Raw genomic sequence first — 57671 nt, forward strand, 5'->3', positions numbered from 1 at the left:
TAATTCTTTGTCTTCTTTCAAGCTTTGATAATGCCATAACTCTATAAATTATGCAGATTTACCTGCTTTTCTTCTAATTTGTTCTCCTACAAACTTCACTCCTTTTCCTTTGTAAGGCTCTGGCTTACGGAACGAACGAATCTTAGCCGCTACTTGTCCTACCAACTGCTTATCATGAGAAGTAAGTTTTACGATTGGGTTTTTCCCTTTTTCAGAAATTGTTTCTACTTTAACTTCTGGTGCTAACTCGATAACGATGTTATGTGAAAAACCTAAAGCCAAATCAAGTTTTTGACCTTGATTAGAAGCTCTGTAACCTACACCCACCAATTCTAATTCTTTGGTGTATCCTTTGCTCACACCTTCCACCATGTTGTTGATCAATGATCTGTACAACCCGTGTTGTGCTCTGTGTGGCTTACTATCAGAAGCTCTTTCTACGGTAATAGTACCGTCTTCGATCTTCAATGAAACTGCATCTGAAAATTCTTGAGATAATTCTCCTAATTTTCCTTTTACAGTTATTACGTTATCGTTTACATTAACTTCCACACCTTGTGGGATGCTAATTGGGTTATTTCCTATTCTACTCATCTCAACAACATTTTAGTAAACGTAACACAATACTTCTCCTCCAACATTCTCTTGGCGTGCCTTCTTGTTAGTCATCACACCTTTAGAAGTTGAAACAATAGCAATTCCAAGTCCGTTTAATACTCTAGGCATTTCTTTTGCGCTAACGTACTTACGTAAACCTGGTGTACTGATTCTTTGAATCTTTCTAATTACGGACTCTTTTGTGTCTCGGTCATATTTTAAAGCGATCTTGATCGTACCTTGTACGTTGTTATCATTGAACTGATAGCTTAAAATATACCCTTGATCAAACAAAATTTTCGTCATTTCCTTCTTCAAATTTGAAGCTGGAATCTCAACGACTCTGTGTCCTGCAGAGATCGAATTTCTAACTCTTGTTAGAAAATCCGCGATTGGATCTGTATACATTATTCAAAATTTGCGGTTTTGGTTTTTAATAATCTCTATTGTTCCTACAGATTTTTCTGTGATTATTAAACCTGAAACCAATTAATATTCTGTTATACTCAAAAAAATAGAGCGTGCAAAAATACACATTCTATTTTTATTTTTGAGGTTTTATTCTGATTTCTACCAACTTGCTTTTTTCACACCTGGTATCAATCCTTGATTTGCCATCTCACGGAAAGTCACACGAGAAATTCCAAATTGACGCATATACCCTTTTGGTCTTCCTGTTAGCTTACATCTATTGTGCATTCTAATTGGAGAAGCGTTCTTTGGTAATTTTTGTAAACCTTCATAGTCTCCAGCTTCTTTTAAAGCTTTTCTCTTTTCGGCATACTTAGCTACCATTTTAGCTCTTTTTACCTCACGGGCTTTCATTGATTCTTTAGCCATCTCTTAATTTTTTTTGAATGGTAAACCTAATTCTTCTAATAATGACTTTGCTTCTTTATCAGTAGCAGCAGATGTTACAAATGTAATATCCATACCATTGATTTTCTTCACTTGGTCAATATTGATCTCTGGATAGATAATTTGTTCAGTAATTCCTAAATTGTAATTACCTCTACCATCAAATCCATTAGCTTTGATTCCGTTAAAGTCTCTTACACGTGGTAAAGAAGCTGTAATCAAACGATCTAAGAACTCATACATTTTATCTCCTCTTAACGTAACTTTTGCTCCAATTGGCATTCCTTTACGTAATTTGAAAGATGCAACGTCTTTCTTAGAAATTGTAGCTATAGCTTTTTGACCTGTAATAGTAGTCAACTCTTCAATAGCGTAATCAATTAATTTCTTATCAGCGATAGCAGCACCAACACCTTTACTTACTACAATTTTCTGTAGTTTAGGCACTTGCATTACATTGCTATAGCTATACTCATCGGTAAGAGCTTTTACAACTCTTTCCTTATATTCTGCTTTTAATCTTGGTACGTAACTCATGATTATATCGCGTTTTTAGTTTTTTTAGAAATACGAGTTTTCGTATCTCCTTCAACCTTATATCCTACTCTTACAGCTTCTCCGTTCTCTACCAAACCTAAGTTTGAAATATGGATAGAAGCTTCTTTCTTTACAATTCCTCCTTGAGGATTCTGAGCGTTTGGTTTTGTGTGCTTAGAAACTAAGTTTACACCTTCTACAACTGCTCTGTTTCTATCTCTAAGGATTTGTAAAACCTTTCCTTCAGATCCTTTGTTATCTCCTGCGATTACTTTAACAGTATCTCCAACTTTGATTTTAAACTTTGTCATCATCTATACTTTTTAAAGCACTTCAGGTGCTAATGATACTATTTTCATAAATTGCTTCTCACGTAATTCACGAGCAACAGGACCAAATACACGAGTTCCTCTCATTTCCTCTGCAGGGTTTAAAAGCACACATGCATTGTCATCAAATCTGATATATGATCCGTCTTTACGACGTACTTCTTTCTTTGTACGAACAACTACGGCTCTAGATACTTGACCTTTCTTTACGGTTCCGTTTGGAGTTGCAGCTTTTACTGTAACTACAATCTTGTCTCCTACGCTAGCATAACGTTTTTTAGTTCCACCTAAAACTCTAATCACTAAAACTTCTTTTGCTCCAGTGTTGTCTGCTACTTTTAATCTTGATTCTGTCTGTAACATATTATTTAGCTCTTTCTAGGATTTCTACTAATCTCCAACGCTTAGATTTACTCATAGGTCTTGTTTCCATGATCCTAACAGTATCTCCTTCGTTGCAATCATTCTTTTCGTCATGAGCAACGTACTTTTTCGTCTTCAATACGAACTTTCCGTACATTGGGTGTTTTACTCTCTTTACCTCTGAAACAACAATAGATTTCTCCATTTTGTTGCTAGAAACAACACCTATTCTTTCTTTTCTAAGATTTCTATTTTCCATCTTTAAAACTGACTTAGAATTATTGTAATTCTCTTTTGGTTAATTCTGTTGCAAGTCTTGCTACAGTTCTTCTTAAGCTTCTTAACTGCAAAGGGTTTTCCAATGGAGTTATGGCGTGAGCCATCTTAAGATCAGTATAATTTTTTTGCAACGCTCCAAGCTTATCTTGTAAATCAGCCGTTGATAATTCTTTAATTTCTGATTGTTTCATATCTTTTAGAATTAAGCGTTATAATCAAAATCTCTTGCAATCACAAACTTCGTTTTTACCGGAAGTTTTTGTGCAGCTAAACGTAAAGCCTCTTTTGCTACTTCCATTGGTACTCCACCAACTTCAAACAAAATTCTACCTGGTTTTACAACAGCTACAAAATGATCTGGTGCTCCTTTTCCTTTACCCATACGTACCTCTAAAGGTTTCTTAGTAATTGGTTTGTCTGGGAAAATTTTGATCCAAAGTTGCCCCTCTCTTTTCATATAACGAGTTGCCGCGATACGAGCTGCTTCAATCTGACGAGAAGTTAATAGGTTTTGATCTAGAGATTTGATTCCGAACATTCCATTAGAAAGTTGGTTTCCTCTTCCAGAAATACCTTTCATATTTCCTTTCGCCTTCTGTACCTTACGGTATTTTACTCTTTTTGGCTGTAACATCTTTTAATTTCTAATTTTTAAAAATTATTTTCTTCTACGAGGTTGACGTTTGTTGTTACCTCCTTTGTTTCCACCTTGTTTCTTAGACAAGCCAACTAATGGAGATAATTCTCTTTTCCCATAAACCTCACCTTTCATGATCCATACTTTCACACCGATTCTTCCGTATGTTGTATGAGCCTCAACAAGTGCATAGTCAATATCTGCTCTAAAAGTAGATAAAGGAATACGTCCTTCTTTATAGTGCTCTGAACGCGCCATTTCAGCTCCGTTCAAACGACCAGAAATCTGTACTTTAATTCCTTCTGCATTCATTCTTATAGAAGCAGCAATTGCCATCTTAATTGCTCTCTTGTAAGAAATTCTATTTTCGATTTGACGAGCAATACTCGCAGCAACCAACTTGGCATCTAGTTCTGGACGCTTGATTTCGAAAATATTGATTTGAACTTCTTTCCCTGTGATCTTCTTAAGCTCTTCTTTTAACTTGTCTACCTCTTGACCTCCTTTACCAATGATGATACCCGGACGTGCAGTAGTGATAGTAACGGTTACAAGTTTTAAAGTACGCTCAATGATTACACGAGATACACTTGCTTTAGATAATCTAGCATTTACATACTTTCTTATCTTATCATCTTCAGCGATTTTATCACCGTAGTTCTTTCCTCCATACCAGTTAGATTCCCATCCTCTGATAATTCCTAAACGATTTCCTATTGGATTAGTTTTTTGTCCCATTTCTACTAGTGATTAATTACTGATATTTTTTGCACCTAACTCTAAAGTAACGTGATTAGATCTCTTACGAATTCTGTGAGCACGTCCTTGTGGAGCTGGTCTTAATCTTTTTAACATTCCTGCGCTATCTACACAGATAGATTTTACGAACAATCCAGCATCTTCGATACTAGCATCCTCATTCTTAGCTTGCCAGTTTGCAATTGCAGACAATAACAATTTCTCTAAGTTTCTTGATGCTTCTTTTGGACTGAACTTTAAGATTTGTAAAGCTTTTTCAACCTCTACTCCTCTAACCTGATCTGCTACCAAACGCATTTTTCTCGGTGACGTAGGACAGTTAGTAAGCTTTGCAAATGCTCTTTGCTTCTTAGCTTCTTTTAACTGTTGTGCCATGTTGTGTTTACGACTTCCCATAATATCCTACTTATTTTTTTCCTTTGTTTTTTGCACCAGCATGTCCTCTAAATGAACGAGTTGGTGAAAATTCGCCTAACTTATGACCTACCATATTCTCAGTTACATAAACAGGTACGAATTGACGTCCGTTATGTACTGCGATTGTTTGTCCAACGAAATCTGGAGTAATCATACTTGCTCTTGACCAAGTTTTGATTACTGATTTGTTTCCTGACTCTACGTTAGCCAAAACTTTTCTTTCTAACTTATAGTGAACGTATGGTCCCTTTTTTAATGATCTTGCCATGACTTATTATTTCTTTCTACGTTCTATAATATATTTATTACTCGCTTTGGTCTTAGATCTTGTCTTATATCCTTTTGCAGGGATACCGTTTCTAGATCTTGGGTGACCTCCTGAAGAACGTCCTTCACCACCTCCCATTGGGTGATCAACTGGGTTCATTCTAACTGCATTTGTTCTTGGTCTTCTACCTAACCATCTGCTTCTACCAGCTTTACCTGAAACAAGTAATTGGTGATCTGAGTTAGATACAACCCCAATTGTTGCCATACAAGTCAACAAGATCAATCTTGTTTCGCCAGAAGGTAACTTTACAGTTGCATATTTACCATCTCTTGCCATTAATTGAGCAAATGATCCAGCTGAACGAGCCATAACAGCTCCTTGCCCCGGACGTAACTCAATACAAGAAATTGTAGTTCCTAAAGGAATTTCACTTAAAGGCATCGTATTTCCGATCTCTGGAGCAACTCCAGTTCCTGATACGATTGTCTGACCTACTTTTAATCCGTTTTGTGCAATCACATAACGCTTTTCACCATCAGTGTAAACTACCAATGCAATAAATGCTGTACGGTTTGGATCGTACTCAATAGTTTTTACTGTTGCAGGAACACCGGTCTTATCTCTTTTAAAATCGATAATACGGTATTTTTGTTTATGACCTCCACCGATGTTACGGGTAGTCATTCTTCCCTGATTGTTTCGACCTCCAGATCTTTTTTTCGGAGCTAATAAACTTTTCTCCGGCTTGTCAGTTGTAATGGTGTCGAACCCATTTACAACTCTAAAACGCTGACCTGGTGTTATTGGTTTTAATTTTCTAACTGACATTTCGTCTTTTCTTAAAGATTGTTATAAAAATCAATACTTTCTCCTTCTGCTAACTGTACGATAGCTTTCTTATAACCACTCTTAGTTCCAGTTACCAAACCTTTTTTAGTGTATTTGGTATTTCTAGAAACTGGGTAGTTCATAGTTTTTACGCTCTCGATTGATACTCCGTAAGCTGATTCTACAGCATCCTTAATATCAATTTTGTTAGCTCTTTTATCTACAACAAATGCATAGCGGTTAAATAACTCACTATCATTTGTAGCTTTTTCCGTAATAATAGGTTTAATTAAAATACTCATCCCTATTTGCTTAAATTGTTCTTAATTCCTTCTAAAGAGCTCTCAGTAATCACAACTTTATTTGCATTTAAAATACCGTAAGTACTTAATTCTGAGCTATTTACAACTTTAGAGCTTTCTAAATTGCGCGACGACAAATATACGTTATTATTTGACTCACCCAACACAAACAATGACTTTTTAGAATCTAAGTCTAAAGCTTTCAATACGTTAACAAAGCTTTTTGTCTTCGGCGCATCGAAACTAAAGTCTTCTACGATTACTAAATTGTTGTCTTTTGCTTGAATACTTAAAGCTGATTTACGAGCTAAACGCTTTAAGTTTTTGTTCAACTTGAAAGAATAATTTCTTGGTCTTGGTCCGAAAATACGTCCTCCACCTCTAAACACAGGAGACTTGATGCTTCCCGCACGAGCAGTACCAGTTCCTTTTTGTTTTTTGATCTTTCTTGTACTACCAGTAATCTCACCTCTTTCTTTAGACTTGTGAGTTCCTTGTCTTTGATTAGCCAAGTACTGTTTTACGTCTAAATAGATAGCGTGATCATTAGGCTCTATTCCGAATACTTCAGCAGAAAGTTCAACTTTTCTACCAGTATCTTTTCCATTAATGTCTAAAACTGCTACTTTCATTATTTCTGAATAGTTATGTAAGAGTTTTTGTGACCAGGAACTGCTCCTTTTACAACAAGTAAGTTCTTTTCTGGAACTACTTTTAATACTCTTAAGTTTTGAACCTTCACTTTTTCACCACCCATTCTTCCTGCCATTCGCATTCCTTTGAATACTCTTGCAGGGTAAGAAGCGGCACCAATAGAACCAGGAGCTCTTAAACGGTTATGTTGACCGTGAGTAGCTTGTCCAACTCCGGCAAAACCGTGGCGTTTTACAACTCCTTGGAATCCTTTTCCTTTAGAAATACCCGATACATCAACGAACTCTCCTTCTTCGAAGTGTTCTACTGTAATTGAGTCTCCTAATTTGTACTCTTCTTCAAATCCTTGGAACTCAACGACTTTTCTTTTAGCAGTTGTACCAGCTTTCTTAAAGTGGCCGTCTAACGCTTTGTTAGAACTCTTTGCTTTTTTGTCATCGAAACCAAGTTGTAACGCATTGTATCCGTCAACCTCTTCGGTTCTGACTTGGGTTACAACGCATGGACCTGCTTCGATTACTGTACATGGAATGTTCTTTCCATTTTCATCAAATAAGCTGGTCATTCCGATTTTTCTTCCTATTAACCCAGACATGTTTAATTAATTATTAATTGTTTACTTATTTATTTTTCCTTTGGATCTGTTTCAAAAAAACAGGGTCAAAATACTTTCTAACCCTGAATGTATTTTTACCGTCTTTCCTTCGCGAAACCCTCCGGACATGTTACCTCAAATTTGCTCAGCAATCATAAGATCACTGAGCAACTTGAAGTTTGTTTACTTATACTTTGATCTCAACCTCAACTCCGCTTGGTAACTCAAGCTTCATTAAAGCATCAATAGTCTTAGATGAAGAACTATAGATATCTAATAAACGCTTGTAAGCAGATAATTGAAATTGCTCTCTCGATTTTTTATTCACGTGAGGTGAACGTAAAACCGTAAAGATCTTTTTATTTGTTGGTAAAGGAATTGGACCGTTTACAACAGCTCCAGTACTCTTTACAGTCTTAACGATTTTCTCAGCAGATTTATCAACTAAGTTGTAATCGTAAGATTTTAATTTTATTCTAATTTTTTGACTCATCTTTTGTTGAATTAACCTTTAGCGTTAGCGATTACTTCTTCTGAAATATTTGATGGAGTCTCTGCATAGTGAGAGAATTCCATTGTAGAAGTTGCTCTACCAGAAGACATTGTTCTTAATGCAGTTACATAACCAAACATTTCTGATAATGGTACAGTAGCTTTTACAACTTTAGAACCAGCTCTATCTGACATATCAGATACTTGACCTCTTCTTCTGTTTAAGTCACCTACAATATCACCCATGTTTTCTTCTGGAGTCAATACTTCTAATTTCATAATAGGCTCCATAATTACTGCTCTTGCAGCTTTTGCAGCAGCTTTATAACCTAATTTCGCAGCTAACTCAAAAGATAATTGATCAGAATCCACAGGGTGGAAAGATCCATCTTTTAAAGTTACCTTCATTGAATCCATTTCATATCCAGCTAAAGGACCATTTTTCATTGCTTCTTGGAATCCTTTCTCTACAGATGGAACAAATTCTTTTGGTACGTTACCACCTTTAATGATTGATTCAAATTGTAATCCTTGAGCACCTTCTTCTGCAGGCTCCATTGTAAACACAATGTCTGCGAATTTACCACGTCCACCAGATTGTTTCTTATAAACTTCTCTGTGTTCTGCAGCAGCTGTAATAGCTTCTTTGTACTCTACTTGAGGTTGTCCTTGGTTTACATCAACCTTGAATTCACGCTTCAAACGGTCTACAATAATATCTAAGTGAAGCTCACCCATTCCAGAAATAATAGTCTGTCCTGAAGCTTCGTCTGTTCTTACAGTAAATGTTGGATCTTCTTCAGCTAATTTACCTAAAGCCAATCCTAACTTATCTACATCAGCTTTTGTTTTAGGTTCAACAGCGATACCAATTACAGGATCTGGGAAATCCATTGATTCTAATACAATAGGGTGTTTCTCATCTGATAATGTATCACCCGTTTTGATACTCTTAAATCCTACTGCCGCACCAATATCTCCTGCTTCGATATAATCGATTGCATTTTGCTTATTAGCGTGCATTTGGTAAATACGAGAGATACGCTCTTTCTTACCTGAACGGTTGTTTAACACGTAAGATCCAGCATCTAATCTTCCTGAATATGATCTAAAGAATGCTAAACGTCCAACGAAAGGATCTGTAGCAATCTTAAATGCTAATGCAGCAAATGGCTCTTTAGCATCTGGCTTACGAGTAATCTCTTCGTTTGTATTAGGATCTGTTCCTACAATAGCTTCTTTATCTAAAGGAGAAGGTAAATAACGACATACAGCATCTAATAAGAACTGAACACCTTTATTTTTAAATGCAGAACCACAGATCATTGGAATGATTGCCATATCCATTACTGCAGCTCTTAAAGCAGCATGCACTTCTTCTTCAGTAATAGAATCTTCATCTTCCATGAATTTTTCTAACAAGTTCTCATCGTAACTTGCTACTTCTTCAATCAATAAAGCTCTATACTCAGCTGCTTCAGCTTTTAATTCTTCCGGAATATCGATTACATCAAAAGTTGCACCTTGAGTTTCCTCGTGCCATACAATTGCTCTGTTCTTTACTAAATCAACAATTCCTTTAAAATCAGCTTCTTCACCAATTGGTAAAACGATAGGCACTGCATTAGAACCTAACATTTCTTTTACCTGTCTGTTTACGTTCATAAAATCAGATCCTTGACGGTCCATTTTATTTACGAAACCAATTCTTGGCACTTTATAGTTATCAGCTAATCTCCAGTTTGTTTCTGATTGAGGCTCAACCCCATCAACAGCAGAGAATAAGAATACTAATCCGTCTAATACACGTAAAGATCTGTTTACCTCTACAGTAAAATCTACGTGACCCGGAGTATCAATAATGTTAAAGTGGTATCCTTTTGCTTCAGCAGTTGGCTTACCATTTTCAGTTGGGAATTGCCATTCACAAGTAGTTGCAGCAGAAGTAATAGTAATACCTCTTTCTTGCTCTTGCTCCATCCAGTCCATTGTTGCAGCACCGTCATGCACTTCACCAATCTTGTGTGATACACCCGTGTAATAAAGTACACGTTCAGTAGTAGTTGTTTTACCTGCATCAATATGAGCAGCAATACCTATATTTCTTGTATATTTTAAATCTCTAGCCATTTTTATTAAAATCTAAAGTGAGAGAATGCTTTATTAGCTTCTGCCATTTTATGTGTATCAACTCTTTTCTTTACAGCAGCACCTTCTTCTTTAGCAGCAGCTAAAATCTCAGCAGCTAACTTTTGTGCCATTGTTTTTTCATTACGCTTTCTAGCGTAAGAAATCATCCATTTGATTGCCATAGACACCTTACGGTCTGGTCTAATTTGCATTGGGATTTGGAATGTTGCTCCTCCTACACGTCTTGAACGTACTTCTACGTGAGGCATTACATTAGACAAACCATCTTTCCATACTTCTAGCGCAGTTTTCTCGCTATCTTCTTTTTTGTTATCTACGATATCCATTGCATCGTAAAATACTTTGAACGCTACAGATTTTTTACCGTCCCACATTAGGTTGTTCACGAAACGAGTTACTAACTGATCGTTAAACCTTGGATCCGGTAACAAAACTCTTTTTTTGGCTCTTCTTTTTCTCATGTCTTTACATTAAAAAAGTTAAATGATTACTTTTTTGGGCGTTTTGCTCCATACTTTGATCTACGTTGAGTTCTTCCCTCAACTCCCGCTGTATCCAAAGCTCCACGAACAACGTGGTACTTTACTCCTGGTAAATCTTTTACCCTTCCACCTCTAACTAATACTATCGAGTGCTCCTGAAGATTATGTCCTTCTCCTGGGATGTACGCGTTGATCTCGTTACCGTTTGTCAACCTTACCCTTGCTACTTTACGCATTGCTGAGTTAGGTTTCTTAGGCGTTGTAGTGTATACACGCGTACAAACTCCACGTCTTTGAGGACAAGACGTCAAAGCAGCCGATTTACTCTTCTTAGTTATTTTGGTTCTTCCTTTACGAACTAATTGTTGAATAGTTGGCATACTAAATTGTTACTATTTTTCGTTTGTACTAAAAATTTTACTCTTTATTTAAGAGTGCGCAAATGTACGATTAATTTCTTTCTATTCAAATACCAGCATGTTATTTTTTTGTAACACAGGGCAAAACGTTATTTTTTTCTGATTTTACGCTACATTTGAAAGCTTTTTAAAATAGGTTTTGAACAAAAAATTTACACCATATTTATTTCTCCTTTTTCTGTTTTGTCTGAATCATGGAATTTTTGCCCAAGATTTTACATTGAAAATTATAGGAAAAGATACTGTAGAAAACTCTTTGCTAAATCGCTATTCTTATCAGAAAAAGCACCTTAACCTAAAGAGCGTTCATGCATCGATCGATTCAGTTCACACACAATTAAAGAAAGACGGTTACTTTACCTCTATAACAGAAAGCATTACTCAAAAAGAGAAAACTATTATAGCTAAGTTCTCTTTAGGTCCTAAAACAGAAAAGGTCGTCATTGTAATTTCCAAAAAGCTCAAAGAAGAATACAGAGGCTCTCTTTTCACGTCAAGAGACTCCACTTCTTTACGCCCCAGTGAAGTAGAAAACTACATTAACACCATTGCAAAGGAATTGGACGAGCAAGGAAAATCTTTTGCTGAGATTACTTTAGAAGTTCCCAAGCAAGTAAAGTCCTCTTTTATTTTTCATTTAAGTATTAAATCTTCAAAAACCAGAACAGTAAACAACATTGTAGTTAAAGGCTATGATCAGTTTCCAAAATTCTATCTTAAAAATCACTATAAGATAAGTTCAAAGACTATTTTTTCGAAAGAACGATTACAAATTATCTCCAATCAAACAAAGGCACTATCTTTTTTAGAAGAGATCAAACCTCCTGAAGTATTGTTCAAAAAAGATTCTACTATTCTTTATTTATTTCTCAAGCAAAAAAAGATCAGTAGCATTGACGGAATTATCAATTTTGCAACCAAAGACAACAGCAACGACCTGCTCATCAACGGAAATCTAGATCTTAAGTTACACAACGTATTACACACCGGAGAAAGTTTTAAGCTGTTTTGGAACAGGATCAAAGATGAGAATTCAGAATTTAGACTTAGCACAAGAATTCCTTACATTTTTAGGTCTGCCATTACTCCTAGCTTTAGCTTCAACATTTACAGACAAGATTCCACTTTTTTAAACACCAAAGTGAACCTTTCACTAAATTATAGAATTAATGCAAAGTCTGATATCTCCACTTCTTTCTCTTCAGAAAACTCAAATTATTTATTAGACGATGCCAACTCTGATATAAAAGACTTCTCAAATTATTTTGTTGGACTAGGGTATTCTTTCATCCTCCGAAGTCAAAATACATTCTACAACAATAAACTATCCTTTCAAATCAACTCTTCCTTTGGATCCAGAGATGAAAACAACTCATCCTCTACCACACAATATAAAGTTGAATCGAGTACCACGCTTAACATCCTCACTTCAAAGAGAAGTTATCTACATATAAAAAACAGGCTAGGATATTTAAACTCAAAAAACTTCTTGCTAAATGAGCTGTTTAGAATTGGAGGAGCCAACAGCTTGAGAGGTTTTAACGAGCAGAGCATCTTTACAGATCAATACACCTATTTCAACACAGAATACAGGTATCTAGTATCCAATTCTTCTTACTTGTATACGATTGGAGATGTTGTTTTTTTTAACGAGACTTTATCTGATAAAATTAGAAATGCCATTGGAATTGGAGTAGGATATTCGTTCCAATTAAACAACAACTTCATCAACCTCGGATATGCCATAGGAAAAGCATCCGGTTCTGCTTTCGATTTTAACAATTCTAAGTTAATTATCTCTTGGAACACATTTTTTTAGTGAAAGAGTTTAAAAATATTTGATTTTTTTATTACATAAAACACCCCTCCTATACCCTATTTAGATACATCTATTTTCCTTTTAGTCTTTTCGGAGCTTACTCACTGATTATCAACCTTTTTTTTAACCCTCAAACCTTGATATTTGAGCCTAATTTTTAATTCAAAAATCCAAAATGAAAAGACAATTTAAAGGAATTTTAACGCTATTTTTTGCGTTACTTGTGCAGCTAATTTTCGCACAAGAAAAAACTATCAGAGGAACTGTTTCTGACAAATCCGGAGCATTACCCTCAGTAAACATTGCTATAAAAGGAACTACCAAAGGAACTGAAACAGATTTTGACGGGAAGTATTCTATCAAAGCAAAAACAGGAGACATTCTTATTTTTAGCTACTTAGGATACAAAACCATTGAGAAACAAGTAGAAACATCAAATACTATTGATGTTATTCTCGAAGAAAGCGGAGAGCTTCTTACAGAAATTGTTATAACAGCATTAGGAATTAAAAGAGATAAAAAATCCTTAGGTTTTGCTCAACAATCTATCAAACCTGAAAACCTAATACGATCTAGAGAACCTAGTCTCAACAATGCATTGGCAGGAAAAATTGCAGGAGTACAAGCTATTGGAGCTCCAAGTGCCGGTTTCGGAAATTCCCAAATACGTTTAAGAGGAGATTCAAACGTTCTTTATATTGTAGATAACATAAAAGTTGGCTCTACCTCAGATATTAATCCAGACGACATTGCTGATGTATCTATCTTAAAAGGGTCTGCTGCAACAGCATTATATGGGCCGGAAGGAATTAATGGAGCTATATTAATCACTACAAAATCTGCACCTAAAGGAGAAGGTATTATCACCATCAATCACGCTAGTTCGTTTGAGAATGTATACCTATTGCCTGAATACCAAAATGAATACGGAGGTGGGTACTCTCAAAACTTTAGCACTTTTAACTTTGACCCTACCAGACACCCTGCATCTTGGGCCGCATTTGACGGACAGCCAATGGTTGACTACAAAGCTGATGAAAGTTGGGGCCCAAAATTAGATGGGCAACTAGTTCGTCATTGGGACTCTTGGATTGAAGGTGATCCTGAATTTGGAAAACTAAGACCTTTTACTGCAAATCCTAACAATGTTAAGAACTTTTTTAACACAGGAATCGTTAATAACACCTCCATAAGTTTTGCAAAGAGAGGCGAAGATTATAATTTAAGAATTGGGCTGACAAATATTGATAGGACAACTGCATTTCCAAATGCAAAAAGAAAACAAATGCAAGCAAACATTAATGCTAGCTACAAGGTTGATAAAAAATTAACCATTCTTGCAAATTTCAATTATCAAGACAGGAAAACAAAAAATGCTCCTGGAAACGGTTATGGTAATGTTGCATCTAACTTTAATCAATGGTGGCAACGTCAGATAGACATTGACAGAGTTCGGAATTACAAAAGAAATGGAAAAATTGTTTCTTGGAATATCAACAGTCCTACAGATATAGCTCCTTTGTATTGGGATTCTCCATTCTTTGAAGCCTTTGAAAACCTAAGCTTTCAGAACAAAAATGCGCTTTTTGGAAGAATTGGTCTTAAATACGATTTTAACGAAAGTTTAAATGTACAAATAGACCTCAAGAAAACTTTCAACTCTTATGAATCCAATAATCGAATAGCTTTTGGGAGTTTAGGAGGCCAGACTCTACCATCTTATAGTGAAAATGAAAGCGAAAGCCACAGAAATGAACTGTTTGGAATTCTTAATTACTCTGACAATCTTAGTGAAGATATTGACATTAACGCCAATGTTGGATTTGAATTATCTTCTCTTGGTTCTAAGAGTATTTCCGGGAGCACAAATGGTGGCTTATCCATTATTGACTTCTATAGCTTAAACACCTCTATAGACAGGCCTTCTATAAGATCGTCATCATCAAAATTTAAAAGCCAGTCTGTTTTCGCAAAAGCCTCTCTTGGCTACAAAGATTTACTATATGTAGATGGTAGCGCTAGACTAGATTGGGCTTCTTCAGCAAACCCAAACAACAATAGAGTTGACACTTACGGTGCTTCTTTAAGTTTTGTTTTCTCTGAATTAATCCCTAAAAATGACTTTTTACGATTTGGTAAATTTAGAGTAAGCACAGCAGAAGCCCCTAGATTCCCTGGTCAATACTCGCTATTTCGTGTTTTTAGTGTTGGAACACCTTATGAAAACAATGGAACGCTTTCTAATCAAAGTTCCCTTGAAAACCCTTTACTAAAAGGAGGTATTCGCAAAGATTTTGAAATAGGAACAGAACTTAAACTATTCAATAGTCGTCTTGGAGTCGACTTTACTTACTTTAGAAAAACAGACAGCAAACTCCCTGTAAGTGTATCATTAGATGGTTCTACCGGATATACTTCTACCAGCAAAAACGACGGAAAACAAACCTACAAAGGTCTTGAAACAAGTATAAATTATGACATTCTAAAAAAAGAAGATCTCAACTGGGATGTTACTTTAAATTTTGCCACTCTAACAAGATTTGTAGATAAAATTTCTGAGGGTATAGACGTTAACATTATATCAAGTTCTTGGAGAGGTATTCAATTACAAGAAAGAGTTGGGAAAGAATGGGGAGCAATTTACGGTAGAGCATTTAAAAGAGATAGTAATGGACAGATTATTCTCTCTTCCTCTGGAACTCCTTTATATGAAACCAATCAATATCTAGGTAATGTTTTACCTGATTTTACAGGTGGTTTTTCCAACAATTTCCGATATAAAAATTTTAGCATAGGGTTTGACATTGACTTCCAAAAAGGAGGCAAGGTATTTTCCGCTACAAGAATGTTCAACAACTATTCCGGCTTAGGTATAGAAACAGTTGGTAATAATAATTTAGGAAATCCTGTTAGAGATGCTGTTGCTGATGGAGGTGGAGTCTTAATTGAAGGAGTAGATGAAACAACAGGAAAACCGGTTTCTTATAACATAGAAGCTTCAACCTACTGGGGTAGACTATTTGCATTACATGAGAGATGGTTATATGATGCCTCCTATATCAAATTAAGAACACTTAGAATTGACTACTCTTTTCCGAAAGAATTCGTAGAAAAACTACCATTTAAGAGTTTCAACATAGGACTCTTTGCAAACAACGTATGGCTTATTTATTCTTCAATACCAGGGTTAGATCCTTCAGAAATTGAAACTAGCTGGACTGAAGGAGGTCAATTACCAAACGTAAGAACCATCGGTCTTAATATTAAAATGACATTTTAATTAAAAAAACAACCAAATGAAAAAATACAATCAATTTACATTGTTTATTGTTGCAATCACCTTTCTATTGTCGGCATGTGAAAATGTTGATTTCGGCGACACAAATATTGACCCAAATAATCCTAGCCTAGCGGTGACAGCACCCCTTTTGACAAATTCCATAAGAGAGATGAGCGCATACATTTCTCAAACCACTCCAAATCTATATGTTCAGTATCTTTCAAACGGACAGTACGATGAAGAATCCAGATACGAAACACTTAACTGGGATACTGACGGATATTATGGCATACTGCTAGATCTCAAAACAATTATAGACCTTAACACAAACCCAGAAACCTCTACAAGCACACAAATTTACGGATCTAATGCAAACCAAATTGCAGCGGCAACAATCTTAAGAGTTTGGTTTTTGCACGGTATGACAGACAGATGGGGGTATCTTCCTTATAGGGAAGCCCTAGATGCTGATAACAACATCTATCCTAAATATGATTCCCAAGAAGCAATCTACAATGGCTTATTTGATGAACTAGACAAAGCTCTAGAAACGATCGATTCAGGAGCAGGCCCTAAAGGAGACATCCTCTTTGATGGAAACATGAGCCGTTGGAAAACCTTTGCAAACACCATTAAGCTTGTAATGGCTTTGAGATTATCTAAAGCTAATCCTACTATAGGAAAAGAGAAGTTTAACGAAGCTGTTTCCGGAGCAATCTCTTCCAACTCTCAAAACATCTATTACACATACCTAACGGAAGACAACAATGACAATCCATGGCAAGATCGATTTGAATCGAGAAAGGATTATTTAGTTAGTGACGTTTTTGTAAAAGCTCTTATAGGCTCTGGAACAAACGTTGCCCCGGAAGATCCTAGATTACCAAAGATGGCCGATTTAGCTGAAACATCCTCCACTTATGTAGGCGCTCCTTACGGGGTATCCAACTCTAATACTAACAATTATTCTTTTATCACAAAAGACATCATTAAGAAGGGGGATGCTCCTTTAATGATATACACCTATTCTGAAGTTCTATTTGCCAGAGCTGAAGCAGCAGCTTTGGGTTGGACAAGCGAGAATGCATCTACTCTGTATAATGAAGCTATTATGGCATCAATGAAACAATGGGGTGTAAATACTGCAGACGCTACTACATATATTACAGCAAACCCATATAGCAACGTTAGTGATATCGCATATGAAAAGTGGGTGTCATTATATATGCAAGGATATAATAGTTGGGCAGAATGGAGAAGATTTAAAGCTTCTGACACCGAAGATAGAATTGGGTTAATCGCTCCTGCTAACTTATTATCAAATGCTACAGGTATTCCCCAAAGACATGCTTATTCTTCAACAGCCCAGTTTTTGAATGAGGCAAATTATAATACTGCTATTTCCGAGCAAGGAGAAGATGATTTGGACACAATACTATGGTTATTTAAATAGTCCTGAAAAAGAAACAACCCAAGATTGATTATTTCTTTTTGAAAAGACTAAACTTCTTTAAGAAAGAAAAACATATCACAATAGTTAAACCAACCCGATGCATTAAAATGCATCGGGTTATTTACATTCATTACATAAAAAGACAAAAGTCAATCAGAAAACCTTCATCTTCCTTTTATCACAACAACTTTCAACAAATCAAGCTTTTAAAAAAAGCAGGTATAAATACCTAAAAAAGGTCACTTTTACGCTTTACGAAAAAAGTATCATTTCCCCTATTTTTTAACACATATAACAATCTTTTTAGCATTTTGTTTGCTTTTTTTTAACATCTAGCCTTGCTTTTTAACATTAATTTAAGATATTTGAGAAGAATTAATTCAAAAACTCAAATAAATGAAGGGAAAATTCAAAGGAATTTCAACGCTATTCCTAGCGTTGATTGTGCAGATATCTTTTGCACAAGAAAAGACGATTTCCGGGACGGTTTCTGATAGTTCAGGAGGCTTACCTGGGGTAAGCGTTTTGATCAAAGGAACTACTACAGGAACAGAAACTGATTTTGATGGTAAGTATACAATCAAAACAAAAGTAGGCGACATCCTTGTATTTAGTTATCTAGGATACAAGAGTGTTGAAAAAACAGTAGGAGCATCAAAAACAATTGATGTAACTATGGTAGAGGATGCTAATGTTTTAGAAGAAGTTGTATTAACAGCATTAGGTACTGAGAAGAAAAAGGACGATGATCTCAGTTCCACAAGTGTTGTAAAGGTAGCCCAACTTCAAAAATCTGGAGAAGCAGGTCTTTTGCAAGGTTTATCTGGTAAAACTTCCGGTATAAACATTACAAGAAACTCTGGTGACCCGGGTGCGGGAGCGTATATTCAAATTAGAGGTCAGAACACTATCTTGGGAGATAGTAGCCCACTTATCGTATTAGATGGTGCTATTATTTCTAACTCTGCTATTGGTGGAGGTACTGCTGGTGTTGTACAACAATCTCGTTTGAATGATATCAACCCGGAAGACATTGAGTCTATCTCTGTATTAAAAGGAGCTTCTGCTGCTGCGATTTACGGTACAGGTGCTGCAAATGGGGTACTTGTTATCAAAACTAAGCGTGGTAAAGGAGTAAAAGGTCGTTGGAAGGTAGATGTTAAATCTGCTTTGTCTTTTGACCAAGTAAACAGAGAATGGGATAAGCAAAGTACATTTGGACAAGGATGGAGAGGTTCTGACCACTTAACCGGTTCTGGTCTTTCTAATACTGGTTTCTCGTACGGAGCTAAAATCTCTACCAGAGCTGGAGGTCCGGATACTGTAAACACATCTGGTGCTTACTTCCAAGCAGATAACGGAACTCTATACTACCCAATTACACAAAAAAATTCAACAGAAGTATTTAACTCTGCAAACAGAAATGCTGTTTTCAAAACAGGTGTTGTATATGATAACAACGTAAGTTTTAGCTATGCAGGTGAAAAGAGTAGAACTTTTGCCAGTTTATCTAACTGGGATCAAGAAGGTATCTACAGAGGTGCTTCTGACTATAGAAGAACAAGTGTTCGTTTGAACAACGATACTGATTTCTCAGACAAGTTTACATTAAAAATGTCTGCAACATATATTAATATCGAATCAAATCGTGTTCAAACTGGATCAAACTTAAACGGTTTATATTTAGGATACTTACGTACTTCTCCTGACTTTGACATTAGAGATTACCGCGGAACTCACTTCGACGCCAACGGTATTCCAACTCCAAACTCACACAGAGGATATAGACAGCACTTAGGATCTGCAAGAACTTTCGATCCAGTGAACGGTACTTTTAGCTATAACTCTCCTGCTTATAACAACCCACTTTGGACAATTAATGAGCAAAAGAACTTAAATGAGGTTAACAGATTTATTATAGCTCCTGAGTTTGTTTATAAAATTAACGACGATTTATCTTTAACAGGACGTTACAGTGTTGACTACTATCAAGATAACAGAATTAATTTCTGGCCTTCTGGTTCTGCTGGAGACGGTACTAACGGTCTTTTTGGAGAAGACAGAATTACTGAGAGTAATCAAAACTATACAGTATTCTTAACTGGAACAAAAAATATTAACAGTGATCTAAGATTAGATTATACTGTAGGTACTCAATTTACTCAAAACTCATATAAGAGATTATCTGCAGACGAGAGTAACTTTACAAACCCTGATGCATTAGACTTCTTAAACGTAGGAAACGCTGTTTCTGCAAACTCTAATACAACAGACTTCATTTCTAAGACAAGAAAATCAGGAGCATTTGCTTTATTGAATTTCGATTATAAAAATGAGTTCTTATTAGAATTGACAGGTAGAGGGGAATATGTATCTACATTACCAAATGCAGGATTGATCTTCTATCCTAGTGCATCTGCAGGTTGGAACTTTACAAAGTACCTTGAAAATGTAGACTTCTTATCATTTGGTAAAATGAGAGTTTCTTATGGTGAGGTAGGTATTGAAGCCGCTCCATATTTAACTTCTACTGTAATTACTACTGGAGGTGTATTCTCTGGATGGGGTGATGGTTATGAAGGAGCCTTATACGGTAACCCATTAGCACAATCTTCACAAAGAGGTAACCCAGATTTAAAAGAAGAGCGTATCAAGGAATTTGAAGTTGGTTTCGACACTAGATTCTTAGAAAACAGAGTGAGCTTATCTTTTACATATTATAACAGAACATCTTCTGATGTTTTATTAAACCTTCCATTAGCACCTTCAACCGGATTTGGTTCTCAGTCTGTAAATGCTGCTGAGATCTCAAACAAGGGTATTGAAATTGACCTTACCGGTAGAATCATTCAAAATGAGGATGTAAACTGGAACATGAATTTAACCTTCACTAGAAATAGAAACATGGTTGAAGATTTAGCGGGTAGCGCATACTTTGCATTAAACGGATTTACATCTAACTCTTCAGGTATTGCTGAAGGACAACCATTTGGAGTATTAAGAGGTACTGCATACGCAAGAGATGCCAGCGGTAATTTAATTTTAAATGCCAACGGATTCCCAACTGCAGCTGCTACTGAAACATACCTTGGAGATCCAAACCCAGAATGGAGAGGTTCGTTAGGAACTTCGGTTTCTTATAAAGGATTTACATTATCTGCTTTATTAGAAACATCTCAAGGAAATGATGTATGGAATGGTACAAGAGGGGTTTTATACTTCTTCGGAATCCACCCGGATACTGCTGTTGAAACAGTTGCTTCTACAAACTTAACAACTGCTGGAGGAGCTACAATTCCTGCCGGAACAACGTTTAGAGGTTACGAAGTAGACTTCGGAGGAGGTCCTGTTGCTGTTGACCAAGATTGGTGGACAACCAATGGAGGTGGATTTGGAGATGTTGGTGAGCCTTTCTATGAAGATGCATCTTGGGTAAGATTAAGAGAAGTTTCTTTATTCTATGATTTCCCAAGAAGTTTAACTTCTAAGCTTAAAATCGATAACATTCAATTAGGTATTACAGGTCGTAACCTAGCTTTATGGACTAAGATCGATGGATTTGACCCAGATAACAACTTAACTGGAGCTTCTAAAGGTAGAGGACTAGAGTACTTTAGTAACCCTGGAACTCAATCAGTGTTAACTACCTTACGTGTTTCTTTCTAATTATGATTAAAAAAATTAAAATATATAAAATGAAAAAAATATTAGCTTACAGTATTCTTTCGGTTCTCTTCATCACTATGTCATGCGAGAGCTATACGGAAGATTTAAATACAGACCCTAATGCCTTTTCGAGCGCACCACCTGAACTGATTATTGGTCAGGCGCAATTAGGATGGATGCAATTAGCTACGTCAAACAGTGCTCGTTACGCAGGTATTTTCATGAATCACTTTACAGGTGAGGATAGACAATATTTAACTGTAAACGGTTACTCAACAACTGCTGCAGATTATGATGATGCATGGGACGATGCTTATGTTGACGGAATTCAACAAGCTGAATTAACAGAAAGATTAGCTTTAGAATCTGGAAACATGCAACTTGCCGGAATCGCTCAAATAGCAAAAGCTGCTATTTATGGAGAAATGGCTGCTTTGTTTGGAGACATTCCATTCTCGCAAGCCGGTAATCCGGATGAGTTTCCTCAACCTGCATACGACGGTCAAGCTGCCGTTCTTTCAGGAATTCAAACAATTTTAGATCAAGCTATTACCAATGTAGGTTCGTCAAGCGCTTCTCTTTATGCAGGAAACCGCTTGTCTAGTGGAGCTACTTGGGCAGAAATTGCTTACTCTTTAAAAGCTCGTTATTATTTGATCGCTAAAGATTATCCAAATGCATTGGCTAGTGCACGTCAAGGAATTGACACACCTGCTAAGAGCTTGGTTTCTTTACATACTACTTCTACCAATACTGAGAACTTATACTATCAGTTTATGGTAGATGAGCGCGACGGATATCTTGGAGCTACTGATTCTCATTTATTACACTTATTAGATGGTACAGTACCAAGATTGATCAACACACCTGGTGATTCTAACAGATTCACTTTCTACTTCACTCCTTATTCTGATGGTTCAGGTCATGCACCTAACGTATCTAGTACCGGAGTTTTTGCTGAGACAGCTTCTATGAACATTATTTCATACGAAGAAGTAAAGTTGATCGAGGCAGAAGCAGCAAATAGAACAGGTGATGCTGGAGACGTTACTGCATTTAACGAGGTAAGAGCACACTTAGCAACTGTATACGGAGGTAGCTTCCCTGCAACAGCTTCGGCTTCTGGAAGTGCAGCCTTATTAGCAGAGATCTTAGAAGAGAAATATATTTCATTGATTGGTGAGTTACAACCTTTCCATGATATAAGACGTACAAATAATTTATTAAATGTACCACCAAAAACAGGATCGACAATTCCACAGCGTTTTATCTATCCTCAGGTAGAAGTTGACACGAATCCAAACGTTCCTTCTCCTATACCAGATTTATTTACAAAAACACCTGTAAATCAATAACTTTAAAATTTTCATTGTATACAGAAAAGCGTTGCTCACAGAGCAGCGCTTTTTTATTAACCTAAAATTAACACGAATAGTTTTTGATTGAAAACAATTCAACAGAAGTAAAACTCGCTTAACATTTACTTAACTTTTTTAAGTTTTTTTTTGTTAAAAAATTGGAGTTTTAAGTTTATTTTAAGACTTTTGGCATTAATTAATTCAAATAATTATACAATGAAGACAAAGTTTAATGGAATTTTAACGCTGTTATTGGCGTTGGTTGTGCAAGTCTCCTTTGCACAAGAAAAGACTGTCTCAGGTACCGTTAGCGACGCCGATGGTACGCTTCCTGGGGTTAGTGTTTTAATTAAAGGTACCACTACTGGTACTGAAACCGACTTTGATGGAAAGTACTCTATCAAAACCAAAGTTGGTGATGTTCTTGTGTTCAGCTACCTAGGTTACACTAGTGTAGAAAGAACTGTAGGTTCATCAAACACTATTAATGTTGTATTAAAAGCAGGTGAGGTTCTTGACGAGATCATTGTAACTGCTGCTTACGACATTAAAAGAGCAAAACCTACTGTAAACTCATCTGTAACAACTTTGAGTGCTGAAACAATTGAAGGTAGACCAAACGCATCTATCGTTCAGACGTTACAAGGACAAGCAGCAGGGGTAAACATTACTACAGGATCAGGTCAGCCAGGTGCTAATAGCCAGATTATTGTTCGTGGTATTGGTACAATTAACGGGGATGCTGAGCCATTATTTATTATTGATGGTGTACCTGTAGATGGTGATAACTTTAGAAGTTTAAACCCTAACAACATAGCTTCTGTAAACGTATTAAAGGATGCTGGAGCAACAGCGATCTACGGAAACAGGGGTGCAAACGGGGTAATTATCATTACTACAAAAGGAGGTAAATTCAACAGTAAGTTACAAGTTGAGTACAACTACTTAAACAGTTACTCTACTTTACAGGATGTAAACTTCGATTTATTAGGTTCTAGACAACAGTTATTATTAGAAAGAACTTATGGAAATGGTCGTGGTGCTTCTTTAACAGATGCTGAGATCGATGCTTTAGCTAACGCTGTTGATACTGATTGGAGAGACGTATTCTTTAGAACTGCGGTTACTCACAGTCACAACTTAAGATTATCTGCTGGTTCTGAAACTACTGCAACTAACGTTTCTTTAGGTTTCTTCGAGCAAGAAGGTATCCTTCAAGATAGTGACTTGAAAAGATTTAACCTTGACATGAAAATCAACGGTACGAATCAAAACAAAAAATTCAACTATGGAGTTACAACTTCATTAAACTACTCTAAGAGTAATGAGCCTAACAGTATTGGTTCTGGAGCAATTAACAGAAACTATGTATTAGGAGCATTTATGTCTGTACCTTATATTTCTCCAGATGAGTATACGAACGGGGCGGCACTTTTATCTCCGCTTTTATTCTCTAATACTCCATTATTCTTATTAGATAGATTAGCTACTTATACTCGTTTCGAGGAAGAAGTTAAAGTTATTATGGCATTAAATGCTAGTTATGAAATTTTCAACGGTGTAAGAGTAAGCTCTAGATTCGGTATGGATTATATCGAAGAGATCTTAACAAGAGCTGAAGGACCAACATCTTTCAACGCATTGTTATTTGCTGCGACAGGAGATAACACTCCAGGTTTCCAAGCTCAACAATCTAACCGTTTTGCTTCATTCAACTTATTGAACTCTATTAACTACTCTACTGTAATCGACGACAAGCACACTCTTGACGCTGGTGTTTACATGGAGGTTATCAAAACTCACGGAAGATCTTTCGGATTCTTCGCTAGAGGTTTAGATCCAAGAACATTCTTCCCTGGAGATGGTAGTGGTTTTGTATTTGACAACGCTGCTAACGATTTCTACGTAGGTACAGAGAATGCTAATATTTCTGAAACTGGTTTATTATCATACTTCGCAAACGTTGATTATGACTACGACAAGAGATTTGGATTTACTGGTACTTTAAGACGTGATGCTTCTTATAAGTTTAGAACTTCTAACCGTTGGGGTACTTTCTACTCTGTAGCTGGTAGATGGAATATTGACAAGGAAGACTTCATGGAAGATTCTCCTTTCGGATTATTAAAGTTAAGAGCTTCTTGGGGAGAGACTGGTAACCAGTCTGCTGGTGGAGCAAACACTGTATTAGATTTATATAATACTGGTGGTGGTTACGGTGGATCAAATGCTTTGATCGTAGGATCTGTTGCTAACCCTGATTTTAAGTGGGAAACTACTGAGCAAATCAACGTAGGTGTTGACTTTGAAATTTGGGATAGAAAATTAACTGGTACTATCGACTGGTATAGAAAAAATACAACTGGTTTATTTGTACCGCTTCCAACACCTTCTTACTTTGGTGTAACTAGTATTAGTGCAAACAGTGATGGTAACTTAGTAAACAGAGGATTTGATGTTGCATTAAACTATACTCCTATTAACACAGAGGATCTTAGAGTTAGACTTAACTTTACAGGTAACTACAACATCTCTGAGAGATATGGAGCTAACATTACTGGAGTAGAAGAAGGAGGACCTTTAGGACAGTACTTCTCAATTCCTTACGTTGGAGTTAACCCAGCAAACGGAAACTTATTATTCTTAGATATTAATGACAACTTAACTGAAACTCCTGGTGATGCTGACCGTAGATTTACTGGAAAGAGTGCTCAACCTGATGCAAACGGAAGTTTCGGATTTGAAATCGATTACAAGAACTTCTTCTTAACAACTCAGTTTAACTATACTTTAGGTGTTGATCGTTTCGACTTTGACTACTCTGATGCTGTAGATCCAACTGCAATTGGACAGTTCAGACACTCAGGTGATCTTTTAAGAGCTTGGACTCCTACAAACAGAGTTACAGATATTCCTGCATTAAGAGCGACTAACTTAGGTGGTCCTCAAGGAACAAGATTCTTATTTAGCTCTGACTACATCAGATTACGTTTTGTTCAGTTAGGATATAACTTCCCTAAAGACGTTTTAGATAAGTTTAAATTAAACAAACTTAGAATGTTCTTCAACGCTGAAAACATAGTAACTTTTACAGGATGGAGAGGATATGATGCAGAAGGTTTTGCAAGTACGTCTAGAGGATATCCTACACCAAAAACAGTTTCTTTCGGTTTAGAAATAGGACTATAATAAGAAAAACAAGAAATTATGAAAAAATTATTAAGCATATTAACTTTATCTCTATTCGTCTTTACGTCGTGTAATGATGTGATCGATATCGAGCAGCCAGGAACATTACTTGCTGAGAATGCTTTTAAAACTGTTGAAGATTTACAGTTAGGAGTATTAGGTATCTACAATAGAATAGATAATACAAGACAAATTAGAATTAACTCCGTATTTTCGGATGAAACAGCTATCGGTAACGATAGTGGTGGACAAAACTCGGCTGAATATTCATTCGTGTTAAATTCAACTACAGGACTTCCTGCAACAATTTGGAACCGTAACTATATCACAATCAACCAAATCAACAAGATTTTGGCTGCTGCTGAGAACATTCCTATTGGAGCTGGAGAGCAAGGAGATTACAACAATGCTATTGGTGAATTAAGAGCTTTAAGAGCTTATACTCACTTTATGTTGAACACTTATTTCTCTACAGACTATACTGATGATAGCGCTTTAGGTGTAATTGCTTTATCAACAATTCCTGGATTAAACGAAGATTTACCAAGAAATACAAATGCTGAAGTATATGCTATGATTGATGCAGATTTAACTGCTGCAGATGGATTATTATCTAATCAATCAAGTAGAACTTTTATCAGTAGAGACTTTATTACTGCTTTAAGAGCTAGAATGGCTGCTTACCGTGGACAATATGCTGCTGCTGATGGATATGCTGCTACATTATTAGGTAGCTACTCAATTGCTAACCAAACTCAGTTCTTCAACATGTGGAGTGATACTGACGATACAGAAATCATCTTTGAATTAGAGAGAAACGTAGGTGACTCTTACGACGGTCAAGGTACCGGAGGTGGTGGATGGGCTGGAAGCTTATATGCTTTCGTAAACAGTACTGCTAGTGGTTCTCCATTTATGGAAATGAGTAGATCTTTATACAACAAGTTAGATGAGGTTGCTGGTGATATCAGACTTACTAGATATATCGACCCTTCTTCTACTATTGATCCTGCTTATGATGACAGATTTGATGACTATTTAGTTATCAGAAAATATCCTGGTCACCAAAGTCAACCTTTAATGAATGATATCAAGATCTTCAGATCTTCTGAGATGTTATTCATCAGAGCAGAAGCTGCTGCTAATGCTAGTGACTTAACTGGTGCTGCTGCTTATATCAAGCAATTAAGAGATGCTAGATTTGGTGCTGCTCAACCAGCTCCAGTATACGCTTCTCAACAAGAAGCTTGGGCTGGAATCTTAGCTGAAAGAAGATTAGAGCTTGCTTTTGAAGGACACAGATGGGTAGATCTTAAGAGATTAGGAGTTACTGCTAACGTAACAATTGACAGAGATCCTGTTAACTGTACTATCTTTAACGCTTGTTCTTTAAGTGCTACTGATCACAGATATACTATGCCAATTCCTCAATCTCAGATTGACGTAGATCCTGAATTAGTTCAGAATCCTGGTTATTAATCTTAAACTTTAGAAAAAATGAAAAAACTTTCAATATTCGCATTTTTCCTAACGATAGGATTACTTTTCACTAGCTGTGAAGAGAACGAGAACCCAATATTTGACAATGTTAATGGTCAAACATTAGCTCAGTTATCTGCTAGTGCTGGAGCACTTGCAACTCCTGCAGAAGGAGCATCGATGACTGTAAATGTACTAGTAACAACTGTTTCTAATACAGATAGAGCAATCTCTTTTGTTACTAGTGAAGATAATACTGCTACTGCTGGTCAATACCAGTTAAGCGGCTTGGTAATTCCTGCTGGTGAGTACGTTGGTACTGTAACTATTACTAGTGTATTTGCTGGATTACCAGATCAAGGTAGTGTATACTTGGATTTAAATTTAACCGGAATCGAAGGTTCTGATGCATACGTAGAAAACGGAAACATTAGAGTAGAGATGTTCAAGAAATGTGATATTCCTGCTGGAAATTACGTAATTGACATGCAAGATTCTTACGGTGATGGATGGAATGGAGCTTCAATCACAGTAACTATTGATGGAGTTGCAACAGACTATACTGTTTCAGCAGCTCAAGGTAGTGCTGCACAACACGTTATTAACGTTCCTTCAGGAACAGATCAGTTAGACTTTGCGTTTAACTCTGGATCATGGGATAGTGAGATCACTTATCAGATCACATCTCCTAATAACATTGTTATTATAAACGATGGTCCAAATCCAACTATTGGTACTGTAGTTTACAATCCATGTAATATCTAAAATTACTTGTTGATAGATATATAAAACCACTCCTTAACGGAGTGGTTTTTTTATGCAATATAAATCACTACTTTTGCCACGTGGAACAGACAACAAATATATTCGGACTAAGAGCTATCATAGAAGCAATTCAAAGTGGTTCAACAATCAATAAAATTTATTTACAAAAAGGATTGCGTGGAAATCTCTTTTTTGAACTAGAAAGCTTAATCAAAAAAGAAAGGATTGCAACAAGTTTTGTTCCTGTTGAAAAGCTTGACAGATTGTCTAAGAATAAAAATCATCAAGGGGCTGTTGCACAAATATCTCCTGTAGAATTTAACGATCTTGAACAGTTGATAGAGTCTACTTTAGAACAGGAAACCACTCCCCTTTTCCTTTTATTGGATCAAGTTTCTGATGTTCGAAATTTTGGTGCCATTATACGAAGTGCTGAATGTACAGGTGTTCACGGAATTATTATTCAACAGTCCGGAAGTGCTCCCGTAAATGCAGAAACCATTAAAACATCTGCCGGTGCCGCTTTTAAAGTACCTATCTGTAGAGTTAATCATATCAAAGACGCTATTTACACTTTACAAGCATCTGATATCTCTATTGTAGCCGCAACTGAAAAAACAGACAATCTTTTGTTTGATCTAGACCTGAACAAACCTCTGGCTATTGTTATGGGATCAGAACATAAGGGAGTAAACCCTTCTGTACTAAAAATAGTGGATGAGAGAGCCAAGCTACCTTTGTTGGGTGAGATAGATTCATTAAATGTTTCTGTAGCTTGTGGCGCTTTCTTATACGAAGTTATTCGTCAGCGTTTATAACAGGATTCTCTTCTTGCTCCTGTATCAGGTTTCCATTTTCATCAAATAGCAAATCAAACTCTGTTTGACTGAATTTATATTCTTCTTTTACAAGACCTTTTCTTCTAAAAAGAAATGCTAAGATCAATCCTACAACAAATCCTGAAAGATGTCCTTCCCATGAGATCCTTCCTTCTGTAGGAAACACAAACCATATCATACTTCCATATAAGAAGATTGTAATTAGTGATACAGCTATCAAACGAAAATGATTTTTGAAAATACCACTGAAAAACACAAAACTAAATAATAAGTATACAATCCCACTAGCGCCTATATGATACGATTCTCTAGCAATGATCCAAGTAAAAAGTCCTGTAAGAACAAGTCCGATTAAAAGTACTTTATAAGCTACCTTTTCATAGAAATACATCAGGCAAAGCGACAATACAAACAAAGGGATCGAGTTATTAAAAAGGTGCTGTGTATCGCTGTGTATGAATGGCGAAAAGAATACACCTCTTAATCCACTGAACTCTCTAGGCAGTATTCCATACTTGTTAAAGTTGAAATTATATTGAATCTCAAACCAATACACAAACCAAATAGCAAAGACAAAAGCTATTGGAATCCAAAACATTTTTGGTTTAAAAGATAAACTAGATCTATCATTCATACCTGTAATATATCAAAAACAAAACCATTGCTTAAAATGAGAACTTCTGTCATAAATCTTTCTTACTTTTATCCTTATGAATGCACCTTTGGCAGAAAGAATCCGTCCTAAATCATTAGAAGAATATATTAGTCAGCAACATTTGGTTGGAGATCAAGGGATTTTGACTAGAAACATAAAGCAAGGAATTATCCCGTCACTAATTTTTTGGGGACCTCCCGGTGTTGGGAAAACTACACTTGCCAATATTATTGCCGAAGAATCTAAGAGACCTTTTTATACACTAAGTGCCATCAATTCCGGTGTAAAAGACGTTAGAGAGGTTATAGACAAAGCAAAAAAAGGAAGTGGACTCTTTACTTCTAAAAATCCTATTCTTTTCATAGATGAGATCCATCGCTTTAGCAAATCTCAACAAGACTCATTATTAGGAGCCGTAGAGAAAGGATGGGTAACCCTTATTGGTGCAACTACAGAAAATCCGAGTTTTGAGGTAATTCCCGCACTTCTGTCCAGATGTCAGGTATATATCTTGAATTCTTTTGATAAAAACGATCTCATTGCCTTATTAGAAAGAGCTATTGAAAAGGATGTGTTTCTTTCCAAGAAAAAGATCGATCTCAAAGAAACGGATGCACTTTTACAGGTTTCCGGAGGAGATGCTAGAAAATTATTGAACATATTTGAGCTTCTGATAGAAAATGAAGATTCTGTAGTGATCACAAACAAAATGGTACTGGAGAAAGTACAAAAGAACACCGTTAGGTATGACAAAACCGGTGAACAACACTATGATATTGTTTCGGCTTTTATCAAATCCATACGAGGAAGCGATCCTAATGCTGCTGTGTACTGGTTGGCCAGAATGGTTGAAGGTGGTGAAGATGTAAAATTTATTGCGCGTAGAATGCTTATTTCTGCGTCTGAAGATATTGGAAATGCAAACCCTACAGCTTTGATCTTGGCAAACAATACCTTTCAGGCTGTTTCTGTGATTGGTTATCCGGAAGCCAGGATTATCTTAAGTCAGTGCGCTGTCTATTTGGCAAACTCTCCAAAAAGTAATGCCTCGTATATGGCCATTAAAAATGCACAACAGTCGGTAAAGCAAACCGGAGATCTTTCTGTTCCGTTGCATTTGAGAAATTCTCCTACAAAATTGATGAAGGATTTGGGTTATGGTAAGAATTATCAATACTCACATGACTATGACAACAATTTTGTCAACCAAGAGTTCTTACCTGATGAATTGAGTAGCACAAAATTCTATGAGCCAGGAAAGAACGCCAGGGAAAACAAATTTCGTGAGCGTTTACAACAACTGTGGAAAAACAAGTACAAGTACTAGAACTTAACGCTGTACTTTTGGGTTACAAGTGAATCGTTATCGTAGTATTCTGCCAACCAATATCCACCTTTTTTCACCAAAGTTCCGTTCTTGTCTTTAATGATAAATTTTTCAGGATCATTGGTCTTTAACAGAACAAAAACAAGATTGCCTTTATCATCTGCCAACTGATAGGTGTTTCCTTTTTTCTGAGCAGTTAATACCGGTAATGCGTTTTTCTTTGGAGTTTCTTCTTTGACAGTTACTTTCTTTGAAACGATTACAGGTTTTCTTTTTACTTCTTTCTTCTCTTCTACTACAACAGGTTTCTTTTCTACAACCGCTTGGTTTCTACTTATACTTGGATCGTAAGCATAGTTGATATGACTTAGCTTTTTAAAAGCTCCTGTAATCGATTGGTAATACGCTCTTTTTAGATCTTTTGATCTCCCCTCACCTTCCATTGTAGTGTACACCAATTTTCCTTTACAGTCTCTAAGTTCAACCTTGCTTCTTGTAATGAACAATCCTGATACATCTTTTACATTGGCAAACAAGCCTAAACACTTGTTTATGGCTAGTTCTTGTGGTACTTCTTCATTATCCAAATAAGATTTAAAACCAATCTTATTGAATAAGAACTTTGTTAAAGAACTTGTTTGATGTGCATCAACACTTTTTACAAAGTCAAATTTGCTGTTTACAATTATGTACTTGTATTGGTTGAAATTAATGAGCTCTTGCGCTTGAATAGTGATTCCGAAGAACAAAAGGAAGATTGTTAGTACTCTATTTTTCATGTCTATTCTATTACCATATTTATTCCAAAGTTAACAGAAATATTGCTAGCACTAATAGCATCTCTTACACCAAGTATATTATCTACCAATCCAAACACATTTACTTTACCCCATTGGAAGGTTAATCCTGACCCAAGTATTGTTGCAGAATAGTCATTAACTGTGTGTGTAAGTTTACTGTGAACTTTTTCTGAAAGAGACGTTTCAAAGAAGCTAGTAAATGAGAACTGAGGTCCTTTTGGCCTTAAGACCGAATGTAGTTGAAACCCTATAGCGTTGAAGTAATATTTTTTACGAGTATTCGCATAACATCTTCTTCTTCTGATTTCTCCAAAACTATACTTTAAAGCAGCATTTATTTTTGTAGGCCTCCATGAGGTATACGCTTCCGTAGTTTCATCTGTTGGTACCTTATCGTCAAAATCATCTTCTAACTCTTGCCAGTAATCTCTTGGATTGTCGGGATCGAACTCAAAATTAATTCCGTCAAAAGTATAATCACCTTTTGCACTGTATACTCTGGTGTTCTTTGAATGTCTTACAAATCCTAGATCTAAAATACTTCCGGTAAACTCTAACTGTGGAGAAAAATGATATGTTAATCCAAAATCAAATCCAAGTCCCAAGTTACCTCCTAAGAATGTTTTGGATAAAATATCTGTACCATTCTCCAATACTTTATCATTAGCTCCAACCAAACCAGAAGTTCGGATATTAACATTCACATTGTTCAACGACTGTCTTATGATGTTCTGCGGATTCGAGAAAGTAGTAAAAGTTCCTGAGTTATGACTGGTCTCTACATTAAGGCTGGAAGAATAAATCTTTACTCTGGCTCCAATGTTTAATTTCTCATTTACCTTTCTAGAAATACCTGCGTGTAGTACTCCTAAAACATCAGCTTTAACATTAAGTTGAGAAAATGAAAAAGAGCGATTCAGGTAATTTACATTTCCATAATAAACTAGGTCTGCAATATCTTTGGGCATATAAAACATTATATCCACCTCTTCATAAAATCCGAAGCTCAAATAAGTTCTATCATCATATCGATAACCTCCGTTTAAAATATCAATTCTTGCATTGATATTTACATAATCGTCTTGATCTATTTTATTTAAAACTCTTCTGAATTTATCTCTAAAACTCTGATTATCTGCCAAGAATAATTCAGATAGGTTAAAACCAGTTAAACCAGTATTAAAATTGAAATTTGATAATATTGGAATCCCGTAATGGTACTTGAAATTTGTTTCTGCACCCGGGTTTAGCATTAATGTATGCGGAGTTTCACCAAAAGAAAATGCTAATTGCTGTTGCGCTTTTGCACTCATTGTAAAAAGGGCAACAAGTAAAATGTTTGCGTATAAAATCTTCTTCATGTTCACTTCTTAAAAAACTAAGTAGAATATTCCTACTGATTCAAATTTGAACCTTCTCTCTACGCCTGGATCTAGCACAACTCCTGAGGGTAACAAGTTAACAATAACCCTTATTTGAGTTGTATTTAAGATTTGAGGATTTTCTGTGATTAGAATGTTTTGTCTTACTTGCACAGAATTGGTCAATGTTCCAATAGAAATATCTTCAAAACTAAATGTTATGTTATCATTGGCATCAAGGAAATCAACCTCTACTTCAAAAACACGATCGAACTGATTAGTTAACTCAAAGAATAAATCTACTCTTGTTAAATTATCTCTAACTGTACTTGAGTTAAACACCTCAAGATCAGAAATATCAGCAACCGACTGAATCTCAATAGTGCCTGTATCATCTAAAAAGTCCAGTTGATCCAGTTCAAAATAAACTAGAGGAAAGTTAAGTATAGGCTCTACATCTAAATTTATTTGATCGAAGTCTGTATTACTAACACAGGAGTTTAGGAAAGGAGAAAGAAGAAATAATAGGATTAAGGGGATGTACTTTAATTTCATATCCTTTATACGATTCTTATAATTAAACGCTAAATATATTGTTTTATTTCCAATAGGTGATTAACAGAAGTAACATTTTGTGGGATATCATTCAAGTTTTCAGAATTGTAATGAATAACATTCATTCCACAATCTTTTGCGCCTTGTATATCTGCTTCTAAATTATCACCAATCATCATAGAGTTTTCCGGTGCTGCACTTGCTTTAGACATAGCATATTTAAACACTTTAGGGTTCGGTTTTTTTACTCCAACAGACTCAGATGTAATTACTTCTTTGAAATATCCGTTGATCCCAGATCTTTGCATCTTCAAAGATTGAACCTCCTCAAATCCATTGGTGATAATGTGCAGCTCGTATTTTTTATCTAGGTAATCTAACAATTCAATAGTACCATCAAACAAATGGTTGAAATTGGGCAATTGAAAAATATATTCTTCCGACAAATGATTGATAACACTGTCTTCTACATCATACCCTAGAGCATCAAATGTTTCCTTTAATCTTGAATAACGCAAATTTTCTTTGCTTACTTTTTCTTCTCTGTATAGCTTCCAGTATTTAGCATTGATGGGAGTATACGATTTTGCAAAACTCTCAAATGCTAAATTCACTCCTGCTTCCGGAAGGATTTTTTGGAAAGTTAATGCAGAGTTCCTTTCAAAATCCCATAATGTATGATCTAAATCAAAGAATACATGTTCTATTTTCATTGTAAAACTCTATTTTTGGAATAGGTAAACCTTTATGACGCAGTTTTCTAAATTAAAACTTAATTATTTCGTTCTTGCTAGTGCTTTTTTGGGCATTATAACAACTCTGTTAAATTACACATTTGGCAACAATGATCACATAGAACAGCTTCCTATTATTTACAAATTTATCAACACAGATTATCTGGCTAAAGATTTTTTTGTGAGTAGCAACTCAGGGTTCTCTCTCAGGTATTATTACGCAGGTTTGATTGCTTTTTTCGCTCAGTTTGCAAGCATTCCTTTTTTATTTTTTATTGGAACATTGCTTTGCAATATTACAACTGCCATTATCGCATTTCTTTGTGGAAATACTTTGTTTAACAATCAGCGATCAGGGTTACTAGCTGCTACTTTTATCATGACGCTACCAACAGTAGCTATGGGTAGCGATCTAGTTTTATACTCCAGTCTTTTTACTCCTACAACTCTAGTCTTTCCTCTTGTTTTACTCTCTTTTTATTTCTTTCTTCAAAAGAAAATTCTATACAGTATTCTCATTACAGGAATTGTTTCTGTATTTCATGTTCTCATTGGTTTTGAGTTTGGAGTTCTTTTTTTGTCAATTTCACTGTTGATCGACATTATACAAAAGAAAAATTGGGGGTTTATAGCACGAAAATCCGGCTTGTTTTTTCTGATCTTTTTGTTTCTACTACCAAACCTTATTCCTTACTTCCAAAACAATCATACTATAGAAAAAAGTGAATTCATCAATATATTAGCTCACTACAGGCACCCTCATCATTATATTTTGAGTGAAATCCTTACGTTAAAAGAGTTTCTAAAGTTTATCGGTTTCTCTGTTGTTTTCTTTATAGTTTACTCAAGATGGTTTCAAAGATCATCTAACTCATATCATAAAATCTCAACCCTCATCCTTTTTGCTTTTTTAGCAGTTTCTATAGTATTGAACTGGATATTTATTGAGTTGTTGCCTTCTAAACTTTTTACAAGTTTGCAATTACTTAGGTTGCTTAACATAGCTAAATTCATATTCTTACTCTTAACTGCTGATTATTTAATAAAGAGTATAGAACAAAAGATGTATGATCTTAGGTTTTTTCTCTCTGGTCTTATCATCGTTTTACTTATTATCTTCTCAGGAATTTCTATACTTAAGGTATTTGTAAGTCTTTCACTTTTTGTCTTATTGATGGTTTTTACGATCAGAAGTTATAGAGTTTTAGCAACTTCCGTTTTTGTGACTATAGTTACAACTATCATAATAGCAAACAACATAAATCACGTTAAACTAACCAAGTATCAGAAATCTTATTTCTCAACTTCTTCAAACTCAATACAATCGGATTTAACAGAATTTATCCTAAAAAACACAATGCAACAAAGCGTTTTGTTGGTTCCTCACGATTTTGGATTTATAAGAACTGAAGCTCAAAGGGCAATCGTAGTAGATTTTAAAGCTTTCCCGTTTCAAGACAAAGCTATGTTAGAATGGTACAAGAGAATAAAAGATTGTTATGGTTTGAACAAACAAAATTTCGAACAGTATTATAAAACCTTAAATGATGAAAAGATCATAGCTCTAAAGAACTTATACGCTTTTGATTATGCCATTTTACATCAGGAGACAGTTTCAAAATTCCCTGTTATCTTTTCTAATTCAGAATATAAAATCATAGATTTAACCTCTTATGATCAATAAGCCAAACTTTTCTTCTATTTACGCAAAGGGAGTCATTTCTCTTTTCAAAGGAAATTTTTGGGCACAACTTATTGGTTTTGCTGGCACACTGCTTATCGCTGATCTGTACGGTTCTGATCTTTTGGGCGTATTCTCTAAATTCATCAGTATTTCCTCTGTTTTAGCCATCTTTTTTACACTAAGACTAGAGTCTGCATTTGTTTTAAGTGATGAAAAACAAGATCTCAAAGTTATTTTCTCTTCAATTATATACAGCATTGTTGTTGGAGCAATTGTAAGTATAACTTTAGCCCTTATTTTACCGGACACATTTTTTTCTAAGATAAATTTCTTAAAGGTTTACCTCGTTTTTTGTGTGGCAGGAGCTGTTTTAAAATCTTTAGAGAATACTTATTTATCGTATTTACTTCGTCAAAAATCTTTTAAAGAAATTGCCTTTTCAAGGGTTTTATTTACGTTGAGTAGATATACAGCACAAATCGGGCTTTTTTTCCTAGCCTCACATATTGGGTTGATGCTCGGTTTTGTAGTTGCCCTGCTGTTTCTACTCATTTATTTTTACAACAAAACAGGAAACCTTTTCTTTCTTATCTCAATAACTCAGTTTAAAGAGACTCTTAAAAAAAACCTGAACTTAGTTTCTTACGGAGTTCTCTCCGATAACCTAAACGCCATCAATCTAAATCTCATTCCTATTTTGGCCGGGGTCTATTTTAGTGATGCCGAAATTGGTTGGTATTTTTTAGCTGTGGTTCTCTTATCGGTACCAACCACATTTATCAATGCTTCTTTTTCAAAAGTCTTTTTCTTAAGAGCTTCTGAGATCTTTAATAAGGACCAGTCGCAATTATTTCCTTTTGTTAAGAAGTACACATTGCGGCTTTTCTTAGGTTTATTCATCCCTTTTTTAATGATCTATTTCTTAAGCTCTCCTTTTATTGATTTCTTATTGAAAGACGAATGGCTGAAAGTAGGAAGCTATATACAACTTTTGAGTTTTTTGTTCTTTTTACGTGCCATTTACAACCCTGTAAGTCACTTAGAAGAAGTGCTTAAAAAGAACCACATAGGTTTGATATTCAATATTTTCTTATTTGCCGGGAACCTATTTGCTATTTTTTATGGAGTTTCTATCAATAGCTTCATAACTACAATAGAGATCATTTCTATTGTTTTACCAGTTGGGTATATCTCTATGATTATTTACTTTTTATTGACTACGCGACAATTACGATTTAAAAAGTCGAAGTAACGAAGGCAGTTTATTGATCTTTAAAAAAGGATACTCTACCTGAGTTGCACCAAAACTCAAGAAATACTTTGCGATGGATGGCATAGAAGACCCTCCAAAATTGAACGTATTAAAATCATTACTGTATTTAGAAATAGCTCTGTCAATCAAAAATGTATTTGCTCCATTCTTTCTGTTAGAAAAATCTGTTGATGAACAAAGAATTGTAACTGTTTTCCCTTCCTTTATAAAAAAGGCTGAGGCTACCAATTGTTCTCCTTCATATACTGAAAGAATCTCTCCTGCTTGTTTCTGAACACAAACAGACATCAAAGCTTTAAGATTGTTATAATCTTTCTCTTGTACTTCCGGAGTTCTTAACCCAACATTGTTCTTAAAAAGATCTATGAACCTATCAGGGTTGTCTGCCCATTTTTCTATCAGCTGGTGTTTTTCGGCTCTTCTTAGATCCTTCTTACGATCACTTTTATACAATTGTTTTACTGTATCATAACCCTTTCTCAAATCGAGCTCTTGATACATATTTTTCTTAGATAATGGGTAGTTTTCAAAACCTAAAGAGTTCTTTGCATTTAATCTCAACTCAATAAAACGGAATTTTTCCTGAAGTGTATTGATAAAATCTTCTATGCTATACTTTTCAGTTTGCGAAAAAACTCCCAACTGAAGTATCCATAAAGGAGGATGTACATATTGAATCGTGTATTTTTTCTGATAAGGAATTGGCATAACCGCCTGATAATCGTCTAAGACTAATGCTCCCCATTGCTCTACAACAGTATCTAAATACCACGAATAAGCATACAGCATATCTTGACCGGATTTAGAAATGCAGTCATTATATTTTGATTCATCTATCTCGTTTCTGTGAAAAAAACTAATCATCCAAAGGAGCTATCATTTTCAACATTGTCTCATAAACTCGTTGCCAGCCTCTCCATCGTAAATACCCACTAACACTCTCGTTATGAAATAATGTAACAAAGGTGCCTTGTACTTTTATCACTTCCTTATAAAGGTCTTTTATCCTCCCTAGAGATTGTTTAGGTGTTAACCCCATATAATCATTTAAAGTAGTATCCATCAAAGCAAAAGGAAAAATCTTTAATGGAGTTTGTATTTCAAAATCAAGATCGTAAAAATAAAAAGGTGTACATGTACTTGCTCTAAATCCAACATGACTGGCATAGCCCATAGAATAATCTTCCTCTATTTCTAGGTCGATTAAATTCTGATATGTTTCTGGCAGGCTAAAACGTAAAAAGTGCTGTCTGGATCTGGTAGTTGGAATATTTGTGATAGACTCCAACCTTTCATTTTCCTTTTTGAGCATACTACTATTTTTCATGGTAAAGTAAGACGGGTGCAAACCTACCATTGCATAATCTGCAATATGCTTTATAAGCAATCGGAATTTATTTTTAGATGCTGATACATTGGTATCAAAGGTTGTATAATCTGCAATCAAAAAGAAGAAGATTGTTTTGATCTTATGTGTTGAACTAAGGCTTAATATTTTATCGAAAACATTGTAAGGATCTTTTCTTAGCCTTAACAAAACCATCAATCTGTCCCACAAACCTCTAAGCTTGAGCCTAAAGAAGTCTGTGATAAAACCTCCTGCAGATCTTACAAAACTTTTGTACTTATATGCATAGGCATTGTCTACATCTATTGTAGAGATATAATCAAACTTCCTATCGGGAAACTCATACTCTGGAAATCTCTCCAAAAGGTATTCCTTAAATTTCATTGCCCATATATCTACTACAGGTTTTTCCAAGAAACGGTATTTATACGCCAAGCTTTGCTCTGGGTTAAACCTTTCATGCACATCTCTTACATGTGGTAAATATTCTTCGTATCTAGAGATTAGATAAAAACTAGCTGCGAAAATATCGAATGGGATACTAGATTTAGCTCCTGCATTAAAAAAACAAGGAACATCGTCCCACTTTTGAATATTAATCTCAAGATCGCTTACCCCTTGATCGAAAAGCAATTCATGACTCTTAATAAAAAACTCCTTCCCTAACGGAACTCTTGTATAACTCATCTTAGGCCCGTTATGAGCAACAAACTCTTCAACCTTAGATGTAAAATCAACTGAGACAAGTAATATTCTCGAAAAAATATGCTTGAAGATATACCGAACTCTAGGTGTTATTGTATGTGTATAAACAAGGATCAAAAAAGAAGTCAGTTTTAAATTTCACCATTATCGGCAAAGCTAAAATAAGACTTTTCGGTAATTATTAAATGGTCTAGGAGTTTTATATCAAGACTATCTCCTGCTTGTTTGATCTTTGTGGTTAACTCTTTGTCTGAAATACTTGGGCTTTTATCTCCAGATGGGTGATTATGACAAATTACGAGCCCAACTGCAGACAATTCTATAGCTCTCTTATACAAGAGTCTAATATCTACCACCGTAGCAGTAATGCCTCCTTTGCTACACATTTCTCTAGACAATATCTTATTTGAGTTGTTGAGATACAAAACCCAAAATTCTTCATGAGGCTTGTCTTCTAATAAAGGCATCATCATATCAAATACATCACTACTACTCTGTATTTTGGAAATGGCCGAGGCTTCATATTTTCTTCTTCTCCCCAATTCTAAAGCGGTAACAATTTTAACTGCCTTGGCTTTGCCAATTCCTTTAAATTGTCTAAGACTTTCTACAGACATCTTTGCCAGCTCATTGATATTTTCATCTACAGATCTTAAAATTCTTTTGGACAGATCTACAGCGCTTTCATCTTTGTTTCCTGAACTAATTAAAATAGCTAATAACTCGGCAGAGCTTAATATTTCTCTACCTTTATCAAGAAGTTTTTCTCTCGGGCGATCATCCAGTGCCCAAGATTTTATAGGTACTTTTTTCATAGTCAATTCTTTTCCTTTAAAGGTACAAAAGTTCTTTGGATGCTCTTAACAAATAGTATTTTTTGTGAAACTTAAGCAAGTTTATATCTTTGTATTACATTTTGAGTCAATCTTATGAAGATTATTATAGCGGGCGCCGGTGATGTTGGATTTCATTTAGCTAAGTTATTATCGTACGAGTCGCAAGACACCTACATTATAGATTTTGATGGAGAAAAACTAAACTACATCAATAATCATCTAGACGTAATTACTAAAAAAGGAGATGCTACCTCTATCAGCTTATTAAAGGAAGTTGGTGTGGGGAATGCCGATCTTTTACTGGCAGTTACTGAGTCTCAGAACACCAATTTTACAATCTCAGTTATTGGAAAATCATTAGGTGCAAAAAAAACCATTGCTAGAATTAATAACCCGGAATTCCTTAAGAATGATGAAATTGATTTCAAAAGCTTTGGTGTAGATTTTATGATATCTCCTGAAGAGCTTGCTGCTGATGAGATCAAGATGTTATTAAATCAATCTTCATTTAACGATACTGTTACTTTTGAAAATGGACTTTTCAATGTAATGGGAACTACTTTAGACTACAAATCTCCCCTGCTGGATATGTCCGTTAAAGATGCGAAAGACACATTTACCAATGTTGATTTTATTACCATCGCAATTAAAAGAGAAGGAGTATCACAAACCATCATACCAAGAGGAGATACAGAATATAAACTAAATGATCAGGTATACTTTTCAGTACCTCATTACAGTGTAGACGCTTTATATCCTATTGTTGGAAAAGAACATCTGAACATTAAAAATGTAATGATCTTAGGAGGTAGTTCTATTGGTTCTAAAACTGCTCGTAATCTTTGTAAAGACAACTTCAAAGTAAAACTTATAGAAAAAGTAAAAGAGAAGTCATTGTCCTTAGCTGAAGAATTACACAATACTTTATTGATTAATGGTGATGGAAGGGATATTGAGTTATTGGAAGAAGAGAACATCCGAGAAATGGATGCTTTTGTTGCTGTTACCGGAGATTCTGAAACCAATATTATGTCTTGTTTAGTTGCCAAATCAAAAGGTGTAAAAAAGACCATAGCCTTGGTTGAGAATATGGATTACATCAATATTTCCCAGACTATTGGTATCAATACATTGATCAATAAAAAATTAATTGCTGCGAGTAGTATTTTCAGGCATATTAGAAAAGGAGAAATCCTAGCATTGGCAAACCTTCACAACATTGATGCAGAAGTTTTTGAGTATGAAGTACTCCCCAATGCCAAGGTAACTAAGAAGCCTATTAAAGAATTGCGCTTCCCTAGAGATGCTGTCTTTGGAGGAATCATTAGAGATGGAAAAGCTTTGATGTCTTTTGGTGACTTTCAGATTAATCCGGGAGACAAAGCCATTGTTTTCTGCTTACCAGAAGCAATTAGTACAGTAGAAGATTTATTCCGTTAATCGTGGGGACTCTTAACTTAAAAATAATTTATCGCTTTCTAGGACTCACTGCTGTTCTCAATGGTGTTTTTATGTTCGTTGCTGTTCCTTTTAGTTTATATCATAAGGAAGAGGAATACACAGGAATCATCATAGCCGGAATCGTTACGGTTTTTTTGGGATTGATATTGTATTTCTTTAACAAACCTACCAACAATAACATTCATAAGAAAGAAGGATATCTAATTGTTACCTTAGGGTGGCTTATTTTATCTTTTACAGGAATGCTCCCCTACTTGTTTACCGGAGCAATTCCTAATGTTACCAATGCTTTTTTTGAAACGATTTCCGGGTACTCTACAACAGGTTCCTCGATACTGACAGATATTGAAGCCATGCCAAAAGGGATCTTATTTTGGCGTAGCTGTACACACTGGATTGGTGGTATGGGAATTATTGTACTTACCATCGCAATTCTACCTTTGTTAGGTATTGGAGGAATGCAGCTTTTTATGGCTGAAGCTCCTGGTCCGTCAGCTGATAAATTACACCCAAGAATTACTGATACAGCCAAGCGTTTATGGTTGATCTACGTAACTTTAACCTTTGCAGAATTCTTTTTATTAAAAGTAGCTGGTATGACTTGGTTTGATGCTATCAATCACGCCATGGCAACAGTAAGTACAGGAGGTTTCTCTACAAAAAATGCCAGTCTTTCTTACTGGAACCATTTGCCTTTGGTTCAATATATCGTTATTGCTTTTATGTTGATAGCAGGAACCAACTTTGTCCTCACTTATTTTGCTTTGAAGGGAAAGGTTAGAAAAGTGATTCAAAGTGAAGAGTTTAGATATTATCTTTTTGGTATTTTGGGTGTATCTGCCATTATAGCTACGATCATCCTATTCTTTAGAGATTCATCATTAGTTAGTACCATAGCACATCCGCAAGTGTTGGGTGAAACAGAAAGCGCTATCAGACATGCTCTTTTTCAAGTAACTTCTATTGTAACTACAACAGGTTTTGTTAGTGCCGATTTTACTATGTGGAGCTTCTTTGCAACGGGTATTTTCTTCGCTCTTTTCTTTGTAGGAGGGTCTGCAGGTTCAACCAGTGGAGGAATCAAAATAGTTCGCCATATTGTAATGTTAAAAAATAGTTTTCTTGAGTTTAAGAAGACATTACACCCTCACGCAATTATTCCTGTTAGATATGATAGTAAAGCTGTATCACAAACCATTGTTTTTAACATCCTATCTTTCTTTGTCATTTACATGCTCATTTTTGTAATTGCTTCTGTAGTTCTTACTTTCTTAGGATTGGATTTTATATCTGCATTGGGTGCAACTGCCTCAAGTTTAGGTAATATAGGTCCGGCTATTGGGTCTGTAAGTCCGGTTGACAACTTTGCACATCTCTCTCAAGGAGCTAAATGGTTTTGTTCTTTTTTAATGCTTATAGGTAGATTAGAGCTTTTCACAGTACTTATTTTGTTCACTCCATTCTTTTGGAGAAAGAGCTAGTTCCATTATTTTTTATACAGTTCAGATCTGATGGGCTTTCTCTCAAGTTTATTTCTAAGCTTAGCACCCATTTTTGCACCTTAAAATAATCAAACGATAATAAATATAGAAACTACTATCTTAGGAAGAGATTAAGCTCTTAACCTCTTCAAAGTCCAAACCTCCATAATTCCCTGAACTCATCAGCAGAACTGCTTTGTCTTTTAAACTTTCTGAGAATAAGAATTCTTTGAACTCTTTTGGATCAGTATAGATAATTAGGTCATCTCTTTGAAAGGCATTGGCAATTTGTTCTTCGGTTACCTCTTCTAACTGTTTTATTTTAACAGCATGTGGAGAATAAAAAGCAACAGCCTTATCTGCTTTATCCAATGCTCCACGATACTCTTTTAGAAACTCAGCATTCAAACTGCTGTAAGTGTGTAGTTCTAAACACGCCAACAATTCGCGGTTGGAGTATTGATTTTTAACAGCCTCTGTAGTTGCCTTTACCTTACTAGGACTGTGAGCAAAATCTTTAAAAACAACTGTTTGTTTGTTCTCAGCAATTTTTTCCAATCGTTTGCTGGCTCCTTTAAAAGAAGCAATGGCTTCATAAAAATCATCCTCATCAATCCCCATGTGTTGACAAATCCACTTAGCTCCAGCCATATTTAGCAGATTATGTTCCCCGAAAATTTCCAGTGGCATATCTCCATCCGGTGTATCTATATAGGTAATTCCATTATCTACAAAATGTTGTGGTATCGAGTAAGGATATTTTTTTATTGGATGTTCTGAGCTTTCTACAACCTCTTTTACTGCTGTATCTTCCTCATTGTATACCATGATTCCTCCATTGGTTAGCGAATCTGTAAAAATTCGAAATTGGTCAACGTAGTTATCAAATGTTGGAAATACATTAATATGATCCCAAGCAATTCCACTTAGCAAAGCGATATTGGGTTTGTACAAATGAAACTTAGGTCGCATGTCTATAGGTGAACTCAGATACTCATCTCCTTCCAATACAATAAACTCATTTTCTTGAGTTAGATGCACCATGGTATCAAAACCTTCCAATTGAGCTCCTACCATATAATCTACTTCTCTATCGTGATAATTCAACACGTGAAGAATCATAGAGGTAATTGTAGTCTTTCCGTGAGAACCTCCAATAACTACTCTGGTTTTCTCTTTGGATTGCTCGTATAAAAACTCTGGGTACGAATAGATTTTCAAACCTAACTCTTGAGCTTTTAACAATTCTGGATTGTCTTTTTTTGCATGCATTCCCAGAATGATCACATCAAGGTTTGCCGTTATTTTCTCAGGAAACCATCCAAACTCTTGTGGTAATAATCCTCTTTTTTCTAAACGGGATTTTGAAGGATCATGAATAGTATCGTCACTTCCCGTTACTTGGTATCCTTTGTTGTGAAGTGCAATAGCTAAATTATGCATGGCACTACCTCCAATAGCAATAAAATGGATTCTCATCTAAAATGAATTTAATCGCGAAGTTAAAAAAACTCGGGCTAGCTTAAGACTTCTTCTTTCTCTTTTTACTCGCTTTTGCCTTTGGGTTGAAATCTAAGGCTAGTTGAAGCCACTCGTTGAGATCAACATCAAGATCTGTGGCATCATCTGTTAAGAATACAAAGCCTTTCATAGGTCTTCCCGTAAAGTTCATTTCTTTACAACCCGGTCTTTGTAACAGGCTTTCATACATTTCGGGATCGATTCTGGCCATGAGCTCATCTCTTGTTACACCCACGCACATCTTTCCGTCAACCATAAAGCACAATCCTCCCATCATTTTTCGCGCCTCAAAAGGGACGCTCTTTTCACGAAAGAATTGTGCTATTCTATCTGCTAAAAATTCGTTATAAGCCATTATTTTTTTGGCGGATATTTCTCTAATATCTTTTTAACAATATCTTGGACTAACAGAACTCTGTCTTCCGGTTTAATCTTCTCCCGTACTTTTATATTTAGAATTCCTTGCCAAAATAGTTGATTGTCTTTTGCGTCTACAAAATCTATGGTGACCTTCTCATTGATCTTTTTACCTCCTATTGGAATCCCTGTAGAGATTCCAAAACCTACATTTCTTCCTATACTTCCTATTCCTATACCCACATTGTCATTCGCGATCTCACTTTTTTCAGAGATCACATTAATGTAAAAGTTAGGGGCTGATTTTTTTTGTAAACCTAAAGAGTCTAGTTGATTTTCTATGTATGATGTAAATCTTCTGGCATCAATCTCGTTCATACCATCACCTACATCTTCAAAAAAATCAAAGGTTTTGTATTGCGAAAAATCTGTTTTCCCATCATAGTCATAGACCACTTTGGATGACGAACATCCAAAGAGGACTAAAATGAATATATATTTAAGATTTTTCAAAAGTTGATTATTTATTTTTTCTTCTCTTCAATTACAACTCTGCTAGGAGTATCTTTACCCATAATGATACTTTCCGTTCCTTTTGCAACAGCTCTAATTGTTTCTGTAAGAACTTTCATATCCAAAGTTTCAGCTTCATCTGTTACTCTGTGGTAATAATCTCCATCCTTATCTAATGGTGTTGTAGAGAATGTATGAGATGGAACTCCTAATCGTGCTAAAGAAGCATTATCTGATCTAAAGAACAAACCAAATTGAGGATATGGATCCGGGTATAATTTATATCCTGTTCCTTTCAAGTTTTTTTGTACGATCTTTCCAAAATCTGAACGTTCGAAACCTGTTAACCATGCTGTTTTTGGTCCTGTATTAGGTTCTTTTCCCATCATTTCTAAATTGATTCCTGCAATAAATTTGCTAGCATCAATTCCTTTTCCAAAATGCTTAGATCCTACCAACCCCATTTCTTCAGCTGTAAAAGCAATAAAAACAATACTTCTTTCATTGTCTCCTCTTTTTGCATAATATTCAGCCAAGGCTAATACTCCTGTTACACCAGAAGCATCATCATTAGCACCATTAAAGATCAAATCTCCTTCTCCTTCTTTCTTCATTCCTAAATGATCGTAATGAGCAGAAATGATTACATATTCATCTTTTTTGCTTTTCCCTTCTAAGACACCAATAATATTGCTTCCTGTGATCTTTTCACCGGTTCTTCTATTGGTAAACGTAAATGTTTGTCTGTAGTTTGGAAGGTCTTCATACGTTTTTAATCCAATCTTTTTAAACTCACCTTCAATATATTTTGCAGCTTTTTCTATTCCTGGAGTTCCTGTTTTTCTTCCTTCCATTTCATCAGAAGCAAGAGTATACAAATGTTTTTTTACAGTTTTCTCCTTGATCTTTTGCGCTTCTACCGATGGAAAAACCAACAGTAATCCAAAAGCAAATCCCGCTATTCTCTTAAGATTCATTCTTTGTTTTTTTGGTTATTAATGGTTTAAAGATACCAAACATCAGCAACAATTATTTTGTACTTTTGTTAAAATTTTTTTTGATGGATTTATCACGAGTACCCAAGATTAAAAATACAGATTCAAATAACTTTTTCTTACTAGCCGGACCTTGCGCAATTGAGGGTGAAGAAATGGCCTTGCGAATTGCCGAAAGAGTTGTAAAAATTACAGATGATCTTAAGATTCCTTATGTTTTTAAAGGAAGTTTTAGAAAAGCAAACAGAAGTAGAATTGATAGTTTTACGGGAATTGGTGATGAAAAAGCCTTGAAAATCTTAGAAAAGGTTTCTAAAACCTTTGGTGTTCCTACGGTAACAGATATTCATGAAGCTTCAGATGCTGCTTTTGCTGCTGAATATGTAGATATTTTACAGATTCCTGCTTTTTTAGTACGTCAAACCGACTTGGTTGTAGCTGCTGCTAAAACTGGCAAAGTAGTCAACCTTAAAAAAGGTCAATTTATGAGTCCGGGTGCTATGAAACATGCCGCTAAAAAGGTAAAAGATTCCGGAAATGATCTGGTAATGGTTACAGATAGAGGAACTATGTTTGGTTATCAAGATATGATCGTAGATTTTAGAGGTATTCCTGAAATGAGAGAATTTGCAACCACAGTTCTTGATGTTACACATTCGCTTCAGCAACCTAATCAGACTTCAGGAGTTACAGGAGGTAGACCTGATATGATAGAAACAATTGCAAGAGCCGGAATTGTAAATAATGTTGATGGTTTATTTATTGAAACTCATTTTGATCCTGCAAATGCGAAAAGTGATGGAGCTAACATGCTGCATTTAGATCATTTAGAAAAATTACTGACCAATTTAGTTGCCATCAGACAAACCGTTAACGGACTCTAGGCACAATTTTTGATGCATAAAAGTTGTTATCTTTAACAAATGAGACAACTTTTTATACTCTTCTTTTTTATTTTCTCAGTAGCCTCTGCGCAGGATTTTTCTGCTATTGACAGAACTGTAGCAGCTTATCCTAGATATACAAATCCAGAAAGTTTGGCCAAAAGGATTACTCGGGATTATAAAGATGATCTTAGTAGAGTGCGTGCTGCATTCCGTTGGCTTACCAATAATATTCGATACAACTTAGAGGAATATTACCAACCCAGAAAGGTTATTCAGTTCAAATATTCTACCGAAGAAGAAAGGCAACAAAAATTACAGGCAATCAAAGACAAGATTATCAAAGATGCTTTTTTAACCAAAACAGGTGTTTGTGAAGAGTATGCTCAGTCTTTTAAAAAACTAGCCGATCTTATGGGAATAGAGGCACAAGTGATTAAAGGATATGTGAGAAATTCTGCTTATGAGATTGGTCGTGTTCCCAGATCTACAAACCATGCGTGGAATTCTGTAAAAATAAATGATCGTTGGATTTTATTGGATGCAACTTGGGCCGCCGGATATGTGTTTAATGGTAGATGGATACGAGATTTTAATGAGTATTATTTTGCTGTAGATCCAAAGAAAATTGGTCTTACTCATTTTCCAGATGATCGTAGATGGCAAATTGTTCTAGACCTAGGAAGCTTAGAAGATTTTTACAATCAACCTATCTATTCTCAAGGACTTTTAAGGAGAGGTATAACAGTATTATCGCCTAAAAAAGGGAATATCAATGTGAAAAGAGCTAACAATGTTGTGCTGACTTTTCAAAACCTTTCTCCAAAAGATCAATTGTTCTACAACTATAAAGGACAGCGTTATTCAAAACGTCCGAAAATATCCTTTGAAGGAAATAAAGCTACTGTTTCTATTGAAAATCCGGGAACAGACACCGAACTTTACTTATTCTTGAACAGAAACCTAGCCCTAGAATACAAAGTTTCTGTACGATAAAATCAACTCAACCAACCCAATATGAAAAAAATTACGTTCCTCCTCTTTTTTATCAGTTTCTCTGTTCTATCTCAAAACCGATTGGATAGAGTAGATAATATTGTAAAGTCCTACAAAAACTTCACTACCATAGAATCTTTGGCTAAACAGATAGATAGTGATTTTAGCAGTGATGTAGAAAAAGCACGAGCTGCTTATACTTGGATTGCTACAAATTTGAATTATAATAGTAGAAATCCCTTTTTGATCTACGATACAAAAATCTACATTGTAAGTGATGAAGAAGACTACCAAAGAAGACTTAAAAAAGAAGACGAAAAAACAGCCCTGAAAGCTTTTCAAACCAAAAAAGCAGTATGTAAAGGGTATGCTTATCTCTATAGAAAAATCTGTGATATAATAGGCATCGAAAACAAAGTGGTCTTAGGGTATATTAAAAGCTCTTCCTACGAAATAGGTTATGTTCCTGATCGAAAAAATCATGCTTGGAATGCCATTAAAATTGATGGTCAGTGGAAGTTTATAGATGCAACTCAAGGTTCCGGTTTTTCATACAAAGGAGTTTGGCAACCAAAGTTTAACAAGGCCTATTTTGACATTAAAAAAGAGACCATAAAAAACACTCATTTCCCTGAAGATATTTTTTGGCGTAATTACACAGGTCAAAAACCATTAAAGGAATTTAGTGATCTTCCTGTATTCTCTAAAGCCTATTTCAATTCCAACTTTCAAGTAGTTAGTCCTTCTAGTGGACAAATTGCAACACAAAAGAGAAAACTCATAGAATTAAAATTAAAAGGGATTCGCTTTAACACAAAGATTCATTACAAATTTGGCGATTATGACAAATTGCGAAAAGCTGATGTGATCTATGAAGAGAATTCTGTTTTTAGAATTTTAATTCATAGCCCTAAAGAAAGTAGTCCTCTTAAGATATTTCTTGATGGTCAGGAAGCTTTAAGTTACATGGTTCACGTAGAATAAAACTATCGTTTCCAAAAGCCTTTGTGATTTATCTTTTTCAGTTCTTTTAGAATGTCAATCAAAATTTCTTGATTGATCTCATTAGGAAAATAGTATCGTAAAGATTTGACAACTTTTCTTTTTTCTGTCACTAAGAATTTATCGTAGCCTTTCAAATGTGCGCTAGCCCAAAAACCAAGGTCTACGTATCCTTTAGACACATTTAAATAACAGAATGGATTTCCATCTAGATAATAATAGGGTACTTTCCACTTGTACTTTAGCTCTAATTCCGGAATTGTTGCCTCAATAATTACCTGCAGATGTAGTAAAATAGATTTAAAAGGTTCTGGTTTTCCCAGTATGTATTCTTCTGCAGGATTCATTTTTGTATATTAGCTACGACTAGTCTCATCTGAATGAGTAAATATAAAAACTTAACGGCAAACACTTCTCAAAATTTCATCCTCCGTGGCCTGAATAGCATTCAAGTAGGGCTTTATATTTTGTTAGGCGCTTATCTTATTAAATCCTCTTTACTTGGTTTTATTTCTGACGTAAGTCTTATGGGTATGATGTCTATTCAAATCATAGAGATCATGTCAATATCTGTTGTTATTCTAGTCTTTTTGTTCTCTTCTTTGGCTATTTATTTTTCAAGCAGAAGGAATGCTAGAAGATCAGGACACAAAGTTTGGAATGCGAAATCTAAAAAGCATTTTTGGCTCTATTTTTTATTGATCAGTGTAGGAATTATCCTATTGAAGATCATAGAAAATTTAGGGTCTATCCACTACCTTACTCCTGCTTTTTTGATCTATTTTTCTGCGGTTTTATTTCTTTTAAATACCAAAAAGAAAAAACCATATTACATACTAGCCGGAATCAATCTTTTTTTGGCAGCATTGGTCTTATTAATTCCAAGCTACTGGTATTCTGCACTTACCATTACAGGTGCTGGCTTCCTAGTATACGGAATTATGGTTAGAAAATAATTTTTTTAGTATCTTCATGACCTAAAAAAAAATTGCATGTCAAGTATTGCTTATCCAAAGAGTCCGGGTAGCTTACCCAAAAAACTTACGGCTCTAACACCATCGTACCAGTTTAAAGCTTTTTTAGCTATTCTTTCAATTTTATTATTCTTTATCCTATACGCCGCTTTGGTTGTAGGCCTTGCTTATTTAGCTTACTATGCATTCATCTATGATATGATCGATGTGAATAAGTTGACCATTTTAATGAAAATAGGAGCTATTGCAGGATCTGTAATGTTATTTGTATTCACTCTTAAATTTATTTTTAAACTTAAGAATGTGAAAAGAACTAACAGAATAAAACTTTCTAAAAAGGAACAATCTGAATTATGGGAATTCATCCTGAAAATCTGTAAAGAAACCGGTGCTCCAAAACCAAAAGCTATTTATATCGACCCAGATGTAAATGCCTATGTTTCCTATACCAATATGTGGCTTAGCTTATTTCTTCCTGTAAAGAAAGAGTTGACTATAGGCTTAGGGTTGGTTGACACTTTAAATATGTCAGAGTTCAAAGCGGTAATGAGTCATGAATTTGGTCATTTTGCTCAAAGTAGCATGAAAATAGGTAGCTATATTATTTCTGCTAATACGATTATTCACGATATGATCTTCACTCGAGATAGTTGGGACAATGCTTTAGAACAATGGAGAAATGCTGACTTAAGATTATCGGTAGCAGCTTGGGTGATCACCCCTATTATATGGTTGATCCGTCAGATTTTAAATCTATTTTATCAGTTTTTGAATATCATGTATTCTTCACTTTCACGAGAAATGGAATTCAATGCCGATAAGGTTGCGATAAGCACATCCGGAAGTGATGCCATCGTTTCTGCTTTATGGAAGTTAGATTATGGTTTTACAACCTGGAACAAAACTATTGAACAAGCTTATTTGGCTGCTCAAAAGAAAATGTTTGTATCTAACCTCTACACGCATAATGCACTTGAGCATGATAGAATACGACCTGAAAAAGAAAGAATATTAAATGAGCTTCCGGATGACAAACGAGGTGGAAAGCTTTTCTTTACAAGTTCAGATCATTCAAAAGTAGGAATGTATGCCAGCCACCCCCCTAATGATAAAAGGCAAGAAAATGCTAAGGTTCCTTTCATTGAATGTCCTGAAGACAATCGATCACCTTGGGATCTGTTTCAAAATAAAGGAGAGGTTCAAAAGCAAATGACTTCTCTAATCTATCAGCAATATCTAAATAAAGAGAATAAAGACACTGTTTCATCTGAAGCTTTTGAAAAATTCATTCAAACAGAAAATCAAGGAAAAGATCTATTAGACCAGTATCATGGAACCTTTGAGAATCGCTTCTTTTCTATTCCTACAATGGAAGAGATCGATAAAGCAAAAGACCATGTTTCTCTTGATCATGAAGGATTGTCTAAAATAAAATCAGACCTTGCATCATTAATGACTCCTGTTAAAGAAATAGAACGCCTGATGGAACAAGCTAGTCAAATTGCTCAAGGCACTACAAGCGTCAACTCTTTTTCTTTTAATGGAGAAACCTATAAAAAGAAAAACTTACAACAAGGGTATAACGTATTGATTACTGAAAGAGAAAAACTCTTTACTGAAAGTTTTACAGAGTGGGATAAAGCATTTTGTACTTTTCATATCAAGTTAGCAGAAGAACAAGGAAAAAAAGAATATCTAAAGAACTTATATATCCAACATCAAAACATTTCTGCTTTCTACAGACAGGCAGCAGGAACAAAAAACACTATCTATACACGCGTAAATGAATTGCAATCACAAGAACTAGAGGAGAGCGATATTAGAAGGTTTGGTTATGCTGTTAATAACTTGATGACAGATCTCAATAAACCTTTAAAGAGTCTTGATACAATTTCTTTTGTTCCATTACCCAACATTGAAACCATTCAAGAGTTAAAAGAAGCCATCATTGAAGATGGTGAGTTTTTTGAAGAAAAAGGTAACATCTTTGACAACGGAGGTTTTGAAAAGCATATGAATCGCTTAGAAAATACCATTACGCATTGCCAAAGAATAGAACAAAAGAGTATCAGTGTAATTCTAGGAACACATCATGAGTTACAAGAAAAGATCAAAGCAAATTGATTTACTCTTTTCCGTCTACGTAATCTTGTAAGTAACTGTATCGTTCTGTAAGTTTTCCGTTTTCCGTCATTTTAGCTCTTGCTAAAATTCCGTCTTGGTCGTTATTGTAGAATGCAGGAATCACATGCTCTAAGAATAGCTCTCCAAACCCTTCACTAGCATCTTTTGGCAACTCACATGGCAAGTTGTCTACTGCCATTACAGTAATCGCTTTTTCATCTTTAAAATCGATTTCAGTTTCTGATTGTGGTTCGTAACCGTAAACTGGATCGGCTATTGTTGAAGGTCTTATTGTTGTAGCAACAGGTCCATCAATATCACAAGAAACATCAGCTACTAGTTTGATGTTGAAGTCTGCTGATTTTGCATTTTCTCGTGTATATAAGTAAGGAGCTCCATCTCCATAAAAATGCCCTGCGATAAAGTAATCGGTTACTTTTGCAAAACGCATGAAATCTGAGATGTAGTTCTCTGGGTGATTGTAAAAATCTTTTCTGTTCAACACCTGCCCATCTTTTCTCTTGTTGTAATCAAGTACATCTATCAAGCAATATACCGGCTCATCAAAATCTTGAGAAAGATATGCTTCTACAGAAACCTTTTTGATGCTCATAGCATCCAACATTTCTTTGGCTCCATGTGCCACTTTTCCGCTACCCGTTAATAAGATCTTAATATTCGGAAGTTGAATATTGTTCAACTCCTGAATCAATGCTTTTTGATCCGGTAAAGTTTCTGCTTTAGGTAAATTGAACGAATTGTATTTCAATCCCCAAGCTCTAAAACCATTGTAAGCTCCTACGATTCCGGCATAACGACCAAAACCGATCAATCTGGCTCCGGAAGCTTTGGTGATTACCTCATGATCATATAACTCTATGTTCTTGTCTAAAATAGCTTTTAACAGTTTTCTGTTATAGGGTTGCTTTTTGATCGTATGGCTAAAGAAAAAATATTTTTTATTCGGAATCAATGCATCAATGGGTACTTCTTTTACTCCTAGTAACACATCACAATCGGTAACATCTTCAGAGATTTCCAATCCTTGTTCAGCATATTGTTCATCAGAAAAAACTCTGATATCAGAACTTTCAACTTTGATTTGTGCTTCAGAGAATTGTGTAGACAATTCTTTTAGTTTTTCAGGAGAAAAAACGACACGTCTGTCTGGTGGATTCTTACGCTCTTTGATGATTCCGAATTTCATAAAGTGGGTTTGTTTTAATTCGGCTCGAAATTACTAGAATTCTCAACGTCTTGCAAATGCAACTTCGTTTGTTTTTTCTTACTTTTGTCGTCCTGTTCATTGAAATAGTTCTTGAAGTAAATTCAGGAATAGGGGACGACTGGTTTTGACAGCAAGGTCAGTGAAAATGTAAGCATGTCGAGGACTGAAATAATTCTCGTAAAACTTATTTCAATCATTTAAACGGCGAAAATAACTACGCTTTAGCTGCTTAATATCTGAATTATAGTAAGATCAAGCCTCGGCGCATAAGATGCGCAAGCTAAATGTTTCTTGAAAGCGTTGATTTACCGCGTTCAGCTTAGAAGCATCGTAAAAGTAAAGATAGAAACTCAAGCACTTCGATTGGGTTTTGAAATTTAAGAAGATAAGCCTGTAATGGATTGTTTTTAGTCAGTTATAGGTCGAAAACCAAGTAAAAACTAAACATGTAGAAAGCCTTTTGGCTGCTTGTTTGGACCCGAGTTCGATTCTCGGCGTCTCCACCTACGCCCTACGAAGTTCCGAGTATACGAGGAACGAAGTAGGGCCTTTATATTTTTCTTCTTTTTTTGATTAGATTGCCAAAAGAGCTTTGGTGTTCGCTTAAGATCTACACAAATCTTCTACTATCTCCTTATAGGTTTGACCAATGGGAATTTCTATGGTTCCTATTTCTATATCAGTAGATGTATAGGCTGTAATTTTATTTTTTGAAACGATATAAGAACGATGCACTCTTACAAATTGTGAACCGGGCAATTCCTGTAAAATAGATCCAATATTCATTCTAACAACCAATGATTTTGTTGATGTGTGAATTCGTATGTAATCTTTAAGACTTTCGATATACAATATAGAGTCAAAATTTACTTTGTGATTTTTCTTATTGACATTTACGTATATATGATTTCTCTCGGGAACACTTTCAGAAATAATATTCTTTCTATCGCTATTTTGGTAGTAACGTTGAACAGCTTTAAAAAAACGTTCAAATGATATCGGTTTTAGCAAATAATCTACAATATCAAGATCATACCCTTCAATAGCATATTCTCTGTAAGCTGTAGTTAAAATAACTTTAGGTAGATTCTTAGAATTCTTCAAAAAATCCAGGCCAGTAAGCAAAGGCATTTGAATATCAAGAAAAAGTAAATCTACTGACTCCTTTTTTAGTATCTCAGAAGCTTCTATTGCGCTATAACTAGTAGCAACAACTTCAAGATTTGGCAACATGCTAACATATTTTTCTAACAACTCTATTGCAGGTTGTTCATCGTCTACTATCATACATTTTACTAGCATACTCATGCGATCTTAATTAATAAGTTAACATTAAAATAGTCTTCATTTTCATCAATTTCTAATTGATGATTTTCCGGATATATTAAATTTAATTGTCTTTTGATATTACGTAATCCTATACCCTTATTATCCGTATCGTTATGTTGAACATCTTTTGTGTTCAAAACACTAAAGGTCAATAAATTCTGATCTTGTTTCAATGAGATGTTGATTTCCGGGGCTGTAATGCTTTTACCCGCTCCATGTTTAAATGCATTTTCTACTATTGATAACAGTAACAATGGAGTAATTCCCTGTTGTATCATTTTTTCAGGCTTTTCTAAAGATACTTTTAATCTATCTCCATATCGTATTTTCTCTAACTCAATGTAATGTTGAATACAATCTATCTCTTCAGTTATATCTACTTGATCTTTCTGACTTTTATACAACACATAGTTTAATATTTCTGAAAGCTGTAGTACCATATCTCCTGCTTTAGGAGATTGATTGATGATATATGAATATAAATTGTTGAGTGTGTTGAATAAAAAATGAGGGTTTAATTGTGCTTTTAAGTATTTAAGCTCTGTTGATAGTTTTTCTTGCTGCAACAACAATAAACGATCCTTTTCCTTTTGCTGTCTTCTTAATGTTTGATACGTGTATATCATCAAAGCAGGCGGATAAAACATAATGGTTTTAGAAAGGTAAGAGGGTATATTAAGAAGTTTCATCTCATTACCGTGTAAAACATGTAACAGATATCTGAACCCTACAAACAATAAAAACGACACCAAAACAAGGCTCAAAACAAAAGCTAGGTTTTTCTTTTTGTTTAATAGCCTTGGTACTTGCCAATAATTAAAGCTATACGCCGCTACTATATAAAACGGGAACTTAATAGCTACGTTTTCTATGTAATCAAGATAATAAGTTTTATTACCAGCATAAGACAAAATGTAAATTAAGAATAGTAGAATCCAAAAGATCAGGTGTTGTAGAAACTTATTTTTAATTACTATCTCAGAAAACTTCATATGATTCAAAAATAGACAATTATACTACTTGAGTAGGTATTAATTGCCAAAGTTGCCATAGCTGTATACAAATAATCTTTAAATGTCTATAAACAGCTACATCTTGCTTTTTTAGGTCTTTAGCAACACTTAGTTGCGATTCTTCTATTTTTTAAAAAAGGTATGATAAAACCATTGTTATTCGTAGTGTTTAAACAAAATTCAAACACTATGAAATCCTTTCAACTTACACTTATAGCTCTTGTTATTATGTTTAACCTTAGCTGCGTTAGCGGACAAGAGAAATCACCCATAAACAAACTAGAATCGTCTGAAAAAAATGATGTGATCTCAATTGGAAAGAAGTTTACACTACACTCCAAAATATTAGGAGAAGACAAAGAAATTTACATTTCGCTACCTCATAAATATGAAGAGCATGTACAAAGCTATCCTGTCATTTTTACTTTGGAAGCCGAACTCCTGTTTGAATCTGCTCATACTATAACAAAATTTATGGCTGCCAGGAGTAAAATGCCTCAATCTATTGTTATTGGTATTGCCAACGGAGAGTATAAAAAGCGAAATGAGATGGGTTTTAAAAGATGGGGTGCTAAACCAGATCTATATTTAAAGTTCATAGAGCAGGAGCTCATCCCCTATTTGGAGTCAAACTATCGTGCAAACCAACATCGAACCATCATCGGTTTATCTCCAACTACCGGGTTACTTTTTGAAGCGTTTTTTGAAAAACCTGAATTATTTAAAGGATACATTGCTTTGTCTGCTCACCCAGAGTGGGACATAATTCCAAACTCAACGCTGATTGACAAAATTATTTCTACAATTAAAGAGCCTAGTAGACGTAAAACAACACTTTATTTAGGTAGAGCTGATAGTGATCTAAAAGATGCGCAATACATTCAGAAAGCTTTTGATGATGCTATTCATAAATTAAAAAATGAAAAAAGCATCACTAATTGCATAATAGATGTCTTAGAAAAAGAAGAACATTATTTAATGGCAATCAGAGGCATAAGAGCAGGGCTTGAGTCAATCTACCCTAACAATATTTGGAGAGATCCGGGCTTGATTGGTTGGGATAAAAATAAAAACTACGCCAGAGATTATTATAAAAGCTATTATGACAGTTTATCTTCTATGTATGGCTTTGATATTTTTCCTGTAGAAGATGGACATGCGTACGGATATTATTTAACAGGTGTGATCTACAATGCTACAAGATGGGGTACAAATAAACAGGTTATTGATCTTGCTGAACTTGGGATCTCATATTACCCAAATTCAGCAAAACTACATATACAACTTGCCGAAGCATATAAGAAAGGCGGAAAGCTAAAGAAAGCATATGCAACTGCAGAAAAAGCTATTCAATTAGTCAAAACTTTTCATCCAAACGAGTTAAATGCATATTTGGAAAAGTTTGAGAAATTAAAAAAGTAAAACGTTTTAAAATACCTGTCCTCTATAATATTCCAATACTTTTACTCGAAGTAAGTAAGCATATTTAGCATTGGACAGGTTTACTTTTGCGTTTTCTAAATTGTTTTTACTGGTTATGTATGACAGGTAGTTTGAAACTCCGTTGTTAAATCTAATTTTATTGACATCAAACGACTTCTCAAAAGCTTCTACTTGCTTTTGCAAGCTTTGATATCTGGAAAAAGCAGCTTCCATATCAAAATGTACTTGCTTGATCGTATTTTTAATTTCTACCT

At 35.2% G+C, this 57671-nt stretch carries 58 protein-coding genes and 1 other RNA gene (2 of these 59 running past the window's edge); 21 read left to right on the forward strand and 38 right to left on the reverse strand.

The window, feature by feature from the left end; all coding sequences use genetic code 11:
• The 21 genes from rplR to rpsL form a co-directional block, all read right to left on the reverse strand.
• On the reverse strand, positions 1–37 hold the beginning of the coding sequence (gene rplR, locus ACFSRZ_RS02855) for a 50S ribosomal protein L18 (protein ID WP_379665011.1). The gene continues 308 nt to the left of window position 1, outside the view; only the first 37 of its 345 coding nucleotides appear in the window; the start codon lies at positions 35–37; its stop codon lies off the left edge, out of view.
• An 11-nt stretch (positions 38–48) separates the two neighbouring features.
• On the reverse strand, positions 49–594 hold the full coding sequence (rplF, locus tag ACFSRZ_RS02860; protein WP_379665012.1) for a 50S ribosomal protein L6: 546 nt from the start codon (positions 592–594) through the stop codon (positions 49–51).
• A gap of 12 nt (positions 595–606) precedes the next feature.
• Positions 607–1005, reverse strand: a complete 399-nt coding sequence (gene rpsH, locus ACFSRZ_RS02865) for a 30S ribosomal protein S8 (protein ID WP_379665013.1) — start codon at positions 1003–1005, stop codon at positions 607–609.
• A gap of 162 nt (positions 1006–1167) precedes the next feature.
• Entirely contained in the window at positions 1168–1437 is a 270-nt protein-coding gene (gene rpsN / locus ACFSRZ_RS02870) for a 30S ribosomal protein S14 (protein ID WP_349242019.1), read from the reverse strand.
• A gap of 3 nt (positions 1438–1440) precedes the next feature.
• On the reverse strand, positions 1441–1992 hold the full coding sequence (gene rplE, locus ACFSRZ_RS02875) for a 50S ribosomal protein L5 (protein WP_379665014.1): 552 nt from the start codon (positions 1990–1992) through the stop codon (positions 1441–1443).
• A 2-nt stretch (positions 1993–1994) separates the two neighbouring features.
• The gene (rplX, locus tag ACFSRZ_RS02880) at positions 1995–2303 is read right to left on the reverse strand and encodes a 50S ribosomal protein L24 (protein WP_379665015.1); all 309 of its coding nucleotides are present in this window, start codon (positions 2301–2303) and stop codon (positions 1995–1997) included.
• Positions 2304–2315: 12 nt separating this feature from the next.
• A complete protein-coding gene (rplN, locus tag ACFSRZ_RS02885; RefSeq protein WP_349554463.1) occupies positions 2316–2684 on the reverse strand; it encodes a 50S ribosomal protein L14 in 369 nt (122 codons plus the stop codon).
• Position 2685: 1 nt separating this feature from the next.
• On the reverse strand, positions 2686–2943 hold the full coding sequence (gene rpsQ / locus ACFSRZ_RS02890; protein ID WP_349554462.1) for a 30S ribosomal protein S17: 258 nt from the start codon (positions 2941–2943) through the stop codon (positions 2686–2688).
• A gap of 19 nt (positions 2944–2962) precedes the next feature.
• On the reverse strand, positions 2963–3154 hold the full coding sequence (gene rpmC / locus ACFSRZ_RS02895; RefSeq protein WP_379665016.1) for a 50S ribosomal protein L29: 192 nt from the start codon (positions 3152–3154) through the stop codon (positions 2963–2965).
• An 11-nt stretch (positions 3155–3165) separates the two neighbouring features.
• The gene (rplP, locus tag ACFSRZ_RS02900) at positions 3166–3597 is read right to left on the reverse strand and encodes a 50S ribosomal protein L16 (RefSeq protein WP_379665017.1); all 432 of its coding nucleotides are present in this window, start codon (positions 3595–3597) and stop codon (positions 3166–3168) included.
• A gap of 24 nt (positions 3598–3621) precedes the next feature.
• Entirely contained in the window at positions 3622–4338 is a 717-nt protein-coding gene (gene rpsC / locus ACFSRZ_RS02905; RefSeq protein WP_379665018.1) for a 30S ribosomal protein S3, read from the reverse strand.
• A 12-nt stretch (positions 4339–4350) separates the two neighbouring features.
• A complete protein-coding gene (gene rplV / locus ACFSRZ_RS02910) occupies positions 4351–4755 on the reverse strand; it encodes a 50S ribosomal protein L22 (RefSeq protein ID WP_349554458.1) in 405 nt (134 codons plus the stop codon).
• A gap of 10 nt (positions 4756–4765) precedes the next feature.
• On the reverse strand, positions 4766–5044 hold the full coding sequence (gene rpsS, locus ACFSRZ_RS02915; protein WP_288955405.1) for a 30S ribosomal protein S19: 279 nt from the start codon (positions 5042–5044) through the stop codon (positions 4766–4768).
• A gap of 6 nt (positions 5045–5050) precedes the next feature.
• A complete protein-coding gene (gene rplB / locus ACFSRZ_RS02920; RefSeq protein WP_379665019.1) occupies positions 5051–5875 on the reverse strand; it encodes a 50S ribosomal protein L2 in 825 nt (274 codons plus the stop codon).
• Positions 5876–5886: 11 nt separating this feature from the next.
• Positions 5887–6177 carry a 50S ribosomal protein L23 gene (gene rplW, locus ACFSRZ_RS02925; protein ID WP_379665020.1) on the reverse strand — a complete coding sequence of 97 codons (291 nt, stop codon included), beginning with the start codon at positions 6175–6177 and terminating at the stop codon, positions 5887–5889.
• 2 nt (positions 6178–6179) lie between these two features.
• Positions 6180–6809: a 50S ribosomal protein L4 gene (gene rplD / locus ACFSRZ_RS02930; protein WP_379665021.1), complete on the reverse strand. Its 630-nt coding sequence runs from the start codon at positions 6807–6809 to the stop codon at positions 6180–6182.
• Entirely contained in the window at positions 6809–7426 is a 618-nt protein-coding gene (gene rplC / locus ACFSRZ_RS02935; protein ID WP_379665022.1) for a 50S ribosomal protein L3, read from the reverse strand. Before rplC ends, rplD begins: the two co-directional genes overlap by 1 nt.
• Before the next feature lie 187 nt (positions 7427–7613).
• Positions 7614–7919, reverse strand: coding sequence for a 30S ribosomal protein S10 (rpsJ, locus tag ACFSRZ_RS02940; protein WP_024740605.1), 306 nt, complete (start codon positions 7917–7919; stop codon positions 7614–7616).
• Between the two features lie 11 nt (positions 7920–7930).
• Positions 7931–10048: an elongation factor G gene (fusA, locus tag ACFSRZ_RS02945; RefSeq protein WP_379665023.1), complete on the reverse strand. Its 2118-nt coding sequence runs from the start codon at positions 10046–10048 to the stop codon at positions 7931–7933.
• A gap of 5 nt (positions 10049–10053) precedes the next feature.
• Entirely contained in the window at positions 10054–10530 is a 477-nt protein-coding gene (gene rpsG, locus ACFSRZ_RS02950; protein ID WP_379665024.1) for a 30S ribosomal protein S7, read from the reverse strand.
• Between the two features lie 26 nt (positions 10531–10556).
• On the reverse strand, positions 10557–10931 hold the full coding sequence (gene rpsL, locus ACFSRZ_RS02955; protein WP_369047852.1) for a 30S ribosomal protein S12: 375 nt from the start codon (positions 10929–10931) through the stop codon (positions 10557–10559).
• 259 nt (positions 10932–11190) lie between these two features.
• On the opposite strand from rpsL, the gene ACFSRZ_RS02960 reads away from it, so the two are divergent.
• From ACFSRZ_RS02960 to rlmB, 9 genes are all read left to right on the forward strand, one after another.
• Positions 11191–12789 carry a hypothetical protein gene (locus ACFSRZ_RS02960; protein ID WP_379665025.1) on the forward strand — a complete coding sequence of 533 codons (1599 nt, stop codon included), beginning with the start codon at positions 11191–11193 and terminating at the stop codon, positions 12787–12789.
• A gap of 175 nt (positions 12790–12964) precedes the next feature.
• Positions 12965–16069, forward strand: coding sequence for a SusC/RagA family TonB-linked outer membrane protein (locus tag ACFSRZ_RS02965; RefSeq protein WP_379665026.1), 3105 nt, complete (start codon positions 12965–12967; stop codon positions 16067–16069).
• 16 nt (positions 16070–16085) lie between these two features.
• Positions 16086–17522 carry a SusD/RagB family nutrient-binding outer membrane lipoprotein gene (locus ACFSRZ_RS02970; protein WP_379665027.1) on the forward strand — a complete coding sequence of 479 codons (1437 nt, stop codon included), beginning with the start codon at positions 16086–16088 and terminating at the stop codon, positions 17520–17522.
• A 396-nt stretch (positions 17523–17918) separates the two neighbouring features.
• The gene (locus ACFSRZ_RS02975; protein WP_379665028.1) at positions 17919–21188 is read left to right on the forward strand and encodes a SusC/RagA family TonB-linked outer membrane protein; all 3270 of its coding nucleotides are present in this window, start codon (positions 17919–17921) and stop codon (positions 21186–21188) included.
• A 29-nt stretch (positions 21189–21217) separates the two neighbouring features.
• On the forward strand, positions 21218–22543 hold the full coding sequence (locus ACFSRZ_RS02980; protein ID WP_379665029.1) for a SusD/RagB family nutrient-binding outer membrane lipoprotein: 1326 nt from the start codon (positions 21218–21220) through the stop codon (positions 22541–22543).
• A 219-nt stretch (positions 22544–22762) separates the two neighbouring features.
• A complete protein-coding gene (locus ACFSRZ_RS02985) occupies positions 22763–25735 on the forward strand; it encodes a SusC/RagA family TonB-linked outer membrane protein (RefSeq protein ID WP_379665030.1) in 2973 nt (990 codons plus the stop codon).
• A gap of 18 nt (positions 25736–25753) precedes the next feature.
• Positions 25754–27214, forward strand: a complete 1461-nt coding sequence (locus tag ACFSRZ_RS02990) for a RagB/SusD family nutrient uptake outer membrane protein (RefSeq protein WP_379665031.1) — start codon at positions 25754–25756, stop codon at positions 27212–27214.
• A gap of 18 nt (positions 27215–27232) precedes the next feature.
• Positions 27233–27979, forward strand: coding sequence for a hypothetical protein (locus ACFSRZ_RS02995; RefSeq protein ID WP_379665032.1), 747 nt, complete (start codon positions 27233–27235; stop codon positions 27977–27979).
• An 80-nt stretch (positions 27980–28059) separates the two neighbouring features.
• Positions 28060–28797 carry a 23S rRNA (guanosine(2251)-2'-O)-methyltransferase RlmB gene (gene rlmB / locus ACFSRZ_RS03000; RefSeq protein ID WP_379665033.1) on the forward strand — a complete coding sequence of 246 codons (738 nt, stop codon included), beginning with the start codon at positions 28060–28062 and terminating at the stop codon, positions 28795–28797.
• On the opposite strand, the gene ACFSRZ_RS03005 is transcribed toward rlmB, so the two are convergent.
• The gene (locus ACFSRZ_RS03005; protein WP_379665034.1) at positions 28778–29416 is read right to left on the reverse strand and encodes a rhomboid family intramembrane serine protease; all 639 of its coding nucleotides are present in this window, start codon (positions 29414–29416) and stop codon (positions 28778–28780) included. The genes rlmB and ACFSRZ_RS03005 overlap by 20 nt on opposite strands.
• 112 nt (positions 29417–29528) lie before the next feature.
• Between ACFSRZ_RS03005 and ACFSRZ_RS03010 the strand changes: the two genes are divergently transcribed.
• Positions 29529–30800: a replication-associated recombination protein A gene (locus ACFSRZ_RS03010; RefSeq protein ID WP_379665035.1), complete on the forward strand. Its 1272-nt coding sequence runs from the start codon at positions 29529–29531 to the stop codon at positions 30798–30800.
• Here ACFSRZ_RS03010 and ACFSRZ_RS03015 read toward each other — a convergent pair.
• Genes ACFSRZ_RS03015 through ACFSRZ_RS03030 form a run of 4 tightly spaced genes read right to left on the reverse strand, consistent with a single transcriptional unit; the run spans position 30797 to position 34229 of the window.
• The gene (locus ACFSRZ_RS03015) at positions 30797–31579 is read right to left on the reverse strand and encodes a hypothetical protein (protein WP_379665036.1); all 783 of its coding nucleotides are present in this window, start codon (positions 31577–31579) and stop codon (positions 30797–30799) included. The two genes, ACFSRZ_RS03010 and ACFSRZ_RS03015, sit on opposite strands and share 4 nt — an antisense overlap.
• 2 nt (positions 31580–31581) lie before the next feature.
• The gene (locus tag ACFSRZ_RS03020) at positions 31582–32961 is read right to left on the reverse strand and encodes a DUF5723 family protein (RefSeq protein WP_379665037.1); all 1380 of its coding nucleotides are present in this window, start codon (positions 32959–32961) and stop codon (positions 31582–31584) included.
• Between the two features lie 9 nt (positions 32962–32970).
• Positions 32971–33516 carry a hypothetical protein gene (locus ACFSRZ_RS03025; RefSeq protein ID WP_379665038.1) on the reverse strand — a complete coding sequence of 182 codons (546 nt, stop codon included), beginning with the start codon at positions 33514–33516 and terminating at the stop codon, positions 32971–32973.
• Between the two features lie 29 nt (positions 33517–33545).
• Positions 33546–34229 (reverse strand): YjjG family noncanonical pyrimidine nucleotidase, encoded by a 684-nt coding sequence (locus tag ACFSRZ_RS03030; protein WP_379665039.1) that lies wholly within the window; start codon positions 34227–34229, stop codon positions 33546–33548.
• Between the two features lie 202 nt (positions 34230–34431).
• On the opposite strand from ACFSRZ_RS03030, the gene ACFSRZ_RS03035 reads away from it, so the two are divergent.
• On the forward strand, positions 34432–35934 hold the full coding sequence (locus ACFSRZ_RS03035) for a DUF6798 domain-containing protein (RefSeq protein ID WP_379665040.1): 1503 nt from the start codon (positions 34432–34434) through the stop codon (positions 35932–35934).
• Positions 35924–37186, forward strand: coding sequence for a lipopolysaccharide biosynthesis protein (locus tag ACFSRZ_RS03040; protein WP_379665041.1), 1263 nt, complete (start codon positions 35924–35926; stop codon positions 37184–37186). The genes ACFSRZ_RS03035 and ACFSRZ_RS03040 overlap by 11 nt, the downstream gene beginning before the upstream one ends.
• On the opposite strand, the gene ACFSRZ_RS03045 is transcribed toward ACFSRZ_RS03040, so the two are convergent.
• From ACFSRZ_RS03045 to radC, 3 genes are all read right to left on the reverse strand, one after another.
• Positions 37163–38071, reverse strand: coding sequence for a GNAT family N-acetyltransferase (locus ACFSRZ_RS03045; protein WP_379665042.1), 909 nt, complete (start codon positions 38069–38071; stop codon positions 37163–37165). The two genes, ACFSRZ_RS03040 and ACFSRZ_RS03045, sit on opposite strands and share 24 nt — an antisense overlap.
• Entirely contained in the window at positions 38064–39242 is a 1179-nt protein-coding gene (locus ACFSRZ_RS03050) for a polysaccharide deacetylase family protein (RefSeq protein ID WP_379665043.1), read from the reverse strand. Before ACFSRZ_RS03050 ends, ACFSRZ_RS03045 begins: the two co-directional genes overlap by 8 nt.
• Positions 39243–39391: 149 nt before the next feature.
• Entirely contained in the window at positions 39392–40075 is a 684-nt protein-coding gene (radC, locus tag ACFSRZ_RS03055; RefSeq protein ID WP_379665044.1) for a RadC family protein, read from the reverse strand.
• A 114-nt stretch (positions 40076–40189) separates the two neighbouring features.
• Between radC and trkA the strand changes: the two genes are divergently transcribed.
• Together trkA and ACFSRZ_RS03065 are read left to right on the forward strand one after the other, a co-directional pair.
• Positions 40190–41536, forward strand: a complete 1347-nt coding sequence (gene trkA, locus ACFSRZ_RS03060) for a Trk system potassium transporter TrkA (RefSeq protein WP_379665045.1) — start codon at positions 40190–40192, stop codon at positions 41534–41536.
• Positions 41537–41538: 2 nt separating this feature from the next.
• On the forward strand, positions 41539–43038 hold the full coding sequence (locus ACFSRZ_RS03065; RefSeq protein WP_379665046.1) for a TrkH family potassium uptake protein: 1500 nt from the start codon (positions 41539–41541) through the stop codon (positions 43036–43038).
• A 120-nt stretch (positions 43039–43158) separates the two neighbouring features.
• Here ACFSRZ_RS03065 and ACFSRZ_RS03070 read toward each other — a convergent pair whose 3' ends face one another.
• Genes ACFSRZ_RS03070 through ACFSRZ_RS03085 form a run of 4 tightly spaced genes read right to left on the reverse strand, consistent with a single transcriptional unit; the run spans position 43159 to position 46406 of the window.
• Positions 43159–44517 carry a UDP-N-acetylmuramate--L-alanine ligase gene (locus ACFSRZ_RS03070; protein ID WP_379665047.1) on the reverse strand — a complete coding sequence of 453 codons (1359 nt, stop codon included), beginning with the start codon at positions 44515–44517 and terminating at the stop codon, positions 43159–43161.
• 43 nt (positions 44518–44560) lie between these two features.
• On the reverse strand, positions 44561–44914 hold the full coding sequence (locus ACFSRZ_RS03075; RefSeq protein WP_379665048.1) for a TfoX/Sxy family protein: 354 nt from the start codon (positions 44912–44914) through the stop codon (positions 44561–44563).
• Positions 44914–45429, reverse strand: a complete 516-nt coding sequence (locus tag ACFSRZ_RS03080; RefSeq protein WP_379665049.1) for a DUF4136 domain-containing protein — start codon at positions 45427–45429, stop codon at positions 44914–44916. Before ACFSRZ_RS03080 ends, ACFSRZ_RS03075 begins: the two co-directional genes overlap by 1 nt.
• A gap of 11 nt (positions 45430–45440) precedes the next feature.
• Positions 45441–46406, reverse strand: a complete 966-nt coding sequence (locus ACFSRZ_RS03085; protein ID WP_379665050.1) for a M20/M25/M40 family metallo-hydrolase — start codon at positions 46404–46406, stop codon at positions 45441–45443.
• Between the two features lie 83 nt (positions 46407–46489).
• Here ACFSRZ_RS03085 and kdsA point away from each other — a divergent pair, with 83 nt between their 5' ends.
• From kdsA to ACFSRZ_RS03100, 3 genes are read left to right on the forward strand one after another with little or no spacing between them, the layout of a single operon-like run.
• Entirely contained in the window at positions 46490–47308 is an 819-nt protein-coding gene (gene kdsA / locus ACFSRZ_RS03090) for a 3-deoxy-8-phosphooctulonate synthase (protein ID WP_379665051.1), read from the forward strand.
• Between the two features lie 39 nt (positions 47309–47347).
• The gene (locus ACFSRZ_RS03095) at positions 47348–48304 is read left to right on the forward strand and encodes a transglutaminase domain-containing protein (protein ID WP_379665052.1); all 957 of its coding nucleotides are present in this window, start codon (positions 47348–47350) and stop codon (positions 48302–48304) included.
• 21 nt (positions 48305–48325) lie between these two features.
• Positions 48326–49288, forward strand: a complete 963-nt coding sequence (locus ACFSRZ_RS03100; protein ID WP_379665053.1) for a transglutaminase domain-containing protein — start codon at positions 48326–48328, stop codon at positions 49286–49288.
• A gap of 2 nt (positions 49289–49290) precedes the next feature.
• Here ACFSRZ_RS03100 and ACFSRZ_RS03105 read toward each other — a convergent pair whose 3' ends face one another.
• A complete protein-coding gene (locus ACFSRZ_RS03105) occupies positions 49291–49653 on the reverse strand; it encodes a DUF1801 domain-containing protein (protein WP_379665054.1) in 363 nt (120 codons plus the stop codon).
• A gap of 33 nt (positions 49654–49686) precedes the next feature.
• On the opposite strand from ACFSRZ_RS03105, the gene ACFSRZ_RS03110 reads away from it, so the two are divergent.
• Complete coding sequence (locus tag ACFSRZ_RS03110) at positions 49687–50262, forward strand: hypothetical protein (RefSeq protein ID WP_379665055.1); 576 nt, start codon at positions 49687–49689, stop codon at positions 50260–50262.
• 36 nt (positions 50263–50298) lie between these two features.
• A complete protein-coding gene (locus ACFSRZ_RS03115) occupies positions 50299–52404 on the forward strand; it encodes a M48 family metallopeptidase (RefSeq protein ID WP_379665056.1) in 2106 nt (701 codons plus the stop codon).
• Between the two features lies 1 nt (position 52405).
• On the opposite strand, the gene ACFSRZ_RS03120 is transcribed toward ACFSRZ_RS03115, so the two are convergent.
• A complete protein-coding gene (locus ACFSRZ_RS03120; protein ID WP_379665057.1) occupies positions 52406–53611 on the reverse strand; it encodes an NAD(P)-dependent oxidoreductase in 1206 nt (401 codons plus the stop codon).
• A gap of 131 nt (positions 53612–53742) precedes the next feature.
• Here ACFSRZ_RS03120 and ssrA point away from each other — a divergent pair.
• Positions 53743–54138: a transfer-messenger RNA gene (gene ssrA / locus ACFSRZ_RS03125) on the forward strand.
• A 97-nt stretch (positions 54139–54235) separates the two neighbouring features.
• On the opposite strand, the gene ACFSRZ_RS03130 is transcribed toward ssrA, so the two are convergent.
• Both ACFSRZ_RS03130 and ACFSRZ_RS03135 read right to left on the reverse strand, forming a co-directional pair.
• Positions 54236–54919, reverse strand: coding sequence for a LytR/AlgR family response regulator transcription factor (locus tag ACFSRZ_RS03130; RefSeq protein ID WP_379665058.1), 684 nt, complete (start codon positions 54917–54919; stop codon positions 54236–54238).
• 17 nt (positions 54920–54936) lie between these two features.
• Positions 54937–55650, reverse strand: coding sequence for a sensor histidine kinase (locus ACFSRZ_RS03135; RefSeq protein ID WP_379665059.1), 714 nt, complete (start codon positions 55648–55650; stop codon positions 54937–54939).
• 513 nt (positions 55651–56163) lie between these two features.
• On the opposite strand from ACFSRZ_RS03135, the gene ACFSRZ_RS03140 reads away from it, so the two are divergent.
• The gene (locus tag ACFSRZ_RS03140; protein WP_379665060.1) at positions 56164–57396 is read left to right on the forward strand and encodes an alpha/beta hydrolase-fold protein; all 1233 of its coding nucleotides are present in this window, start codon (positions 56164–56166) and stop codon (positions 57394–57396) included.
• 6 nt (positions 57397–57402) lie between these two features.
• On the opposite strand, the gene ACFSRZ_RS03145 is transcribed toward ACFSRZ_RS03140, so the two are convergent.
• Positions 57403–57671, reverse strand: the 3' portion of a protein-coding gene (locus ACFSRZ_RS03145) for a TolC family protein (protein ID WP_379665061.1). The gene runs 1144 nt beyond the window's last position; only the last 269 of its 1413 coding nucleotides appear in the window; its start codon lies off the right edge, out of view; the stop codon is at positions 57403–57405.

The organism is Pseudotenacibaculum haliotis, assembly GCF_042684245.1.
In the GTDB taxonomy this organism is placed as follows: Bacteria; Bacteroidota; Bacteroidia; order Flavobacteriales; family Flavobacteriaceae; genus Polaribacter; species Polaribacter haliotis_A.

Bases quoted from the DNA above. Each gene is read 5' to 3' on its own strand.
- rplW (WP_379665020.1), bottom strand. From the start codon at position 6,177: ATGAGTATTTTAATTAAACCTATTATTACGGAAAAAGCTACAAATGAT.
- rpsC (WP_379665018.1), bottom strand. From the start codon at position 4,338: ATGGGACAAAAAACTAATCCAATAGGAAATCGTTTAGGAATTATCAGA.
- ACFSRZ_RS03135 (WP_379665059.1), bottom strand. From the start codon at position 55,650: ATGAAACTTCTTAATATACCCTCTTACCTTTCTAAAACCATTATGTTT.
- ACFSRZ_RS02990 (WP_379665031.1), top strand. From the start codon at position 25,754: ATGAAAAAATTATTAAGCATATTAACTTTATCTCTATTCGTCTTTACG.
- ACFSRZ_RS03045 (WP_379665042.1), bottom strand. From the start codon at position 38,071: ATGATTAGTTTTTTTCACAGAAACGAGATAGATGAATCAAAATATAAT.
- rplX (WP_379665015.1), bottom strand. From the start codon at position 2,303: ATGACAAAGTTTAAAATCAAAGTTGGAGATACTGTTAAAGTAATCGCA.
- ACFSRZ_RS03130 (WP_379665058.1), bottom strand. From the start codon at position 54,919: ATGATAGTAGACGATGAACAACCTGCAATAGAGTTGTTAGAAAAATAT.
- rplE (WP_379665014.1), bottom strand. From the start codon at position 1,992: ATGAGTTACGTACCAAGATTAAAAGCAGAATATAAGGAAAGAGTTGTA.
- ACFSRZ_RS03005 (WP_379665034.1), bottom strand. From the start codon at position 29,416: ATGTTTTGGATTCCAATAGCTTTTGTCTTTGCTATTTGGTTTGTGTAT.
- trkA (WP_379665045.1), top strand. From the start codon at position 40,190: ATGAAGATTATTATAGCGGGCGCCGGTGATGTTGGATTTCATTTAGCT.
- rplV (WP_349554458.1), bottom strand. From the start codon at position 4,755: ATGGGAAGTCGTAAACACAACATGGCACAACAGTTAAAAGAAGCTAAG.
- ACFSRZ_RS02985 (WP_379665030.1), top strand. From the start codon at position 22,763: ATGAAGACAAAGTTTAATGGAATTTTAACGCTGTTATTGGCGTTGGTT.
- radC (WP_379665044.1), bottom strand. From the start codon at position 40,075: ATGAAAAAAGTACCTATAAAATCTTGGGCACTGGATGATCGCCCGAGA.
- rplN (WP_349554463.1), bottom strand. From the start codon at position 2,684: ATGTTACAGACAGAATCAAGATTAAAAGTAGCAGACAACACTGGAGCA.
- ACFSRZ_RS03015 (WP_379665036.1), bottom strand. From the start codon at position 31,579: ATGAAAAATAGAGTACTAACAATCTTCCTTTTGTTCTTCGGAATCACT.
- ACFSRZ_RS02975 (WP_379665028.1), top strand. From the start codon at position 17,919: ATGAAGGGAAAATTCAAAGGAATTTCAACGCTATTCCTAGCGTTGATT.
- ACFSRZ_RS03115 (WP_379665056.1), top strand. From the start codon at position 50,299: ATGTCAAGTATTGCTTATCCAAAGAGTCCGGGTAGCTTACCCAAAAAA.
- rpsL (WP_369047852.1), bottom strand. From the start codon at position 10,931: ATGCCAACTATTCAACAATTAGTTCGTAAAGGAAGAACCAAAATAACT.
- ACFSRZ_RS03040 (WP_379665041.1), top strand. From the start codon at position 35,924: ATGATCAATAAGCCAAACTTTTCTTCTATTTACGCAAAGGGAGTCATT.
- ACFSRZ_RS03070 (WP_379665047.1), bottom strand. From the start codon at position 44,517: ATGAGAATCCATTTTATTGCTATTGGAGGTAGTGCCATGCATAATTTA.
- ACFSRZ_RS03020 (WP_379665037.1), bottom strand. From the start codon at position 32,961: ATGAAGAAGATTTTATACGCAAACATTTTACTTGTTGCCCTTTTTACA.
- rplP (WP_379665017.1), bottom strand. From the start codon at position 3,597: ATGTTACAGCCAAAAAGAGTAAAATACCGTAAGGTACAGAAGGCGAAA.
- rplD (WP_379665021.1), bottom strand. From the start codon at position 6,809: ATGAAAGTAGCAGTTTTAGACATTAATGGAAAAGATACTGGTAGAAAA.
- ACFSRZ_RS03025 (WP_379665038.1), bottom strand. From the start codon at position 33,516: ATGAAATTAAAGTACATCCCCTTAATCCTATTATTTCTTCTTTCTCCT.
- ACFSRZ_RS02980 (WP_379665029.1), top strand. From the start codon at position 21,218: ATGAAAAAAATATTAGCTTACAGTATTCTTTCGGTTCTCTTCATCACT.
- rpmC (WP_379665016.1), bottom strand. From the start codon at position 3,154: ATGAAACAATCAGAAATTAAAGAATTATCAACGGCTGATTTACAAGAT.
- rplB (WP_379665019.1), bottom strand. From the start codon at position 5,875: ATGTCAGTTAGAAAATTAAAACCAATAACACCAGGTCAGCGTTTTAGA.
- ACFSRZ_RS03095 (WP_379665052.1), top strand. From the start codon at position 47,348: ATGAGACAACTTTTTATACTCTTCTTTTTTATTTTCTCAGTAGCCTCT.
- rpsN (WP_349242019.1), bottom strand. From the start codon at position 1,437: ATGGCTAAAGAATCAATGAAAGCCCGTGAGGTAAAAAGAGCTAAAATG.
- ACFSRZ_RS02995 (WP_379665032.1), top strand. From the start codon at position 27,233: ATGAAAAAACTTTCAATATTCGCATTTTTCCTAACGATAGGATTACTT.
- rplF (WP_379665012.1), bottom strand. From the start codon at position 594: ATGAGTAGAATAGGAAATAACCCAATTAGCATCCCACAAGGTGTGGAA.
- ACFSRZ_RS03075 (WP_379665048.1), bottom strand. From the start codon at position 44,914: ATGGCTTATAACGAATTTTTAGCAGATAGAATAGCACAATTCTTTCGT.
- ACFSRZ_RS03120 (WP_379665057.1), bottom strand. From the start codon at position 53,611: ATGAAATTCGGAATCATCAAAGAGCGTAAGAATCCACCAGACAGACGT.
- fusA (WP_379665023.1), bottom strand. From the start codon at position 10,048: ATGGCTAGAGATTTAAAATATACAAGAAATATAGGTATTGCTGCTCAT.
- ACFSRZ_RS03140 (WP_379665060.1), top strand. From the start codon at position 56,164: ATGAAATCCTTTCAACTTACACTTATAGCTCTTGTTATTATGTTTAAC.
- ACFSRZ_RS03100 (WP_379665053.1), top strand. From the start codon at position 48,326: ATGAAAAAAATTACGTTCCTCCTCTTTTTTATCAGTTTCTCTGTTCTA.
- rpsJ (WP_024740605.1), bottom strand. From the start codon at position 7,919: ATGAGTCAAAAAATTAGAATAAAATTAAAATCTTACGATTACAACTTA.
- ACFSRZ_RS03110 (WP_379665055.1), top strand. From the start codon at position 49,687: ATGAGTAAATATAAAAACTTAACGGCAAACACTTCTCAAAATTTCATC.
- rpsH (WP_379665013.1), bottom strand. From the start codon at position 1,005: ATGTATACAGATCCAATCGCGGATTTTCTAACAAGAGTTAGAAATTCG.
- rplC (WP_379665022.1), bottom strand. From the start codon at position 7,426: ATGTCTGGGTTAATAGGAAGAAAAATCGGAATGACCAGCTTATTTGAT.
- ACFSRZ_RS03050 (WP_379665043.1), bottom strand. From the start codon at position 39,242: ATGAGTTATACAAGAGTTCCGTTAGGGAAGGAGTTTTTTATTAAGAGT.
- rpsQ (WP_349554462.1), bottom strand. From the start codon at position 2,943: ATGGAAAATAGAAATCTTAGAAAAGAAAGAATAGGTGTTGTTTCTAGC.
- ACFSRZ_RS03030 (WP_379665039.1), bottom strand. From the start codon at position 34,229: ATGAAAATAGAACATGTATTCTTTGATTTAGATCATACATTATGGGAT.
- rpsG (WP_379665024.1), bottom strand. From the start codon at position 10,530: ATGAGAAAAAGAAGAGCCAAAAAAAGAGTTTTGTTACCGGATCCAAGG.
- kdsA (WP_379665051.1), top strand. From the start codon at position 46,490: ATGGATTTATCACGAGTACCCAAGATTAAAAATACAGATTCAAATAAC.
- ACFSRZ_RS02970 (WP_379665027.1), top strand. From the start codon at position 16,086: ATGAAAAAATACAATCAATTTACATTGTTTATTGTTGCAATCACCTTT.
- ACFSRZ_RS03085 (WP_379665050.1), bottom strand. From the start codon at position 46,406: ATGAATCTTAAGAGAATAGCGGGATTTGCTTTTGGATTACTGTTGGTT.
- ACFSRZ_RS02965 (WP_379665026.1), top strand. From the start codon at position 12,965: ATGAAAAGACAATTTAAAGGAATTTTAACGCTATTTTTTGCGTTACTT.
- ACFSRZ_RS03105 (WP_379665054.1), bottom strand. From the start codon at position 49,653: ATGAATCCTGCAGAAGAATACATACTGGGAAAACCAGAACCTTTTAAA.
- ACFSRZ_RS03010 (WP_379665035.1), top strand. From the start codon at position 29,529: ATGAATGCACCTTTGGCAGAAAGAATCCGTCCTAAATCATTAGAAGAA.
- rpsS (WP_288955405.1), bottom strand. From the start codon at position 5,044: ATGGCAAGATCATTAAAAAAGGGACCATACGTTCACTATAAGTTAGAA.